Consider the following 57,671-nt stretch of genomic DNA (forward strand, 5'->3'; position numbering starts at 1 on the left):
GCGGAGGCGGAGCCCGAAGGAGATGTTGTCGTAGACGTCCATGTGGGGGAACAGCGCGATGTTCTGGAACACCATCGCGACGCCGCGGTCCTTCGGCGGGAGGTTCGTCACCTCGCGGTCACCGATGTGGATTTCACCCTCACTCGGCTTCGTGAGTCCAGCGATACTTTCCATCGTCGTCGACTTCCCACAGCCTGACGGGCCGACAAAGCAGATGAATTCGCCGTGGCCGATGTCGAGGTTCATGTCGTCGACCGCCGTTACGTCGTCGTAGTGCTTGCTTACGTGTTCGAGTCGTACTCGTGCCATTGTTATTCTTTAAGTGCTCCTGCGGTCAGTCCGCTGACGATGCGTTCCTGTGCGATGATGACGAGGACGACGACGGGGATGACCCCCACAACACTCGCTGCGGCCATGAGGTTGTACTGCGTCGTGTACTGAGTCTGGTAGCTGAGAATCCCGCCGACAATCGGCGACCACTTGGACGCTTCGGGTGACGTCGCCATAATCGAGCTGAAAAAGTACTCGTTGTAGACGCTGATGAACGTGAGGACGCCCGCGGTCGCCACGCCGGGTGCCGAAAGCGGCACGATGACGCGGAACAGCGCGCCCAGTCGGGTCGTTCCCTCTACCCGCGCCGCGTCCTCCAACCCGTCGGGAATCTGCCCGTAGAAGGTCGTGAGGATGAATATCGACAGCGGCAGGAACAGCGCGCTGAACGGCATGACCATCGACCCCGGGGTATTCAGTAGTCGCGGCGGCGTGAATAGCGGGACACCTATGAACGGAATCGTTATCGGGGCGTTACCGGCGAACGCCTGAAACAGCGGAATGACGAACGCTGCGGGCGGGAAGTAACTGATTGCGAGGATACCGAGCATCAACAGCGCGCGCCCGGGGAACTCGATTCGCCCGAACACGTAGCCTGCGAGGCTCGCGACGAGGAGGACGATAACCGTCGTCGTGGCAGCTAGCACGAAGCTATTCAGCACGTACAGGTGGAACGGGACCTGTTCGAAGACGGTAACGAACGCTGCCGGATTGAACCCCTTCGGAACGGGGAGCGGGAACGTGCCGCTGACGCCGAATAGGTCGACCGTCGGGAGGAAACTCCCGGAAAGCAGGTTCTCCTGCGGCGTCACCGCGAGGACGAGCAGCCAGTAGAACGGGAACACTGTCGTGACCATGAAAAACGCCATCGCGACGTAGAACAACGCTCGATACACCCGTCGTGGGTTGTGGATCGCATTCCGTGCCCACCGCGCGAGCGGACCGGCATCGTCTGCCGTGCCGTCGGCTTCGCTGGACATTATATCGCGTCCTCCCCCTGCCACAGGATGATTCCCATCACGACGACGCCGATGATGGCCGCTGTCACGAACGCGATAGCGGCGGATGTCCCCTCGTGCGTGTTGAACGTCGAGACGACCATGCAGGAGAGTGATGGGACCACGGTACAGCTCGAGACCGTATCGATGATACCGTACACGCGCATCGCCTGCACCGAGCGGAATAATACTGCAACTCCGATGGTCGGCAGGATGAGCGGGAGCGTGATGTATCTGAACTGCTGCCACTTGCTCGCACCGGCGACGCGGGCCACGTCGTACAGGCTGCGATTGATGCTCTGGAGCCCGGCAAGGATGAGGAGCGCCATGAACGCCGAGGTCTTCCAGATGTCGGCGACGATAATGATGAACGTCGCGCTGATTGTGTCGTTCAGCGTGTTGGTCGGTGCCACTACTCCGAGGTCGGCGAGAATCGGCGTCGCGAATCCGACGTTCGAGTCGAACATCAAGAAGAACATCATCCCCTGGATGACGATTGGAACGGCCCATGGAATGATAATCGCCGCACGGACCCACCGCCGGCCGTAGAAGTCTTGATCTAAGACGAGCGCTTGACCCAGTCCGATGAGGGTCTCGAACAAGACGCTGGCCACGGCGAAGATGAGGGTGATTACGAGGGCGCTATCGAGGAGACTCGCGGCGTCGAATCCGGTCGGGAGGAACGTCGTTCCGCCGGGGAGGAACCGGTTTTTCTCCCCGGTGAACAGCGCGACGTAGTTGTCGAGACCAACGAAACGGACACTAGAGAGGTCGGTCGAGACGGCGTACAGTGACAGCTCGAACGTCCGCAAGAGCGGGTAGATGGCCACGATACCAAGCAGGACGAATACCGGGGTGAGCAGTAGGTACGCGTACTGCGTGTCGCTCAGGTTCTCCAGCCACCGCAAGAAGACGACGACTGGCCCCGACTGCCGTGACTCACGTGCCGGCTCCGCAGCCGTATCGGCGCTCATACTATCCCTCCGAGAGGTGTGGGACTCATGGTTTGATCTGTTGAGTGTGGAGCTCTCAGCTCGTCAGTCGCTTCTCTCAGTCTCTTCGAGGCTGGATTGGAGCGTCGCCATCGCCTCGGCCGAAGACACCTCTTGTCCGACCGCGCGATTTGCTTGTTCTGCGATTTTGCTCGATTGGTTGTTCCAGACCGACGTAACCGGTCGGGCCATCGTGTTCTCACCGGCGACACGGAGCGTGTCCATGTAGTCACCGGTCGGTTCGAGCTCCGCAGCCGTCTCGGAGTTGAACAGGCTCGCCCGCGGCGGTAGCCACCCCTCGACCTCCAGGAGGAACAGTTGGAACTCCTCGCGCATCGACGCTTGGATGACTTGGGTCACAGCGTCGAGCTTCTGGCTGTTCGGGTTGACAGTAATGTGCCAGCCGCCGAGTGCAGAGGTGGACCCACCGGTTCCGGGGAACTGCGCCTCGCTTTCGGGGACGCCGTAGGGAAGCGGCATCGTCCCGAGGTCGTCACCGAACTCCGACGCTGCTTGGTTAATCGCGTACGGCCAGTTGCGGTGGAACACGGCGTTCCCGTCGACGAACGGTGCGAGCGAACTGTCTTCGATCCACCCGAGGATGTTCGTCGGTGTGAAGCCACCGCCGTAGTCGCTGAACTGCCCGTCGAAGCTCTCGTCGTGGACGAACTTTCGCATCATATTCAACGAGTTGACGACCGGGTCCGACTCGACGGTGACGGGTCGTTCGCCGACGGGACCGAAGAGGTTCTCGCGACCACCGAAGTAGGCACCGCCCCACGAAGACAGCACCTCGTTGAAGGTACAACAGGCGGTGCCGACGTAGATATCCCACTGGGTGGTGAAGCCGTAATCGACGCCCGAGAGCTCCTGTGCCTCGGCAGCGATGTTCGACCACCGTTTCCACGTCATCGGCTCGGTGGCCCAGTTCTCCTCGGTCGGATTGTAGCCGGCCTCTTCGACGAGATCTTTCCGGTACAACATCGTCGGGTAGTCGGGGTACAGCGGAACACCGAACAGGTCCCCGCTGGCGGGGTCGATGGCCGTCTCAGTGAACCCGCCGAAGTACTCGTTTTCGATGGTCGAAAGCGCACTCTCGGGGAGAACCTCAGAGAGGTTAGCGAGCTGTCCCCGCTGGATGAAGATGTTCACCCAGCCGTTGTCCATCATGAACATGTCCGGCGTCGTCTCCTGAGAGCTCAAGAGCCGGTTGTACGTCGAGCGACGCTTCCCGCTGTCCGGCTGGCCCGGCTGGAACTCGACGCGGATGTCGTCCGAGAGCCCCCCTTTCTCGTGTAGCGCAGTACGGAGCTGGTCCGCGTGGTCCTGTGCGACAGTCGCGTCAAAGCCCCAGACGACGGTCGTTCCGCCGCTTTCGGACTCACCGACCTGTCCACCGGTCTCGGAGCCGTTGCCGAACATACTCGCACAGCCGGAGAGGCCCGCTGTGACTCCCGTCGCACCTGCAGCGGCGATAAACCGCCGTCGTGAGACGCTCTTCTTCGTCGTCTTGCTCGTCTCTGGGTTCGTTGTCATCGTCCGAATTGTTCATCAAAATAGGCCCACTTATACTTTAGGGATTGTCTTTGAGATATCACAAGAACTTTATCTGAACTCTGTGGCCAGTAGGTGTATGGGACTCCGACGGTCACTCGACGATTACAAGCAGAACGAAGACGCGACCGACGTATTTCCGGGCGAACGGCGCACGCGACAAGGCAGATTCAGCGGGTCGGACCAACGCCTCGTTCACGTTTCACCAGCCGGGTCACTCCGAGACTACTCGTACCCACTTTCGGGCTTCGGCGGCATCGTGTCCTCACGCTTCGGTATCCGTATCGGCGACGCCGTCGAGTGGTTCGATGCGCTCGACGCGGGGTGCCAGACGTACCGAGCGGGCCGGTCGCTCGTCGAGACGACGCACCGTCTCGATGGATTCGACGTGATACAACGCGACGTTACCGATGGACTCGTCCACACGACGACGTTTGAGCTTGGCGACGATGCACCGGAAGATATCGAACTGGTCGGGTTCGTCGAGATCAGCCCGGAGGGGCGAGACGGGCGGGTCGGGCAGCTAGTCCACGACGACGCTATCGAGGTGTACCACAACCGAGAACACGACTATCTCGGCACCTCGACCGAGTTCGTGGAGTGTACGCCCCAAGTGCTCGAGCGGTTCGACGAGATACTCGCCGCGGAATCGCGGTCGTTTCCGGAGTTCGGCGCGTCCGAAGAGTACGAGGAGAGCCGCCTCACCGGCGGCGTTGGTGTCCGCGTCGCTTTCGAGGACGGTGAGACCAGTCTCGTCACCCTGCTGTCGGACATCGAAACGCAGTCGCGCTCGGATGCGCTCTCTGCGGTCGCGACCCGGACGCGACGAACCAACAGCGATTCAGCCGCGCTCCTCGCGACGGCACGGCAGGCAGGACAGTACCCCACGGTCGCGGACCAACTCGTCGCGACTGACCTTTCGGTCCTTGAGTTACTCTCCGCACCGACTGGGGCCCGAATTGCGGGTCCGGACTTCGACCCGTACTACCAGTACTCCGGCGGCTACGGCTACACGTGGTTCCGAGACGACGGAGAAGTTTCGACGTTTCTCTTGGAAGCCGACGAGTCGCTCGGGTTCGATGCAGCCGAGATACACCGACAGAGCGCCGAGTTCTACCTGCGGACGCAGTTACCTGACGGCCGGTGGCCTCACCGAGTGTGGCCGATGAACGGCCGGCTTGCGCCGGGATGGGCGAACGGCCACATCGAGGGCACGGAAACGCAGTACCAAGCCGACCAGACTGCGAGCGTCCTCGTTTTCCTCGCCGAGTACCTCTCGGCGTACCGACAGTCGCTCCGAAACGTCACCGTCGAGGCCATCGAGAACGCGTTACAGTCGGGAGTCGACGGGCTCGACAGTTCGCTGGAAGACGATGGCTTCCCGACGGTGTGCGAAAACGCGTGGGAGAATACGAATGGTCGTTTCACGCACACTGCCGCGAAGTTCGTTCAGGCCTACAGTACGATTGCGGCCGTCACGTGCGATGCGGCCACCAGAGAGCGCGCAGCTACGCGGGCAACGCAGGTTTTCGACGCACTCGATATGGCGTGGTCCCCCGACGAGGGTATCTACGCGCTCCGATTAGACGCCGGTGACGGTGACTTGGACGACCGCGTCGACAGCACTACTTTCTCGCTCGTCGACGCCTATCTCGCCTACCGGGCCATCGAGGACATCGACGAAACGCGACTGCGGCGGCTCGAGCGCCATCTCCACACCGCGTTCTCCAGGCTCTGGAAAGAGACCGACGACATCTCCGGACTCACGCGATTCGAGGGCGATACGTGGCGGCGGCGGGGGCAGGGAAGCGAGAAGGTTTGGACCGTCTCGACGGGTTGGGGCGCGTACGCGGCCGAGAAGTCGATTCGGCTCTTCTCGTCGACCGACGAATACGACCCCGAAAAATGGGCGGACCGGTTGTTCGACGAAATTGACCTCGACGGCAGTCTGTGCCTTCCATCGGGGTACCTCCCAGAGCAGTTCTTCGACACCGGCGCGCCGGACAGCGCGACGCCGTTGGGTTGGTCCCACGCCATTCGACTGGCCACGCACGCGTCCCGTGTCACCCGAGGTACCCGCACCGAGTAGGGTTGTTACACTCGAACAACGGAGTTCGAGGCGGTCACGCGCCGGACAGCACCCTGTCTGTACTCCCATACTAAGGTTTATCCCCCGCCTTGGCCGAACACTTGGGTATGGTGGAAGACGAGGTGGTGGACAGCCTCATGCGGATCGGGCTCTCGGACAAGGAGTCGCGAGCATACGTGACGATACTCCGTAACGGGGCGACGACAATCCGGGTCGTCTCCGAAGAGGCTGACATCTCTAAGAGTTACGCGTACGATATCGTCGGAAAACTCGAGGAGCGCGACCTCATCGAAATCGACGACCACGTCCAACCGACGCAGTTACGAGCGATTCCGCCCGCAGAGGGTATCGACAATCTCGTTTCTCAACTACAGACCGTCGAGTCCCAGTTAGAGGACCTGTTTGACTCCGAGAGCTACGAACAGCAGAAGTTCAGTATCATCAAGTCTCGACGGACGATACTCGCTCAGCTCAACAAGCTGATCGACGCCGCTGAATCCGAACTCGTTCTCGCACTTCCCGCATCGGTTCTTCATCGGGTCGAAGACTCGCTCAGAGATGCCCAGAGCCGGGGAGTATTTTGTATGCTTCTCGTCACGGAGTACGACGGCACGAGTTCGATCGACGGTGCGACCGGGAGTATCATCCAGACGTGGAGCGCCCCGGCACCAGTGACGCTTACCGTTGACCGGGGTGACGGTATCATCGCCTCGGCAGATGCGATACTGAACTCGAACTCGGATGAGTACGCCATCTATCACGCCGAGGAGCATATCGTCTCCTCGTTGTTCGACTCGTTTATCGCCAACTACTGGCCGATGGGCGAGCAGGTGCACGTCGGGTCGAAAAGCCAACTGCCGGCGACGTTCACGAGCTTCCGCCACGCGGTGTTCGACGCGACGCTACATCTGATGGACGGCGCCGTCGTCACGGCCGAGATGGACATCCGTCCCACCCAGAGTAACGCGGCGTTCGAGACGACTACTGGGACGATCGTGGCGGTGAAACAGAGCCTCGTCCGGCCCTTCTCGAACGACTTTCCGACTCAGGAGTCGTTCGTCGTTGAGACGTCTGACGACACGTTTACCGTCGGCGGCTCGAAGGCGTTCTTGGAGGATTTCGAGGCCCGACGCGTCGTTTTCCGGTCGGTCAGCGATACAGAACAGGAATAGCGTTTCCTGCGCGTACTCACCGACCAGTCGCAGTGGACTGCTCCAAGTGGGACTCCTCGGTTATCCTTCCGGTCGGCTCGAGCCGACTTCCTTCGACGTCACTCGATTAGCGCGAACGTCCGGTTTGCTCATCCACGACGGAATCCCACCCTTCAGAACGGAGCTTTGACGCCGGCTACTCCGCCGTCGGACTCCGGGACTGGTACTTATTTCACTCGCCTCGAAACACCCCGGTATGAGTAACAGCTCGCTTGGTCAACGGCGCGATTTCCAGGACCTGTTCGACCAGCTTGATGGGGTCGCGCTTTGGACGGTATCCGCGCCCGGCGAGTTCGACTACATTAGCGCTGGCTTCGAAGACATCTGGGGGATACCACCCGAGGCGGTCATGGACGACATCGCGCTGTTGCTCGACGCCATCCATCCCGAGGACCGCGACCGGGTGCGACAGAATATCGAGGCCTCAGCCCAAGGGGCCCACGACGAGGCGTACGAGGGCCGCGTCGTTCGACCCGATGGGTCGATTCGCTGGGTGCTGACGCGGCAGGTGCTCCTCCGCGATGACGACGGTGACGTCTCGGAGGTCGTCGGCGTCTGTACGGACATCACGGAGCAGAAACGCCGGGAGCGAGAACTCGAACTGCTGAACCGAATCGTCCGCCACGATATCCGCAACGATATGGGGGTCGTACTCGGGTGGGCGGAGATGCTCGAAGACCACGTCGATGATGACAGGAGCGAGTACCTCCAGAAAATCCTCGACAGCGGTGAGCACGTCGTCGAACTGACCGAGGTCGCACGCGACTACGTGGAGACGATTGCATCGAACGAGAGTGTCACTATCGCGTCGGTACCGATTCGCTCGATTCTCGAAACCGAGCTATCGATTCGCAGGGGGTCTTTCCCGGAGGCCACGTTCGTGGTCGAGGGAACGCTCCCCGACGTCGAGGTCGCCGGAAATAGCATGCTCAGTTCGGTGTTTCGGAACCTCCTGAACAACGCCGTCCAACACAACGACAAGGACGCGCCTCGCGTCGAGATCTCGTGTACGGCCCGAGACGACGACGTCGAGGTTCGAATCGCCGACAACGGGCCGGGCATCCCGGACGACAGGAAAGAACTCGCGTTCGGAAAAGGTGAGCGAGGTCTCGGGAGCCCCGGCACGGGTATCGGACTCTACCTCGTCGACACCCTGGTCACGCAGTACGGCGGTTCGGTCCGGGTCGAAGACAACGAACCGACGGGTGCCGTCTTCGTCGTCGAACTCCCGCGAACCGACTGACTCGACCGCGGTTTCTGTGGTACAGTACGACATCGCCGTTGAGTGGGGGCGCCGCGCGACGTCGCCGGTGAGGCAGGAGAATTCGGTGACGTGTTAGAGATTCACTCGCCGCCGAGACGCGCCGGTGGGACGACGCCCGGCCGGCCGAGTCGGAAGCGGTCGCCGACTTCGACCTCCTCGATCACGTGCGGGTACTCGAACGTCGTCGCGGCCTTCGAGAGCGCGCCGGGGTCGGCGTGAATCGAGCGCCAGCGCCGCCAGTGCTCGGGAATCAGGCGGTCGATGCCGAGCGCGTTCGTGGCCTCGACGATCTCGTCCGCGTCGTTGTAGAGCTTGCGCGTGATGACCTCGCCGTCCTGGACGACGCGGGCGTCGGTTCCGTAGGAGAGCATCCCGAGGTCGATGTCGAACTCCGCACCGATCTCGTGGAACGCCTCGCAGGGTCGGTTGTCGCCGCCGTGGAAGATGGTTCCCGTCTCGTGCTCGATAACGTACGTCACCGTGCCGGTCGCGTCCGGGTCGTACCCGCCTCTGACGTGGACGGTGAGGTCGCCGACCTCGTAGCTGTCGCCGGGTTCGACGGCCGTTCGCTTGTCCTCGTCGATCGCGCTCACGTCGAAGTTCTCGTAGCACTCGACGGGCGCGTGGACGTCGCCGCCGTGGTCGAGGAGCGGGCCGAACGAGGGCGGCCAGAAGTGGTCGCGGTGGTCGTGGGTGCAGAAGACCGCGTCGCAGGCGTTCGCCCACTGCGGCTCCATCGGCACCGGCGACATCCGCGCGACGTACTCGCGGTCCCGCTCGGTACTAAAGTAGGGGTCGATATAGATGGCGGTCTCCGGGGTCCGTATCGCCCAGCCGGCGACGCCGAGATACCACAGCGAGACTCCCTCCTCGACGTCGACGCCGTTGAGTTCCTCCCGGGCCCACCACTCGCCCCAGTCGCTCGTAATCGTCATCGTACGCTCCGCGCCGCGCCGCCGGATTCGCCGTGATAGTTCATGTGACAGCGGTCCGCACGGGGCCTGTAAAAGCTTCCGGCGTGAGGAATACGCGCTCGATGCTGACCCCGACAAGTCATCGTACGACGGTCTTCAGACTCATTCCGGTACGCGGGAGCTCAGTTGTCGACGTCGGCGAACGTGACTCCCGTAATCTCGAATCGTGCCCCGCCTGCGTCAGATTCGGCGACGCTAACGTTCCAGCCGTGGGCCTCGGCGACCTGCTTGACGATTGCGAGCCCGAATCCGGTACCCGTACGCGAGGTTGTGCGGCCGGCTTCGAAGATGGTGTCGCGGCGCTCGGCTGGGATGCCGACACCGTCGTCCTCGACGTAGAAGCCGTCCGGAAGTTCACCGACAGTCACCGCCACGCCGTCTCCACCGTGTTCGATGCTGTTCCTGACGAGGTTCTCGACGAGCTGTTGGAGCCGACTTCGGTCAGCGATGACCGTCGCCGTCAAATCCGTCTGGAGTTCAGCGTCGGCCGTTTCGATGGTTCCCCAGCAGTCGGAGACGAGCGGACCCAAGGACACCGGTTCCAGTTCGCCGACGTTGTCGCCCTTTCGGGCGAGCGTGAGCAGGTCTTCGATGAGGTCGTCGATGCGGTTCAACGCCCGCGCGGCGGTCGCAAGACGGTCGCTTTCGTGGTCTTGGCGGGCCAGTTCCACGTTCCCAGCAGCCACGTTCAGCGGGTTCCGGAGGTCGTGGCTGACGACGCTCGCAAACTCGCTCAGCCGCTCGTTTTGGCGCTGGAGCTGTTGCTCTCGCTTTCGCTGTTCGGTCGTGTCGCGATACATCCAGAGGTGGCCGGTCCCCTCGGGGAGTTCGATCGGTTCGTAGCTTCGGTTGAGCGTCCGGCCGTTCGTCAGAGCGACTGTCTCGTTGTGGACCGACTCTGTCCCGGCGATCAGTTCGTCGACGCGCTCGACGAAGCCCTCCGAGTCAACCACGAGTTCGCTTGCCATCTGCGCCAGTTCCCGACAGTCTGCGCCGATGAGTTCCGTCGACGGTTCCGAGACATCGAACAGTTCGACCAGTCGCTCGTTAATCGCGAGGACGGTTCGGTCGCTGTTTTCGGCGAGGACGCCGACCGGGAGCGACCGAATGAGCGTCGAGAGCAGGGCGTTGGTCCGTTCGAGTTCGTCCTCACGGCGGGTTCGCTCGGTCACGTCCTGGAACAACGAGATGATGCCGACGACCGCGCCGTCGTCGTTCGTGATGGTTCGGTTGTGCCACTCACAGCGGATGTGTTCGCCGTCCTTTCGGACGTTCTCGTCGATGCTGTGGTAGCCCCCCTCCGCGACTGCGAGCTGGTCTGTAACGGCGTCGACGTTGTCGTAACTGTCGTCCGCGACGATGAGTTCCCAGCTGTGGCCGCGGAGTTCCGCTTCGGTATAGCCCAGAATCTCCTCGCCGCGCTCGTTGAGCCCGACGATTTGGAAGTCGCTGTCGTACTCGAGGACGCCGAGCGGCGACTGTTCGATGAACAGGGAGAGGCGTTGTTCGCTCGTCTCGAGCGCGCGCCGTGAGCGGTACTGCTCGACCGCGTTTTCGATACGGTTGGCGAGTACGGTGTACTGGCTGGTCCCGTGTTCCTTCTGGAGGTAGTCGGTGACGCCCGCGGAGATTGCGTCGCTCGCGACCTCCTCGCTTCCCTTGCCGGTAAAGAGGATGAAAGGGAGGTCCGGCGCGTCCTCGCGGAGGGCTTCGAGGAAGTCCAATCCGTCGCGCTCGGGCATGTCGTAGTCCGAGACGACGCAGTCGAACTCCGCGTCTGCCACGCGGTCGAGCCCCTCGGCGACCGAGGTGGCCGTCTCGACCCGGAACTGGTCGTGTTCCCGTTCGAGGAACGTCGCCGTCAGTTCGGTGAAGTCCTCGTCGTCGTCGACGTACAAGACGACCACCTCGTCCACTAGCTCGCTCATATCTATCCCGCCTGAATGTTCGCTAAGTGGATACTTAAGGGTGGGCGCGGTCGGAGGGACACGACTCTCCCGTGTCGGAGTAGTTGACCTCCACGCTCAGCGTGACCCGACGAGTCCCAAGAGGGTGATGAGCGCCCGGCCATCGAGAAGTGGAACGCAAGTAAACTACAGTAGCGTTTGCAACTGGTTACACATCCAATCGCACGACAGCGTGCGATTGAGTGTGCATTGACTTGCAAACGCTACTATAGTATCTCTCCTCGCGTTTCACGACCGCCAGTAGGACGGCGTCAGTAACACCAGCACCGGGATGATTTCGATCCGGCCGACCCACATGAGGAAGGTCATCGCGACCTTCGTCGACTGCGGGAACGGCTCGTAGCTCTCGAGCGGTCCCGCGATTCCGAACGCCGGTCCGACATTGAAGAACGTGGCTGCCGCAGCGCTCATGGCCTCGAATTCGGTGACTGACAGCTGTACTCGGGATGCGTCGACGACGACGAAGATTGTCGCGACGATGAAGAACACGAGACTAACCAGCGTGTAGGCGTAGATGTCCCGGACCGTCTCTTCGTCGACGACGTTCCCACTGTGGCGGACTGGTCGGACCGCGCTCGGGTTCGAGGCCGTAAACAGGTCTCGGCTGAATGCTTTCACGACGACGAGCCACCGGAGGGTCTTGATCGAACAGGTCGTGCTACCGGCCATCCCACCGATGAACATACAGACGAACAGGAGGTGTTTGGCCGCTGCCGACCAGAGGTTGAAATCCGTGCTCGCGTACCCTGTCGTCGTCATTATCGAGACGACCTGAAAGAGTGCGTGCCGAGCTATCTGTTCGAGGCTCGTATAGGGAGCACCGTCGACCAACAACACTCCCCCGACACCGACCGTGAAGAACCCGAGCAGTCCGACGTAGAAGCGGAATTCGTCACTATTCCGGAGTCGTTCGAAGTTCCCCTGAAAGGCGAAGTACAGTAGAATGAAACTCGTGGCACCGATTGCCATGAACGGGATAATCGCCCACTGAACGGCGGGCGAGAAGGCGGCGATGCTGTCTCCACGGGGTGAAAAGCCACTCGTCGAGATGGTCGTAAACGCATGCGCTACGGCGTCGTACAGCGTCATCTCCGGCGCGTATCCGATCAAATGGAGTCCGTAGAGAACTGCCACCTGGAGCCCGGTCAGGCCGATATAGATCTTCCAGAGAAGGGCGGCTGTTTCCGAAATTCGGGGTGTGAGCTTGTTGACGTCCTGTATCTGGGTTTCGGTCTCCATGAGCTGTGCACCGCCGACGGACAGTTGGGAGAGGACAGCCGTCGCCAGAACGAGAATACCGAGTCCACCGAGCCATTGCAGGACCGCTCGCCACATGAGGATGGCCCGCGAGTGGCGTTCGAAATCCACGATGACCGTCGCGCCGGTCGTCGTGATTCCGCTCATACTCTCGAATAGGGCGTTCACCGGCGTTGCAAGCATTCCATCGCCGGCAAGAACGAATGGGGCCGCACCGACGAGCGCGATGCTCAACCACGTCAGCGAGACCATCAGAAACGCCTCCCGCGCTCGGAGGTCACGCTCGTCGGTGAGCTGTTCGAGCCCGACCCCGAGGAGCGTTGTACCAAGTATCGGGAGGATGAACGGGAGCAGCGCCGTTCCGTCGTAGAGAGCGATTCCGAGAGGAAGGAGGAGTGGCACCCACAGCCATTTGAGAATCGTCCCGACCAGTCGACAGCTAACCCGCCAATCGACGCGAATTCTCATACGAGCTCCATAACGCGAGAGAGGACGTCTGCGGCTACGAAGAGAACGACGTGGTCACCTGCGTTGATGACGGTCCCGCCACGGGGAACGATGAACTCCTGATCGCGAGTGATCGCACCGATAACCACATCGGATGGAAGCTCAGCAACGCTCTCGTGGATGGGGCGTCCCGCGAGCACGCTTGCCTCGTCGACCTCGATCTCTAGCACTTCTGCCTGGCGACCTTCGATGAGCGAGAGGTTTTCGACCTGTCCCTCCTGTGTGAAGCGGACGATTTCCTCCGCGGTCGCTTCACGGGGGTTGATCGCGACGTCGGTTCCGACCGCTTCGAATAAGCTTGCGTACTGGCCTTGCTCGACGACGGCGACCGTACGAGCGACACCGATGTTCTTTGCGAGCAACGAGACCAAGAGGTTCTTCTCGTCGCTGTCGGTCGCCGCGATGACTGCGTCCGCCCGGTCGATGTGTTCACCGACAAGGAAGTCCACGTCCGTCGCGTCGTGTACCATCACGATTGTTCCGGGAAGGTCTTCGGCGAGTTGGCGGCCGCGATCCGCGTCTTGTTCGATCAGACGGGGTTCGAGGCCGCGCTCTTCGAGCAGCCTAGCCGTGTGATACCCGATGTCACTCCCACCAACGACGACGATATCGCGAGCCTCATCCGCGGTTTCGGCTGAGGCAACAGTTTTCGAAAACGCTTGGACGCTCTCCGGACTGCCGATGACGATCACTTTGTTTCCGGCTTCGATTCGGGTCTGTCCACGGGCGATTACGACATCGCCCTCCTGAACTAGTGCAGCGAACGTGAGCGCATCGAACTTGTCCGCCTCTTCGACGGTCTGTCCGACGATTTCACTATCTGCCGCCACCTCGAACTCGGCCATCTGGACGAGTCCACCGGCGAACGGGTCGACGTCGACGGCGGCCGGGAGCCCGACGACGCGGACGATATCGTTGGCCGTCAGCAGGTTCGTCGAGACCATGAAATCAACCCCGAACGCCCTCTCTGATCGCGTCCACGTATCGAGGAAGTTTGCGTTCCGGACCCGAGCAATAGTGAAGACATCGCCCGTCGTCTTCGCCGTCCCGCAGGTGACTAAGTTCGTCTCGTCGTCGTCCGTGCTGGCGATGAGCATATCTGCCTCGGCGATACCTGCCTCTTCGAGTATTCCGAGCGAGGTCCCATCCCCTTCAATCGCCAATATATCGCTCGAATACGTGAGCTCCTCGACTTTCTCCGGATTAACATCGATGACGGTGACGTCGTGACTCTCAGCGAGACTGATCGCGATGTTCGCTCCGACTTCACCAGCCCCGACGACAATCACGCGCATGGCTGTCCTCTGGACGTAACCATTAGGATACCTAACGCATGGGACCTACTAAAAAGCCGTTCACGACATTTCGGGTCTGGTCTTCTGAGATGGAACATTCTTGGGTACTGTCCAGATAAGGAATGGGCGAGTAGTCTTGGTTGTGAGACACAATAGGCCTCTCACAAAAGTGAGTGTCGACGTCGCGCTGTTCAAGCGCCACGGGGCTGTTCCGGCGACTGTGTTTCTCCACGGAATGGCTCTGGTGAATCACTAGACGGCGGCGGATTCGGTCGTTAATTCAAAGGAGTTGAAATGGAAGACTGTCGATGCCTATGTCGAAAATCTCCCGCTTCACGACAAAAGCGGTCACGTTGGCTAAAAATGTTGTCGCCGACTACGCTCTCGTGTCGCTGCACTGTCTGCGGATTTACCTCGATGAGTCGTACCGCAACGCACTGGATCTGCTGAGCGAAATGCTGCATATTCTCGCCGAGATCGGCCTCGAAGAGGGCGATCTCCCTGATCACTCGACGCTCGTTAAGGCGTTTGATAAGTTTCAGATGAAGGTCTGGCGAGTGCTGCTGCGCCTGTCGGCGTTCACAAATCAAAGATTTGTGCGCACACGAAATCGCTATGGGATTTCGGGACGCAGCTGCACGACCTCTCGGGTCACGCCGCCATTGATGCCACGTTTTTCGACCGCGAAAACGCTAGCAAGCACTACTGCCGCCGCACGAATCACCGCGTTCAGACACTCAAAGCGACGGCTCTCGTCGATACGCAAACCCAAACTGTTCTCGACGTTCATTGCACGACCGAGAAAACCCACGACACACAGCTGGCAGGTCGCCTGCGCAACGCAGGCGACCTGCACAGCCTCGCCGCCGACAAAGGCTACGACTGGATGCAGTTAGCGAAAAACTACGCGAAGAAGGCGTGAGACCGCTGATTAAACATCGCATCTTCCGGCCCATCGACCACGCGCATAACGCGCGGGTCGATGGGCCTCGATACCGCCAGAGATCGATGTGTGATACCGTCTTCTCGTCGATTAAGCCACGCACGGCGATGCCGTGCGAGCGCGAACGTGGTACCGTGAATTTCGTGAACTCGTCTTGAAATGTGTCGTTCATAACACCAAGCGTGCCGCAACATAGCCAAATCAACCGCTGTATGGCGATTCACCAGAGCCGTGCCTTTCCGAAATTCACCCCCCCCCGACCCAGACGGTACCCGATAGTCACCACGAGATTCGCCTTCCCGGTCAGGAAATGGTGGTTTGAAGGAGTGACGTACTGACCCTTTCCGTTGGTTGTGTTAAATGGCCATTTTGCGATTTTCACGGCCTCACCGAACATCGATGCCACAAACGCGATGAGCCCCTGGAACATCTTGTATGTGATATAGTAACTATTGTCCATTAAATTTCGCTCTCGTAATAGTTTCTCAGTGGCCATCGGCGGTTCCACAGTTCTAAACAAAAGGTGGGCTGCCAACGAATGCCCAGCAAATGCCCCCGGTGACGTCCTATCAAAATATCTAATCGACATCTCAAGGATAGACGTAACCGCTAACTTGAAGACGGTCGTAGATCACTACAATCGTGCTGAGTGCCTCTAAACCACCAGCATTGGCGTGTTCCAGGATGCCCGGCCTGATACACGTCAGAGGGACCCCTCCCTCTTTCACTCCGAAGTAGAACCGTCATTGATTCTTGACTGAAGTCATAGCTCTGTCCGTAGATTCCTAAACTACCCCGAATTGGCGTTGGCGGCGTAATCGGGGTTCTCGTATCGGTGTTTCGATGGGAGTATCTTGCGTTTGGGCTACTGGTAGTCAGCGCGATCCTTGCTGCTTGAGACGATGGACTGGTTCGAGTGTGGTGTCCGCATTCTCCTTTGCCGCTGGGTTCGGGATTCACCTCGCTGGGATTGGGATTACTGGGGCTTCGCCAGGGCTATAGTAGTCGTTAGAAGTTGTTACTCACCTTTGGAACCGAAGGTTGCTCAAGAGCGATATCAATCACTGTTGTTAGCTCGTCAAGTGAGTCGAAGAACTGGTTACTCAGAGATGCTTGAAGCTGTCTCCAGCACTCCTCAACCGGGTTTAGATCCGGCGAGTACGATGGAAGCGTCACGAATTCGAGGTCGTCACGGGCCGCTAGGTCCGTGACGGCCGACGCCTGGAAATACGGCGCTCCGTCCAGCACCACGAGCAAGCCATCTTCAAATTCTTTACATAGTTCCAAAATGAAATGTTTCGCGTGTTCAGCGGTGACGTACTCTTCGAATCGTGAGAAGAAGCGATCACCGTCCTCGGTGATCGCGCCCAGCAGACACGTCCAGTCGCGTTGACCAGAGAGTTCGACCGAGGGCGGCGTGCCGCGCGGAAATCACGCGGCACACGGCTCAACTTGTACCGATTTCTTGGTTTGGTTGATACAGACTACCGTGGCGTCCATCTTCCGCCGCTTTTTTAGTTCTTCGTAGAACGCTTTTGTTCGTCTTCGTCGGCTTCGGCGGCTGTACAGCGTGGTTTCTGATAGCTCAACCTTGCTTCTTTCAGTAACCGCCAACAGCTCGGAATTGAATACTCGACGTCGTAGGTTTCTTCGAGGAAATCTTGGGCAAGCGCCGGCGTCCACGCCGGCGCATCGATCCCAACTTCTTGAGGAGGTTCGTGGACGTTTTCTTGAAATCTGTTTTGCTATGTTTCTGAAAGCTTTCGCTTTCTCCTAGTTCATTTATCATCAGAAACGGCTTTCTCAAGCGGCTCGTCGGTGTCGAGTCGCTTGAGCCAACTGTAGATCGTCCGCCGCTGAACATCGTACCACTGGGCTAGCTCGGTCTGTGTGACACCGCTCTTGTACGTGATAGCTGCTAAGAGCCGTTGTGTCGGCTTCTTTCCGTCCACGTTGTCGAGAACGTCTTGCAATTCCTCGACGGAAATATCGTCGAGATGATTCATTATATCTTATAAGAGTCTTTGAGTAAAAATCTCTAACGGTTACTATAGGTTGGCTCCGTGATTTTCATGATACACGTCACTTGACTATTGTATTCAAATCTAGAAAAATTCTAGATAATAGTATTTTGTTTACAAATTTCTTAATCAACAGAATTTAATACTGGTCTAGATTTGATATTGTTGAGAATTGGGCCTTGGGACAGGCCCGTAATATTCGACGTACATGTTCAAATCAAACGACAACGCTCCCAATACAGTCTCCAGTTCAAATCAAGAATCGACTCGGTTTGGTTCTGTTCGCCGCGTTATCGCGACGACTGCCATCTTGAGCTTAGTTTTGCTCGCACAACCTGCCGCAGCACAACAGGGTGTCATCTGCAGTGCAGACAAACTCCCCGGAATGATCGAGGGCTTCTTCCAGATAACCACTGCTCTCGGCATCATCGGACTCGTCGTTGTCTGGCAGGCTGACTCCCTTGCCGAGGTATTCACGATGAGTCACGACCAAAAGAAGAGCCTCAAGCGCCACAAGCGTTCAGCGATGAAGTCCGGGCTCATCCTTTCGATACTCGGGCCGCTGTACACTGTTGCAGGGGGAATAATGGGACTCCCACTCGCCCAGTGTGTCGACCTCGCGCCCTGGTAACTCGGAGATACACTTCTCCCAATTGCCCTGATGCGTACTGATGCGTGGTCCGTTGTGGTTGCTTGCCTTCTCGTAGTGAGTAGCATCGCCGGGCTTGTGACTGCAACCCCACCACGCCTAGGAACAGAAGACAACGGTTTGACCGAGAACGAATCAGCGACGCTGTGGTCTGGTGACTCAGACGAGTACATGAACGAGACCGAGTACCGCCAGCACTACGGCGAGAACCGGACCGCGGTTCACCAGCTCGCGAATGGCACGGACATCACGTTCACACGCCCGCCGGCGACCGCAGCGACGTGGACACGCAATGATTTCGGTGACTTGGAAGCCGGCGATTCACAGACGTCGCTGCACCCAGAGCACGCTTCTCTCGATGGTGGCGTCTTCATCGAGGACGCACACGCGACACTATTCGCTGTCCACCCGTCCACACGAGGACATCTCGAAGCAGGTGACACGCCACTCTACGTCGCTCCCGACGGCACTGTTCGTGGATTCGTCGATTATCGTGTTCGCATCCCGAACGGGAGCCAATCGAACAACTCGGATGTCTCGTGGACTCTCGTCGACGACGAAATCACAGACGTTCGGCTGAAAGCAGGTGACGAAGTCGTCGCCCAGTCTTCGGGAACTCATACGCCCGAACTCGACTACCAACTCGACGAGGCGTGGAGTACGGCGCTCACACTCGAAGCCGACATCGAAGTCCAACTTGAGAAGACGACCGAGACAGCAATCGGCAACCGAACCCAGACAGAGGTCACGTACCCGAGTGAGACGATTACTGTCTCTGATTCGGTCGACGTAGAAGTTTACAATCTGCGGGCGTACTCCTACTACGCCGAGTATCCCAATGGTGACACTGGCGTTGCCATCTTCCAGTCACGGCCATGGCAGGGGTACACGCTCACCGAGGATGGTGAGTCGAGTGTTCGGGGAGTCTGGCGCTTTTACACTGCCCGTGATCCCCGATGGGACACACTCGTTCGAGCAACTGAGTCGAACGAGGCGGAAGTCACATCAGACGCACTTCCGGTGTATGTCCACGCATACCCGTCACGAATTGGCCCACGAACTGACCCGATTCGTAATGGACCGACGATAATCGATTCGTGGGGCCAAGAGCGCACGAGTCCACAGTCCACTATTGCAGACACCGTCTCAGTCGAAGTTGTCGGCCAGTCGTACACGCCCACCTACGGCCTAGCTGTTCGGACAGACGAAGTCGACCGTGACGCACTTCGTGTTGCAGGCATCGTCCGTGGTATCAACGCCACTCCTTCCGTCTCGAATGTCGGTAGTGGCTCTGAGCGAGAACTCCGTGAAAGTCGGCTTACTGCTGAGGTAATCGACCGGACGAACGACCAAGCAACAATCCGAGTTGAGCTTCAGGACAACGAGACGGGTACACCGATTGACCTCACAGCTGACGAACGCCAGGGAACACTCAATGGCGAACCCGGTGGTGGGGACATCACGATTGCCGACCAGCAAGTTCGGACGAACGAGTCTGGCGTTGCAATCGTGACGGTTGACCAACCGGGATTCTACACAGCACGCTACCACCCCAGTACGTGGCTTGTGGCTAATCCCGCGTACGTTTCTGACACGGCGACTGCGCGATGGCACCCTCTTGGAACACTCGATGGGTGGTTTGCATTATTCGTCGAGGTCGGTTGGCAATTCATACCGTTCGCAGTGATGTTCTACGCTGGAAAGCGCGTCCTCCGATTCTTCGGACCACGAGATGATTCTGAACGATATCCATGAAACGAGACCAATTACATTTCAATAGACGAACCGTCCTCCAAACCGCAGCAGGTCTTTCACTTGCTGGACTTGCTGGCTGTCTCACCGGCGGTGATGAGACCGGTGATGGGACTACCACCGCGAATGACGATTCTGGCGGCCAGGGTGTCCTGAACCGAGTCGCTGTCGAAGGGACCTCACTTGTTGTCGAGCTTGGCTCTGTGTCTGAGGTCGACCAGGTCAATCTCATTCAACCGAATGGCGAGTTGTTCGGACGACGCGAGGTTGCTGCCGGTGTTCGACAGGTTTCATTCGAGATTGGGACTGCATACGACCCCGGCGAATACCGTGTGTTAGCGGTTCAGGGTGAGGATACCGTCGACGAGACGAGTTTAGATATTCGCCCCGAACTCGAAATCGTCGACGTCGGCCTCTTCAGAAACAACCCCGACAAGCCGTGGGACGAGGTGTACGGTGAGAGTGAGACTGACCGAACCAAAAACAGCGAAGCGTATGTCGAAGTTCGAAACACGGGGAATGGACCCGATGCTGTTGTGGAGCTTCGATTTAGCGGTGACATCCCCCATTTAGCAGAGCATTACGAAGGAAGCGGCTTACATGGGACCGACCAGGTTGTTGTCCCCCCAGAGGACCGCACCGATCTGTTCAGTAGCACATTTTCCTTTGGTCCAAAACTCGGTGACGAGGGGATGGGCTGTTCAACCGATGAGAACCAGGGTGAATTCACCGTGAGCATTGAGTCTATGGTTACTGGCCGTGATATCACGAAAACGTTCGGTGTCACGTACTCTGGCTCAGAAGAGATGCTTGACTGCGATATCGAAATTTCTGCCCCGTAACCATGGTTGAACTCATAGATGTCGTTCTTGAGGGCTTCAAAGACGTCGTTGATTGGGTTATCAGTCTCTTCGAGAGCGGGCTCAAGGAAGGATACAACACCCTATCTGAGTCAATGTTTGGAACTCCGACGCCGAATACTGATGGTGCATTCATGTTTGGAACTCCATCAAATGCCCCGTGGCCTACTATTCAGGACGCGCTTGTTGGGGGCGAAATCATGCTGATCTCGTTTCTACTCCTTCTGATTAGTGTGCAAGGTCGTCACGTCATTCGGATCTTCAATATGAGTAGTGGGTACCAAGCCCAGAAGACTAAGAAGACCGCTTGGACTGGGGCGTTTCTGATCATCACTTGGTACTGGGTTAGTGTTCTATCCCTGTACTTAGTCGACGGCCTTACTATCGCCTTACTCCCGAGTCTTGGATCTCTGTCAGCAGCGATGCTTGAACTTCTACGTGTGACTATCACAAATCCTGCTCTCGGTTTACTATTCGCAGCACTCGGCGGCATATCGATGTGGGCAATCGAGGCCCTCTTCTTCATTCGAGAAATCTTGCTGTACGTCTACGTCTATGGGATGCCGATTGCCATCGCGCTCGGATATGGAAACATCCCAGTTCTCTCTGACATCGCGACCGGCTTTGCAAAACGATTCGTTCCATTAGTCGTCCTTCCACTCCCGGCAGCAGTCGTGTTCAAGGGCTACGACCTGCTGTTCGCCAGTGGGTCGTTCTCGCCAGCGACTGCATTTCTCCAATATCTCGTCGCCGTCTCACTCCCCGTCGTCGCACTCTACCTGACGTGGAAGACGTTTTCCTACGCAACCCCGCTGACTGCGAAGGCCATTGGGTCGGCCAGCAGGGGCGCGGTGGTCGTCGGAAGCGTCGCGACTGGAGCATACCTTGGTGGCGCTGGAGTCGCCACAACCGCCGCTCGATGGGGCCCCAAGGCTGCCGCCGGTCAAGTAATCGCACAGAAAGCCGCTGGGAGGAGCAACGAGAGCTCAGACACCCAGAACACAACCTCGTATCGTCGAACCGAGAACGACCCGCACAACTACAATTCCTAATTCATCATGTCGACAGATTCAGACGCAGCAGCACGCCGTATCATGGACCAATTCGGTGAGGAGAGCCGCATTCCATTCCTCAATGTCGAGGAGGGAGACGTCGGCGTCCTCATCGCCTTCCCACTCGTGGGGCTGTTCATCGCCGGCCTCCTCGGAATCGACTCACTCTCACTCCCACTCATCGCTGGAGGACTTGGCCTGGGGGCGGCCATCGTGTACGTCACCCCCGACCACCTCAATGCGTGGACGTGGGCAAAGGACGTGTTCCGTTATGCGAAGCGGCCGCGTCGAACGTTCAGCGCAGCCGAATCGGAGGATAATTCCGGTCGAAACGAGGGTGGCCTCGCGAACTACACTCCGTTCACTCTCGACGAACGAACACAGGACCTCACCAACGTTGAACGGGCGTGGCCCGGTGCAGGTGCCATACAGCGGTCGGACGGCGCGATGGAGGCGTTCATCGAAATCAATCCCGGAAACATGGACTTCGCCATGTCGGATGATTGGGCTGGACTGCAGGAAGCGGGTACCGAGTTCGCGAACAAAGAACTTGACTCGAAGCTCAAGTTCCACGCGACGACGCGGTCGTTCCCAGTCGAGCAACTCACCGAGAACATCGAACAGCGCCTTTCCGACGAAGACGTCTCTCGAAATCCCGTCTTCCGTGAACTCCTCGAAGAGTACCGCGATCGACGCCCACACGCGATGCGAGAGCGTGGAACCCAACAGATACGCTTCTTTATTGGTGTCGAAGCGTCGCCACTCGAAGTCTATGACCGTTCCCACGACGAGCGAACCCCGGCAGAGAAACTGACCGGTATCCCTGTCATTGGATTCCTATTCAACCCGTTCGTTACCCGCCGCGAAGACCTCTCAGAAGCCGAACAACGCGCTCGAATGTTCGAAAAACTCGATAGCAAGATTGCTAGTATCGAGTCGGGATTCATCCAGCAGGCTTCGGGATGGTCTGCTCGTCGACTCAGTACTGTCGAGTTGTTCGTGCTGACGATGGATTTCTGGAATGGCCACGAGCACGACTACGACAACCCAGGGCGAGTCATCAGAGGTCAACCGATTATCGGGAGTTCCCGCAGGGAGGATGGTTTCGATGCGTAATATCGCTCTCCAGACCGAGAGTGAACTCATCACCCAGACCCTCGGGTGGCTTCAACAACCGACGTCGCCGGAGGGTGCGATGCTCTATGCCACTGGGTTACTCACAGTCGGTCTTATCGGCATCCTCGCGTGGAAACGCCGCACTACTCAGGAAGAACCCGAAGTTGACTTCTCGGATGTGCTTGACGAGGAGACACTGGAAACGGGCCACGGCGAGGGGCAACTCCTCGATGACATCGCAGAATCACACAAGACGACGATTGCACCCGCCGCTGTCGAATGGGAAACCCGTGCAGCCCATGTCGGTGAGCAGTGGACGACGACACTCTCGATTACTGACTATCCGGACTACCCGAACGACGGCTACCTCAGCGACCTCTTCCAACTGACAGACGTCGAGTTTGATCTCACTGCCCACATCCGGCCAAAGAACCAGCAGCGTGCTCTGAACGAACTCCAAGACATCGCTGACGACCTCCAAGTTGACGCTGACCTCGAAAAGAGCGTTCGAAGTGGCTACCTCCAACAGCGTGCGAACCAAGCCGCTGCGACGTACAACGCTGTCGAGAGTGGAACCAGTGTCTTCGACCAGGCGCTCTTCGTCACCGTTCGTGCCGACACACGGGATGAACTCCGTGATGCTGTTCAGAGTGTGAAGAGTGCACTCCGCGATGAGCCTGCCAGTCTCACGCCAAAGACGGCCATCTGTAAACAGGACTCGGCGATACAATCTGCAGCACCGATCGGCGACAACGTCTTTGGCCGAGAGTCAATTGCCCTTGGTGGGGCTGTTGGTGCCCTCCTTGCATCGCCACACAACGCGACGATTCTCGAAGAGGGTGGCGTGGAGTTCGGAATCCACAAAGACACGCACAGCCCGGTCGTTATCGACCCATTCGCACGTGACAACGGCTATGCGATGTTCACGGTCGGGGACACCGGCTCTGGGAAATCATTCGGCTCGAAGCAGAACTTCATTCGCTCTATCGAGCAGAGTAAGGACCGAATCGGAATCATCCTCGAACCGCTCAACAACTGGGCAGGTGTCGCTGAAGCGCTCAACGCCAAACGAATCACAGTTGGTGGGACACTTGGACTGAACCCACTAGAGATTCGCCAGACACCAGAGCATATCCAGCGGGCGATGGGTGAGGACGCGAGTCCATTCAACGAGAAACTTGATGACGCGATGAGTTTCCTGACGAACTACTTCGCACTCCGTGGCATCTCGCTCGAAGACCGCCGGACAACGCTCGAACTCGGTCTCAAGCGTTCATACGAGCGACAAGGAATCACCGACGATATCGCCACACACGGCAATCCCAGTCCGACTGTCCGTGATATGATGGACGTCTTCGAGGAGATGGTCGAGTCTCCTGAGGAGTTCGTTGTCCGGACTGACGCCGAAGCGAGCAAGCTCCGTGACGACGCAACGTGGCTTCTCGACCAGCTTCGACCCTTCGAAGACGAGGGGAGATATTCGAATCTCGGCAGGGCCTCGGATTTCAACATCCGTGACGAGAAGGTCATCTACCTCGATTTGGCCCAACAAGAAGGCAGCGTCAACAGCAGTACGGCACTGACGATGCAACTTCTCATCTCGCTCGTCTACGAGCGCGCGAAAGAGACTGACAAAGAGGTCGTCTTCGTCATCGACGAAGCGCGGTACATCATGCAGGACGCTGCGAGTCTGGCGTTCTTGGAGACGGTGTTCCGTCACCACCGACACCACAACTTGTCGATTCGGTTGGTCACACAGACGGTTGACGAGTTCTTCGAACACACAGAGTCCGAAGCAATTCTCGACCAGTGTGCAGTCAAGCAGTTCCACCATCTCGATGGCATGGACGAAACGTGGGCCAAAGAGTTCGGATTGAACTACGCCCAGATGCGCTTCGTCCAGGATGCAATTCCCGGGAATGAGGATGCTGGCTATTCTGAGGCACTCGTCGGCGTCGACGGCGAGTGGCGTGGAATCCGTGTTGAGGCGATGCCCAAAGAGAAACAAGTCATCGACTTCGATCCAACCGAGTCGTCTGCCGAGTCGCTTCCGGGTGCTGGGGGCGACACGGCTGACCCAGAGGTGCAGGCACTCCGTGAAAAACTACGAGACAGCTCTCTTTCGAGTGAACACACCACTGTTTCCGCTAAAACTGACGGTGGTTCTCAGGGGGTGACCCATGACGAAGCGTGAGTATCTTCGCGTCACACCGACGTCCGAAGAACTCGGGACCAACGGTATTGTCGAGGTTCTCAGCAGTCTTCACAAGCTATCGACGACCTCGGAGACCGGACTGCTTGGCAAGTTGAATCCACTCAACTCCTCTGAGCCACCACGCTTCGAATTCCTCGTGATAAGTGAAGGAATCGATAGGCCAGTCGAGTTCTACTACGGGGCAACTGAGCACCTCGACACGCTTGAGTCGCGGCTTCTGTCGATTTACCCTTCGACGTTCGACATCGAGCGTACGGAACTGGACCCTGCGCAGAAACTCATCCCTGAGCGGAAGTACACTCGCGAAGAATTCGAGGAAGCACTCGAAGCCGGGAAGCTATGGGATGAGTTTGACGAGCATGATGAAGATGATGACTTGGCAGAGTCCGATGAACAGGAGCACGAGGCGGACTCAGACCCAGTTTATGCTCGCCCGTCGATAGACCAACTCCGGCCAGTCGGCGTCCAGTGGCGGGGGACTGCCGAGAGAAAGCGGGATTGGATGACGACGCTCGTTCCGTTCACGAAGGCGACTGCAGGAGAGGACGCAGGTGCCGAAATCACGATTACACCGTTAGCGACACTTATCGACCACTTGAGCGACTTCGAACATCCAATCGGATTTCAGGTTGTCTTCGAGCGTCGTCCTGAATGGAAAGCAGATGCCGAACTGCGCGTCGAAGATCTCAAAGATGGACGAGACACATTCGGGCAGCGATACATCGGCCCGATTTTCGAATTCGACGATTACGAACACGAAGACAGACGCCATCGTCGAGAACGCAACCTGCCAGACAGTGTCCAAGGCCGTATTGATCGAATTACTGCGAAGCGTCCAAAGCAGACCTATTCAGTCAACCTTCGCACGGTCGCTGTTCTACCGACCGATGTTGACTCGGATGATGTGACCTCTAAAATCGAGTCCATTCTCCCAGTGTTCGACCCACTGGACGGGCCGTTCTACGGCCTCGATGGACAGCGAATCAACGAACAGGGGTGGCGTCAGAAAACGAAGCAAAAGAACGCCCGCAAACACCTCTGGAATCTTCTGGACCGAGAGTTAGAGACAGGTCGTGGGAAGACACGCCCAGACCTCATTTTAAACGCTGACGAGTTAGCGAACTTCCTCCTTGTTCCGTCCAGTGACCAACTCAGCGTGGAGGGTGCCCGAGGGACTCGTGCTGAACAACAGAGTCGAAATCCACTCCCACGCCCTCATCAGGACCTCATGCAAGAGTTCCGTGATGGGATGGCGATTGGATATGCGCTAGATGAGAACGGCGACCCCGAAGACGTCCCGATGTGCATCCCACCAAATCTGTTGCCAACTCACTACGGTCGATTTGGGACTACTGGTGCAGGGAAATCGAAGGCTTTCATCAACGAAATTCTCTCGCTCCACGAGAATACCGAAGGACCAGTTATCGTCGTCGAACCGAAAGGCGACGGAATGGCCGAGAACTACATGCGAGCACACGCTCGGCGCTTCGGAACAACTGACCTCGAAGAGAACGTGATTCACTTCCCGATGCCAGACGTGCTTCCTGGATTCTCATTTTTCGACCTTGGCCCTGCTCTCGAAAATGGAAGACGTCGTGAAGATGCTGTCCAGCGGAAAGCAGAGCACTACGAAGAAATCCTAAAACTCGTCATGGGCAGAGAACGCTACGAGAGGGCGGTCGTCTCTCCCACGTTGATTCGGACGCTCATCAAGGCACTATTCGATGAAGAACACGGGCGAGAAAATGGGCTCTATCGAGAATCAGCTGACTACTTTGCACATCGGCAGTTGGAGCACGCCGTTGATCAAGTCCTACAGGCAGGCCCGCCGAACCCGAATTACGACGATCTCCCCCAATCGAGTGAGGAGAATGTGGCCCGAACGCTCCGACGGCAACTCCAGAAAGACCCGAGTTCGTTTTCAGCCGTCATGGATGGTGTTGGCCACAGACTCAACTACATCTCTGACCGCCCGTATCTCGCTCAAGTATTCAACAACATAGAGAATCGATTCGACTTCCGAGATGTCCTCGACGAGAACAAGATTATTTTGTTCGACCTTGGTGACCTTCGCGATGATGCGTCGCGTCTCATGACCGGTCTGATTCTCTCGAATCTCGATGATGCACTCAAAGAGCGGAAACGCGAGGTCAGCGAGTATCCCGATGACTATGTGGTGAACCTCCTCGTCGACGAGGCATCGTCGGTCGTCGTTTCGGACATCATGAATGGACTCTTGGAGAAGGGCCGAAGCTTCCGACTCTCTGTGGGGTTATCGATGCAATTCCCTGAGCAGATGGAAGCAGAGGGCGGGCGGAAAGTTTACTTGAACGCTCTGAACAACATCGGAAGCTCACTTGTTGGCCAAATTAACGTCGACCGAGAACTTGCCCGAGCGATGGCCCACGAAGGGTTGGACCCTGACGAGTTTTCTAACCGGATTCGGTCGCTACCACGTGGAGAATGGATTGCGAACCTTCCGAGCCCCAAATTCGGGGAGACGGGACCATATCCGTTCAGTATCAAACCACTGCCAATCCCTGCAGGCCATCCAGAAAGTGACTACCCACTCACGCAGCGAGAAGAAGAGCAATTCAAAGAGACGCTTTCAGCGATGCATGAACACGCTGAGAACGAATTTGGCGTCTCCAACGAATCAGTCCCGAGTACACAGACGCCCGAAGAACTCCGAGAGGTTCTCACTGTCACCGATGCTGAGTTAGACGTCGTTCTCGCGAAGGTTGTTCGGAGTATCCAACTCCAACGAGATGTTCGTGAAGATAACGGGTGGGTTGCAGTCGAAGCAGTTGACGACGAACTTCGACGCCTGTTCGACGAGGTCGAGGCCGACGTCCCATCGTACGACGAGTTAGCGAGTATCCGACAGCGCTCGCGACTACTCGAAACGACTGTCGATATCGACGCTGACGAAGTAATCATCCGGTTGAGTGAGGAGGGTGAAGATGTTTCGACGCCAGACACGGGTGACGTTCGGTCCGCTGGTGGAGACGACCACGATGCAGCACTCTTGGAGGTCGAAGAAGAACTCTCCAAACTCGGCTTCACCGTCTCGATATTGTCGCAGGACGGAAGCGAGAAGCCTGATGCACGAGCGACTCATCCCGAGTTAGAGGAGACGTTTGCCATTGAGGTTGAGACGTCGACACCTGGAAAGCCCGCAAAGGTGCTCACGAACCTTCGGAAAGCGCAAGAAGAGGGCTCATTCCCTGTATTTGTTGTTCGACCTGGAGACACAGAGACGTACTGGGCAGAACGAGTCGAGAATATCCTTTCACCACCGGTTCGAGAACTCGCAAACGGTGAAACGTGGTTCTACACCTACGATTCGCCGCTCATGTTCAACGGTGGGGCGACCGAACAAGGCGGTGTTACCGCAGTCCGGCCTATGAACGGTGGTGACGACTCGAAACGTACTGTATGGGCTTTGGAGGATGATTCGATTGTTCTCCGCGATGGGTCCGGCACAGAGTATCTCCGAGTCTCCGAGCGGTCCTCGATTACGAAAGAACGCGTGCCAGCAACATACAGCTACGACCCTGCAGTCGACAAATACCTCGTGTATGGCCGTGGGGAAACACACGTCTACGAGTCTAAGGGTGCATTCGAGGGAGAATGGGTGAAAATCAAAGAGCCGTTCATCCCTGAAAATGAGTTGTTGAATCCAACGTTCGATACAGACGACTATGCTACTGTCATCCTCTCTGAAGACGATGAAGCAGTCGTCTACGATGGTGGTTCACGGAAGCCACTCGATTCGCTCCTTGAGAATGCCCACGGGGAAGACCTAGCCGAAACCAAAGAAAACAGGGAGCAATCCAAACCCCATTCGGACACCTCTTCAGAACCTACTCTGGAGCCCGGTTGGAAAGACGACCCAGACGCAGTTGTTGAACAATTCGTAACTGAATGGATAGTCGAAGACGAGCATAGTTCAGTCCCTGCCGCAGAGGTGTATTCGACGTATGAAATGTGGGCTGAGCAGCACCAAATCAGCCCTGATTCAAAGAGTTGGTTTAGCAGACGTCTCAATAATCAGATAGTGTTTGAGCGCTCCACTGAGCGCCGCAATGGCGAGGTTGTTCGCAGCTACAACGGCATTGCACTGGAGAATCTGAGTAAAAGGTGATGCACAGTCAAAACATGGTTTCTGGGGCCTCTGGTGTCGTTCTACCGCGTTTCTCTCCCCCGTTACGCCAACGGCGTCTACTCGTTCGTCAATATCTGCAAAAACGCAAGACTGCGGCATGTTACGGCATCTCCGAGAATGGCGTTACATCTACTGGGCCTTCAGAAAATGCCGTAAATTGCGTACACACACGGTACGAGTCTTCTACTCGCAGATTTGGAAATCTGTTACGGCAAAAAACGACTAGTATAGGGTGGGGGGTGGCCGTCGTAGACGGGCGAGCAATCGCTCGGGAGATTTTATCGTGGCGCGAGAGGCGCGCAGCCACAACCGTGAATCAACAATGACGAAAGAAACTACCACATTCGTGACACAGGGAAAACTCCCACCAAAACTCGTCGAACGAGACCAATGGGTCTGCTGGCGAAGCGAGAAACGAGACGGGAAGAAAACGAAGATTCCAGTGGTCCCTGGAGAAGGTTCGTTTGCATCATCGACGGATCCAGAGACGTGGTCAGATTTCGAAACGGCACTCGACTTCGTGACCAATGAGAGAGCAGATGGAATCGGCTTTGTGTTCACCAAAGAAGACCCAATCGTCGGCATCGACTTGGACGATTGCCGAGACCCAGAGACAGGCGACGTAGACGAGGACGCACAGGACATCATCGACCGACTCGATTCCTACACGGAAATCTCACCCTCGGGAATGGGCTATCACGTGCTCATCAAAGGAGACCTCCCCGAAGGCCGAAACCGACGTGGACATATCGAACTGTACGACACTGCACGATTCTTCACCGTCACCGGCGACCGCGTCGACAACACACCCGGACACGTCAAACGCCGACAGGACGCGCTCGAAGCAATCCATCGTGAATACGTCCAACTCCACTCAGAGAACAAAGAACCTGAACGTGACGAGCATACGAGCGTCAGGGACGACGCCAAAACCACACCCGCAGTGGCCCTCGAAGACGACGAGTTACTCAAGAAAGCAAAGAACGCCTCGAACGGCCCAAAATTCGAACGCCTGTGGAACGGGAACACCGCTGGCTACGATAGCAACTCGGAAGCAGACATGGCCCTGTGTTGTCTGCTGGCCTTCTGGACCGGGGGAGACACGACACAGATAGACACCTTGTTTCGACAATCGGGACTCCTTCGAGCGAAATGGGACGAAGTCCACTACGCCGATGGGTCGACGTACGGCGAGAAAACCATTGAGCGAGCGGTCGAGGCGACGTCGGAGTACTACGACCCCAGTCCAAGAGACGAATCGACGCAGTCGAAGCTTGAAACAGCGACTGAGACCACCGACGTGGATACCGACGAACCTGACCGTCGAAACGCCTATCTCGTCGAGAAGAACCAGTTGTTGTCTACCCGTGTAAGCGAACTTGAGGCGACGATTGAACAGAAAGACGAGCGTATCGCAGAACTCGAAAGGCAAGTCGAGGACCTCGTTGCCGAGCCTTCGGGCCAGAGCGACGAGGATGACCGTGAACAAGGACAACGAACCAGTAGCACCAAAGACAACTCAGACAATACATCGCTACTCGGCCGAACGAGACGCTTGTTCAGCGGGAACTCTGAGTAGCATCAGATAGCTGTCTCTGTTTTGTAGCCCCGTCAGGGGTGACGGGGCAACTTGTGTGCCCTGGAGACAACGCATGCATTCTGAGCAACAGCAACACGCACGTAGCAACGAGAGACCACTGAATAACCCGAAACAATCCCGCTCCCCGTGGTCAAACCTCCAACTGACTGTCCCAAATAACCGCCACCACACCTCGATTGTCGCGTTCGTCGAGTGTGTCCTCGTCGAACTCACTCACGAGGATGTCGGTGCGGAGTACGTCTCATCGAACGTGTGGGGAACAAAACGAACGCAGTTCATCGCAGCTGATGACGTTGCAGAGACGTTCTGCAAGCGACACTACGACGAGCGTCTGGGGTGGCATGAGACGACAATTAGCCGGGAATCCGTACGCAACGAGTTAATCGACCGACTTTCGCGGACGGATTCGCTCGCGACCGATCGTAGTCACAGCGCTCCTGTTGAGGCGTGCGATGTGTTCAGTGTGAAACCGGTGCAGCAACTCTACAATCGGCAACCTTAACCAATAGATGGGGATGCTATCATGGATCATTTTGGTCTCGCAGGAAAAGGTGGCACCGGGGGTAGTTTGAACCCGGGGGATCGTATTGAATATACCGTGATTCCGATCCCTTGGCGTCTCTTCTTGGCCATGCAAGCGTTTATACACTGGAAGAGCCAAAATTAGGCTGATTAATGAGTCTTGATGAGGCGGTTGACGAAGCACTCGCGACGTACAACATGTCGCGCAGCGAAGAGGCCGAGGAAGCGGGCCGAACAGTCGCCACGCTTCAAGACTAACAGATCCACTTAGTCGGGGCTCCGAATCTTTTCAGCGAACTCTGTTTTCGATAGTCCCGGTGTTTCCTTCAGCTCCGGATAGCCTGCGCGTTCGACGGCCTCCTCAACGAACTCGATCCATAGCTCTTCGTGCTGCTCCGCATAGACGACCTTCGCCTCACTGGGAAACATATCCAGTTCGTATGCGGTCAGGTCGATTTCGACTGCGTGTTTCCGCTCAAGCGTTCTCGCGCCGAAGCGGTGCAGGTGCTTGAAGAGGACGTTCTTCCGCCGAACGGTCAGTAGCCGCTTCGACTCGTTGATGTACTCGTTCACCCACTCTCGCCAGTCGTACGATTCTGGATCGACTTCTATGGACGTTTCCGGCATGGAGAAGTTCAGATTCAGACGTCGGAGGTAGAACTGGATCAGTGCGACGGCCGTCCGGTGATTGGCGTTGGGAAGTGGGTGTTTCAGAATCAGGTTCGAGGCGAGTCGACCTGCGACGGTTGTTGCTGAGCCCTCCCAGGCTGTCCGATCAAGCACGCCCGGTAGCGCGTCGACGTCGATCTTCTTGTATGCCTCGACAGGAACGCCTTCTTCGTCCTCGTTCTGAGCGATGAGAGCGCGGTAGATCTCGAGCAGGCGAACGACGATGGTGCTGTTGTCCTCGCTCATCTTCGCGAGTGACGCTTTGAGATCGAAATCGATCTCACGAACGGGCCCACCACCGACGTGGGACGTGTAGACGACGTAGAAGGCTTCATCGATATCGTAGGACTGGACCTTCACGGCAACGTCGTCATCGTAGCCGACGATCTGCGAGACAACTTCGGCAGGGTCCGGATGCACGAAGTCAAGAGAGAACTGCTTGTCACCGGGATGGTGGTAGTAGACGTGGCCCATCTGGTGTATTGTACTCTTTCATCAGTACTTATTAACCCGGTTTGTTGAACAGGAGGTTTCTATGTAGAGCATTGTGCTGGTGGTTGCGCTTTTCGTAGTACGACGAATCATACGCACCAATCGGACACCAGCAGGCGCCAGTATTACAATCAGTAGACGATTTTGTCATCATAGACAGGAGGCACGTTCCATGAGCAATAAAACAGCAGGCCTGTGGAAGCAAGCGATGGAATCAGAGAGGGATGTCTCCGAAATTCAAGCCCAGTTGGCAGAACTCAATCAAGAGTTGAACTGGGATCGCGAGAATCTTCGTGAAGATATCTCGACTGGCCGAACGCAAGTTCGCACAGACGGCTAACGACTGGTGTGTTCCTTGTTCTAAATAGAACGTATGGATATACGCAGCTATAGCGGACGAATTTCAATTCGAGATTTACGGAAGTTCGAGGAGAAAGCCCCGTGCTTTAGCATGGGGATGAATCCGACACTACCTTTCACGAACCACCGACGATAGCACAGCCTGATATTCCAATAGTTTCTTAACGCAACGTACCCGATTACAGTTGTAATGGTCACGGTGACTGTCACCGCGAAGTTCCACAATCCATCCCTCTCACGGCGCAAAGAGTGGCAACAGGGCACTCGCCTCTACCGTAACACCAAACAGTTCTGTATCGACGGATGGGAGAACGGCGACTTCGGCAAATCCGTGACCACAGCCAGCATCGACAACGGCCTCTACTCGGCCATTCAGAACCAAGCCATCCGAGAGGCGAAATCCGACCACAATAAGGACGGGAAGGTTCGCTACCGAGAGAGTCAACCGTTCGCCGTCAACAACCAGAACTGGGAAATCGACGCAACCGAGAACGGCACAGTCGTCGTCGGCTTCCCATGCGTCTCCCAATGGTGGTACACGCCTATCGAAGTGTACGACGACATTGCCGACCCTGTAGACCGACTGGTTGAGGGTGACGCCAAGAAGACACGGCTTCAGGTCTACCGTCGTGGTGACGACTGGCACTGTACGTTCAACGCCGAGTACGATGCCGACACGTCGGGTGAGACGCCCATCGGTGTCGATATTGGTGAACGGCACATCCTCGCGGTGACGGCCTACGGTGAGGGCGAGTCAATGCTGGTGTCGGGTGGTGAGGCGAAGTACGTTCGACGCAAATATCGTTCCCTACGCGATTCGCTTTCGGAAGCGGGTGCGCTTCGCGCACGTAACCGTGTGGGTGACAAAGAACAGCGTCGAATTAAGGACTTGAATCACAAACTCTCCCGTCGTCTCATCACGTTCGCGGAACAGTTCGAGAACCCCGTCATTCGGTTGGAAGACCTCGAAGGAATCCGTGAGAATAGTTCGTGGTCGGGTGTCCACTCGTGGCACTTCCACCAACTCCAACAGTTCATCACGTACAAAGCCGAACGTGCGGGTATTCGCGTCGAGAAGGTCGATGCGTACCACACCAGTCAGCGGTGTTCGGCGTGTGGTTCGATGGGAACCCGTGATGGCGACCACTTTTTGTGTTCGGAGTGCGGTCGTGGACGCCACGCTGACCTGAACGCCTCGGAGAATATCGCACAACGAGAGGGAGAAACATGCACGGCCTAACACTTCGGGTGAGGCGAACCGTGCTACCTCGCTGGTTGAATAGCCAGCCGTCGTTGACGCCCGCTGTATGCGGGGAGGAAGGCCCCATTGACAGGGCTACACGCGCTGTAAAGCACACCGTTGGTCACAACTCGGTGGCAACCTTCGACGGGTCACGCGAAAGCGTACTTGAACCCCGAGGAAACGCGCAACCTGAATATCCACTTCGTGGAATCCTCGCCCTTTAGGGCGGGGAGGATGTCAAATCAATGAGAACCGTTGCGTCGACTACCATCGACGATTCCATCCCGATGGAGACGATTCAAACCATTCTTCGGGAGCACTCGGTACAGTGTGCAGTTCTCTTCGGTTCCCACGCGAAATCAACAACCAATCCAACGAGCGATATCGACATCGCAGTCGAGTTAGAAACAACTGATCGTGAGAATCCGACGTACAATGACGCGTTCTTGAGTCTGGGTGCTGACCTCAGTGAGGCACTCGAAACGAATGACGTGGACCTCGTCGATGTCCACGCTCTCTCACCACACGTTGCCGCATCGGTCTTCGAAGCGGGGGTTCTCCTTGTCGGTGATCCCGATCACGCCGAGGAGCTTCGGGAGCGTGTAACCGACAAAGTGTCTGAACCCCGGCCACCAAGCGAACGCTTCGACGACGCACTCACGAAGATTGATGAGCATCTCAGCGACTCTGGTGGCACAGCCTCCGACGGGCACGAGCGACAGCGATGACTGGGGACGTGTGTCTACCTGATCGCCTTGATCGAATTCTCGGTATTGTCGAAAGATTGGTCTGTCGTATCCACATCATGATAGCGTAATCATCTAACCATGGACACGGATCTCAACCAACAGGTAAAAGAAATCGCCGAAGCTCGGGGCCTCCCCGAGTCGGAGATCCTCGAACAAGCGTTGGAACGCGGTGTCGAAGATCTCTGGGCAGAGCTTATGGTCTCACAACACGTAAACGACGAACTCGATCGAGAGACAGCCATCGATCTCGTCGGTCGAGACCGCGTCAAGCGTGCGGAGCGCGAATTACAGGCCGTTGAAGATGACGTCCGCTGGGAACTGAGTGCGTGATTCTCCGCTACTACGCCGATGCAGAAATCTCGGAGTGGCATGACCACGCGCTCCGACTCCTGCGAACGCTTCACGACGAGCACGGCATCACAGTAGAGATCGACCGGATCGACGAACAGCATGGGCTAATCACAGACTTTCCAGGCGAAGTACGACACCTGACGCCTGAAGACGTCTACGAGCGCGATCTTAAGCGCAACCGTGAGCTGAATCAAGTCATTGAGCAGACGCCGTCAGAGGCGTTCAAACGCTACGGAAAACTCGACATCGCCGGGAACATTTCGGTCGTTGATGATGGGGGTACCGTTCGGTGGGCCTCGACACTCCCGGGCTACGCTGACGGCTATCGACCAGGTGCTGAATCACGGACTGCAATGGATTTCTTGGAAGATATCGCCGCCTCTCCGAGCAACCGTCTCTGTGTCGAGTGCCTCTCTTTGCTGGACGGCGACGAAAGCTTCTGTCCGAACTGTGGCTACGAAGTTCCGTAACACAGTACACTCAATCAGATCTCTTAGAGCTGTTTGGCATCCAATGAGGCGATAGAACCCAAGCCAGCTACTGATCGGTCGCTGCATCTGTGTCCAAGTCGCGACTAGAAAGACGGACTCGAAGTTCCTGGCCATGCTCAAGGTCTACAGATGGGTCGTCCAGCCGGAGTGAATTGCCTCGGGGTCAAGCCCCGAGGCTTCCCGTGGTTTAATCGGACACTCCCAATCGACCATCGGCCTGATAGCCTCGAACGGTCGAGTGGGTCACAGTCGGCTGATTCACACAGCCCGATGCCTGCCGTCGCAGTTTCCGAATATTCGGCAACGTCTTGAGAGCAGGCACATTTCGATTCAACGACTCCAACCCTTTCTTCGCAATATTCACTGCCGCGTTCCGGTCTGCGTGGTCTTGCCGCCCACATGCGTTGCACTTGAACCGCTTTTTCTGCCGATTCGACCGAGCCGTATGCTCACACCCAGTAAAAGAACACGTCTGACTGGTGTAAGCCGGGTCAATTTCCTCGCTCGGAATCCCCTCAAACGCCGCTTTGTACACGACGAACGAACGGAGTTTGTGGAACGGCAAGGAGTGCAACCGCCGGTTCATCCGAGTGCCATAGTCAATCGACTCTCGAATATGCTTGAGGTCTTCAAACACAACAAGCGGCGACTCGAATTGCTGAATCCACTCCACGATTCGTCGGGAGACTTGGTGGAGTTGGTCGTGAACGTATCGTTCTTCTTTGTTCTCGAACACGCGGTTGAACGCTGTCTGCCCAACGTTCTGCATCCGCTTTCGCATCGTGAAGTACCGATGGCGCTCTTGCTTGAGTTCAGGGTATTCGATGACCACCGAATCAACAAGGTCGTCTTCACGAAGAGCGGCAAGAGCTACACAATCCTCGTTAATATCCACACCAACGACGGTTTGAGCGTTGTGTTTGTCGTGGACGGCGGCTTCGAGGTGTGTAACGTTGACGTGCAGTTCGTGGTTGCCGTTGCGAACCATTGCTTCTGCCGTCCCGACACGCCATTCATCGCTTTCGAGTGCTTGTTCGAGAAGTTCGAGGTTGTCGGGCGAACCACGAAGTGTACCTTTGACCGGGTTGTATGGTTTGGCACTGATACGGTAGTGTATCCCGTCATCTCCGAGTGTGAGGTTGTACCCTTCGGTGAAGTTCATTCGCAACGGGTACGGCCCAGTTTTCTGGTGACTGGGCGTGTTGTAGTTGTCGCGGTCGTAGGATTGTTGAAGTGCTTCAAGCGACTTGGCGACGACTCGTTGCGTGGTGTTCTTCACGAAGTTTGCTTCGTTTTCGAGACGGGTCGAGATGTCGCCCCAGTCCATTCCGTTGGTGGCTAATTGGATGGTCTGGTTGTACACCCATCGGGCTTCGTGGTAGGCTTCAGAAAGAAGTCGCTCGACCTCGGGTTGGAGTTGGAAGACTAATGTCTTCGTGAGCGACTTTTCCATGCCGTATTTAACGGACTGCGGTGTTGTAAATGTATAGATTATATTTGATGGCTTAGGAGTTGTCGGCTTCACCCTCGGGGTCAAGCCCCGAGGCACTCGCCTTGCTTATCTGTAGAATTGTCCCGTCACCTGCGTCAACAACGTGTGCGGTGAGTTTTCGACTAGTGACTGCCGACTCGATTCTCCCAAGGCGCTCGTCAATCGCTGCGAGTGACTGCTCAACAGTCTGTGTCTTTGCTGTCTCAGCGTGCGTAGAGGCTAGAACGTTCGAGTACTTACGGTAGGCCGTCTTGCGTGTTCAGGACGCTCTCTCTCCAGCCTTCACCGTTGCCCACCACGTTGCAATCACAGCAAGTGTGACACGCTCAGGAGGATGCCCACCTCCAATACAACTTGGGAGATGCTTCGTCACGTCATCTGGCGGGTGAAAATGCCTGACTGGCATCTCGGTGTTCTGGTTCGATTCCTCGCGACCGAACCTGAACTCCAGACCTTGCTCCCTGTAATGGTATTTGTAATCGCCATTCTCCCACCATTGGATGTCAAAATATCCCCCTGCCTGGTGAATTCCTGGCGTGACGGTGATTCGAGCTTCCCTTGGACGTCCGTTCCGCTGCTCGAACTGTCCACCCTGTGTGTGCTTGTACTGAACCTTGTGGACACCCTTGTCGAGTTGTTTCTGCATCATCCTGACGCTAGCGTCGATTGACTCAGCATCAATTGCTGACCCGTTGCCCATCGCCATCGTCAGGGAGACACCCGCTGGTCGGAATCCCGATTAAACGAGCCTCGTTCACTATACGGATCTTCGAGTTTTGCCTGTTGCAGACGATATGCGGCACGGAGATAGTTGAATTCACGCTTGGCAGTGCGCCAGTGAGAAATATCTGAGAGCTCCTCTTCGTCCAGCTCCTGGTCGGAAATCAGTAATTCCTCCGGACTACTAGTTTCGTACTGGCTTTGGTAGTTGGCTAGCTCTTGCTTTATTCGCTGGATTTGACTTACGAGATCTCCAGAGGTGGCCAGTTGATGGACTTGCTGGAGCAAGTACCAGTCTGGATCTCGCTCGTATGTCTTTCCAGAGGATGTCTGATGTGACCTAACGATACCCTCTTCTACAAGTCTGTTCAGCGTGTCTCGAGCTTTGTTTTCTGAAACCACAGCTGTATCTGCGATTTCATTCGCAGATTTCGGATCTACAGTCCGCTTAATCACCGTCCGAATTCGTTCGTCTGCAGTCGTGGATTCTTTCCACTCTGCAGATGCGAGTTCATTGATATCTGTGAACTCGTCAGTATCTACACTGAATGGCGCGAGGTCGTCTACCGTCATCGACTCTTCTGGCAATTCGTCTCCAGTCGGGAACTCCTCAGGGCCGTTGTCGTTGTGAGTGGAGGTGTTGTCAGGCATGTATTCAAGCATAGCACTGCAACGCAAATATATTTTTCTAGCCCACATATGTGTGTCTGCTCTTCAGAGATGGTGTCTGTATATATTCTCACACGCTCTCAATCCAGTGGCCGGAAATGGTGAAGATCGTCCTTTGCACCTGGATGGCTCGGCAGGTCAATCTGGGTGACGTGTTCGTAACGAGCCGTAAGGACGTCAAAAAACCGCATATCTGCGAACGCCTTGTATCCTTCTCCGGGTCGTTCGCCGATGTAGACGACATCACCGTCGTGGAGGAGAAGAGCCTCGTAGGCCATCGGCCCAACCGGTGGCCAACAAAGAACGAGTGTCTCTGCTTGGCCGTACTCCAGCAAGACATCTTGGTCACCAGACTCGACTGGGAACCACGGGTCGAGGATTGGATCGATGTCGTAGGCAGTAATGTCGACACCGCGGTTGTCGAGTTCGTACGCCCAGTAGCCCTTCCACGCACCGAGTTCGATGAGTGGCCCCTGCTCGCGAAGATACTCGAGTGCCTCGCGTGTCGGAATCGCGAACGCGTACTCCGCGATCAGCCGCTGTTGGACGTCGGTCTCCCACTGCGCTGAGATGGGCATGACGATGTCACGTTCGCGTTTGCGGCGCCGCAGTTTAGTGAGGGCCTCTTGGATTGCTGCGATGTACTCGATGTCGTCGTCCTCTTTACAGACGGTTTCGACGAAGTCAGACCACGAGACGGAGATCGACGCTGGTTTCTAGTCGCGGTAGCGGTCGCTAATCTCCTCAGGGTCGCCACCCCGCTTGCTAATCTCATCACGTGGAAACTCGGTCATCACTCGGTGAGGTACTGCCAGATTGTGGTGGGGTCGGCATCGTTGAGCGTGGCGTTCGTCTGTATTTTCCTGAGCTCAGCTACACAGCGCTCGGCGACGAGCGGATAGATGTTTCCAGGAACGATCGCCCTGTCGAGTTGCATGATCTCTGGGTAGTTCTCGGCCCAAATATCCTCGACAACTCGCGGGTAGAGGTCATCAATGAGGTGACGGCCGAACTCGCGGCCCTCCTCGACGACCATCGTTCGGACCTCTTTCCGGATACGCGCCGGCGTACAGTAGGTTGCAACGAGGTACTCCGCCCCTGTCTCGGCCTCGTCAGGATTCCGGCCAAACTGTTCGCGATTCAGCTCGTGGAACGTCTCGCGGACGATCTTCACGCGGCGCTCATACGTGTCGCTGCGCACGACGACACCCTCTGCGTGGACGTCCGCTGCAAGTGACGACGGCGGCGCGTCGAATGACTCGGGATCGATAGTACTCTGTTCTTCGAGGATTGTCGCCGGGAGGAACGAGTGCTCGCTCGGGGTATCTTCGTGGCGGATGCGTTCGAGGACACGCCAGACTGTGGGTGTGTCGAGGAATCCTGCGAAAGTCTCCGTGTAGGGGTTCCCTGCGGGGGTGTAGGTCTCGATGCGATCAAACGGGAGGACGTCGAAACCAATGAGTGCTGGGAGTTCGCGGTCGGTGTAGCCGTAGTCGAGCGTCGAGTAGACGAGGTTTTCCGCATAGACGACAAGCGGGCTCGCGTATTCATCGTGCAAGCGTCGAAGCGCGTCCGTATCGACGCCGTCACGGAGGCAGCGAACCGCACGGTGAAGTGCCCCGTCGACCTCTCCAAGTGAGTCACGATGGCTGCCCATGATGGACCTACGTGTTCCGAAGACGAGACTCCCGTCCCCGTCCGCAGCCTCACCGACAACGCTCGGATAGGCGTCCGCGTAGCGCTCGTCGTAGAGCGCGAAGCGGAAGGCGCTCCCATCGAACTTCTCGACGACGACAAGGTCGTCTGCATCGAAGAAGTCGTCTGGGACGATGGGGTGGTCGTAGCGTGGGATTTTTGGATAGACCTTCATTGTGGATTTGGTGTGAGTCGATTCGAGTGATTGACCGGGGGAGAGGTAGCGTCGGGTGTGGGGGCGATCGTGAGCGGAACGCCTGCATATCGACTGGGTGACTGCTACGCCGAAGTTGTTTGTGTTTCTCTTGGAGGGGAAATCGAGGGATATCGCTTCATCAGCGGCAGTGTGGGTTAGTCGCCGGGGTGGTCGATACCGTTCTTGAGGTCGTCGAGGTCTCGTTCGAGACGGTCGATGTGTGTTTCGGGCCATTCACGCTCATGAATACGAGCCGGAGGAACTCGTTATCACGCTCAGGCATGAGTGGTAGCTGGCTTGCGGCCGCAATTGTTCCTTTGAATTGGTTCGCAGCGCGTGGTGAGAACTTCCACGTCCAGTCTTCCTCACTCGCCATCCGTGTCTCGATCCATCATTTCGAGGACTTCGTCTCGCGAGACTAAATCGGATTCACCGGACCGGAGGTCGTGTTCGCTCGCTGCGATTTGCTTCCATCCTTCTCGCGAAAATTCGGGATGTTTGATGGCGTCACGAGCAGCGTAGCGAAGGAATTCGCTCCGTGAGTTGAACCCCTGTTCTTCCCACGTCGTATCGATGTCTTCGAGGAAGGCTTGGCTTAACCAGATGTTTATTTGCACCATTTCCGGGCCGTTATTACTGGACCCTGTATCAGCATCAGACATATACGTGTGCTATGCATCCGTGTTGTGATAAGAATTCTCCGAAGAACTACCTGCGAGGCGATGTTGACTGGGCCGCCCTAATAATCGAGGAAAAACGCCTCTGTGCCCCTTTTTCTTGCGGACATGTGATGTGGCACAGTCCACATATTGAAACCGGTAGAGGTTATCTGGGGTCTATGGAGTGCCCTGCGTGCGGTGGCAGCCGAATCACGATGGAGGTTGGGCCAGACCTACCTCCCACGACCTCAATAGAGAACGCGTTACGAAAAATTCGAGGCGAAAGCCTCGCCCTTCAGGGCGGAGATGAGCCGACCAACAGTATTCAACCGCCAACGATGGCATATACGGGGTTCCAACACAATCGTTAAGCCGGCCAACTGCGATAGTATGCATAGATGGTGAACAGTACCCGTCACGCGAAATACGAACTCTACTACCACATAGTGTTCGTGCCGAAAGACAGGCGCTCGCACCTGACGGGGAAGACGAAGGAACGTCTCGAAACCATCTTCGCGGAAATCTGTGAGGACAAAGGCCTCGAACTGGCCGAGTCCGAGGTCATGCCCGACCACGTACACCTGTTCATCGGGAGTCCACCCAAGAACGCTCCGTCACTCATCGTCAACTGGGTGAAGGGCATCTCGGCGCGGAAGTATAACCAGCGGTACGACGACCGCGTGAAGTGGACTCGTTCGTACTACGTTGGAACGGCGGGGAGTGCCTCCAAGGGCGCTGTCGAACGATACATCGCTGAACAGGAGGGTGAGGACGCATGAAGCGCGTCAACACCTTCGAGGTCGTGCCACAGACCGAGAACGACAAAGAGTGCCTCCTACGGCTACTCGACGCCTCCGCCTCCCTGTGGAACGAACTGACCTACGAACGTCGTCAGAACTACTTCGGAGACGGCGATGTGTGGGACACTTCCGAATACCGTGGACGCTACAACGGCGTCATCGGAAGCGCGACTGTTCAACAGGTCACGCGCAAGAACAGCGAAGCGTGGCGGTCGTTCTTCGCCCTCAAGGAGAACGGCGAGTACGCCAACCCACCGTCGTACTGGGGCAACGAGGAGGACGGACGCGAACTTCGCACCTACATTCGGTGCAACCAGTACACGATTGAGTGGGGCAAGCGTAGCCGTCTCGAAATCCCTGTCGGGCAAGAACTGAAAGACGAATACGGACTCGGCTACCATGAACGGCTCCGCCTCGAAGTCCGAGGCAATCCGAAGTGGGACGGCAAACAGGGTCGTCTGGAACTTGAGTACGACGAAGTGAGCGACACGTTCAGGGCTTTCCAACCAGTCACCGTACCTGATTCTCGACTGGATTCACGGAAAATCGAAGATTTTCCTGAAGTCGAAAACGCTTCGCGTTTTCGGAATTCACCACTGGCTTCTCACGAAGCCGCCCTCGACGTTGGCGCAAACAATCTCGTCGCCTGTTCCACGACCACTGGGAACCAGTACCTCTACGACGGTCGGGAGTTGTTCGGACGGTTCCGCGAGACGACAGACGAAATCGCCCGCCTACAGTCGAAACTCCGTGAAGGACGATACAGTTCCAAGCGAATTCGACGGCTGTACCGACAGCGGACGAAGCGTCGTGACCACGCACAGAACGCGCTGGTACGCGACCTCGTTGAACGGTTGTACGACGAGGGCGTGGCGACGGTGTACGTGGGCGACTTGACCGACGTGCTGAAAACGCATTGGTCGGTCAGGGTGAACGAGAAGACACACAACTTCTGGGCGTTCAAGAAGTTCATCCACCGTCTCGCGTGTGTCTGTGAGGAGTACGGCATCAGTCTCGAAGCCGAGTCGGAAGCGTGGACGAGTCAGACGTGTCCCGAGTGTGGCGACCACGAGGAGACGGTTCGCCACGAAGATACGCTGACGTGTCCATGCGGATTCGAGGGACACGCCGACCTCACGGCGTCAGAGACGTTCCTTCGAGAAAACAGCGATACGCAAGTCAGGCCGATGGCACGGCCCGTGCGATTCGAGTGGGACGACCACGACTGGTCGGGGAAACCACACCCTCACGACAGTCCCAAAGAAGTGCGCACGAACCCGCAAGTTGCCTCCGTGGGTCGGTAGCCGAACCCCCAACGGAGGAATCCTCGCGCTTTAGCGCGGGGAGGATGTCAACTCTGACAGTCGAATCGGCTGTGTTTTTCACTATCGGCTTGTCTCGACGAGGCCAGCCGTTTCGAGCCGTTCGACGAGTTCCGAGGGGTAGCTAAGACCCCGATCGGGATCCGTTGCGAGTTCGGAGACCGTCTGCTCACCGTCCAGGGCAGTGGGGGCACGAACCTCGGTTTCTGTGAGGATACTGTTGCACACCAGCGAATCGATATAAAAATCACTTCGGCATTTTGCAACACTCGACTGACTCAGGCGAGACAGGAGCGTATACGATCATTCCGGGCATACAACTATCAAGTTCGCTATTCGGGCTGAGATCACGATATTCGAATTTCACTACAATCCTTATGCACGTGATAATATAATCTGCTGCATAATAATTGAAACTCAAGCACACCCCCGTGTCTAAAGACGTGGATATGTGCTCACAATCTGTATCAACCGACCACAAAATATCTAACAGCCAATACGAAATCGATTGTAGATGCCCTCCCATCGCCGTCGCCAATTCCTTCGTGCTTGTGTCGCCACCGTTGGTCTCGGGACTGCTGGCTGTCTCGGTTCTAACGAACCTGCTGGGACGACGACAAAGACTGAGACGCAGACAGAAACGCCGACGAAGACGACCACAAGTACCCAAACTAAGCAGCCGGAACCACCTGTCGTCTGGCAACGGGCACTTGGCTCGGAGATCACCACTACCCCAACGAGTACAGGCGACAGTCTCTACGTGGGAGCGAAATCCGGGACCATCGAATCACTGAGCGCTGATGACGGAAGCCAGCAGTGGTCGTTTGACGCAGACACCGAACTCCGTAGTTCACCAGTCCACGTTGGCGAGACAGTGTTCGTCGTCGTTGGGAAGAGCGACTTGTTCGAGAACCACGGTGTAGTCGCCCTTGACGCCGAAACTGGAACCGTGCAATGGACGTTCAACCCTGAAGCATGGTGGCTCGAAATTCTTGGCGCCACTGAGAACGTACTGTATGTCGGGACCGAAGACGACGCGATCGAAGATGGTGGACAAACACTCTACGCTCTCTCCGTCGCTGATGGAGCAGAGCAGTGGTCCGGTGAAATCGGTGACCCCTCTGGTGGGCTCCTGACTACTGAGACGATGTACGTTCCTACATACGGCCGGCTCTATGCATACGATGCAGGGACCGGTAAGCAGCGGTGGACTGCAGAGGTTGAGGACTATTCGTACCGGACGATTGCTGCCACTGACGAGACAGTCTGTTTCGTTGCTGACGAGGGTGATGTCCGCGGAAAACTCGTTGCACTGGATAACGAGACGGGCGAGGAAAAATGGAGCCATGACGAATGGATCACGACATCGACGACGCTCCACGATGGCACGCTCTACGTCGGTGGCGAACATATCGCCGCATTCGATCCAGAAAGTGGTGAACAACAGTGGCAGGCAGACGAGTCAGGGTTCGTCCCACGGGTGCCAGTCCAGGACGGTGTTCTCTTTGCCGGTGGAAGCACAGTGCGGGCTTTCGATACTGAGGGAGGCGGTCTCAATTGGACGTGGACTCCCAAAGAGAGTGTTGAGGGCGTGATACCGTCTGCAACTGTAGCTGATTCTTTGTACATTGATTCGTGGGGAAGAGACGACCCACGAAACCGATTCAAGTTCTCACTCGATGTGACGACAGGTGAGCAGCAATGGGCGTTCGAGGATGGAACCCAACTAACTGACCTGTCGATTGACGAAAACCAAGCCTACGTTGGGTCTGCGAAGGGAACAGTGTATTCGCTACAATAGTCTTAGCCAACAAAATCAAACTAGTCTTGTCTTCGTTGGTTAACTCTCCTCCGAGCGTCTGCTCGTCGCAACTGTTTTAGAGGTTTGAATGCCAATTCTCGGCATAGAGATAGCGTCCAGCGCCGATTCATCAACTATGGTTGACGAAGAAGTCCGTCGGCTGTACGAACGGTACCAGTCGGCTGAGAGTGATGAGGAACGCCATGAGATTGCCCTAGAAATGGGGAAACTCGATCGACGTCGTCACGCTGAAATCTACGCGGCACTTGAAGACGAGTGAGCCGTTTCGGCGCGTTTTTTCTCGGTCTTTGTCTCTCAGAACCCCGTACCCGCTCGCCCCCGCCCGGTGGCTGTTGTGTCTCCCGCTCTTCGGAGGAGTCCTCCTCGTTCAGCCTGCCGTCGTCTGAAATGCGTCGCGCTGGACGACGAGCGTTGTCCAGTACACGTCGCCTTGGTACCGAACCAGATACGTACCGCTCAGGTCGCCTTCGCCATCTTCGTCGAGTCCATGAGCCTGTTCGTGCCCTCGGAACCGGTCGGCAAGCGCTACAAGCGCATCAGACGGCGTCTCGTCGGGCCCGACAATGTACTGTCCGTCTGCAATTGCCGTCTCAACGATCTCTCGCTGGGCCTCCGAAAGCCCTGAGAGGTCGAATGCAAACCGCTCGCGCATCTGTTGTCCGTAGCCGGCGGCCGTCGCTACGTGTTCAGCAGTGTATCGATAGGTGTTCAGCGTCGTATCGTAGGCGTCGTCGACGACCCATTCGGCCTCAGTCTCATCGCCCCAAGTGATATACGAGTACTCCGACTCGGGGACGAGGACAGACTGCTCGCGCTCGGTGTCCGTATAGAGGAATGTCGTTCCAATACCGACCGGGTCACCATCAGCGAGTCCATGTTCAGCAAATTCTTGTTGATCAACCTCGGGAAGATCGGCGAACTGAATGGACTCTGCCTCGACCACTGAGTCTGTGACGATATCCACTTTCACGGAATATCTGGTGGCCGGCGTTTCCTCGACCACTTCGTATGACAGCTCGTGAACCGCCTCTTGATAGGCAATATGTTGTTGTTTGGGGAGTGGCGGCCGGGTTGCCTTCGCTTTCGTGCCGCCGTCGAGGATGCGGTCGAACAGTTGGGCCGTTGCGTCGTTGCCCTCCGCAGGACGGACTGCATAGAGTACTTTTGTCGGGAGCTTCGCGTCTGCGATCGTTGTCAGTTCGAGCCGTGCTGTTGGGGCTTCCGCGACGGCGTTGCTACCACTGAACCCACCGAGGCTGGTGCAGCCAGCGACTATTGCGGGGAGAGACGAAGCGGCGGCCGCGAGGAGGGCGCGTCGGCGCATACTCATGACCTGTCAGAGATGCTCGAAAAGCTTTGTGTCGCACAGAAGAGGGCAACCAAAGCTCCGGGAGTGGTGGAATGTGTTTGATAGATCCGTTTTGAAAGCCCCCGGCCGCTCGACGACCGTGACTCGCTGCGCGACTCGTTCCTGCGGTGCTTGCGTCGTCGGGGCACGCCGAGCGTCCAGCCCCTTTCGATCCCCCCCGTGATCTGTTGTGGAGTCGACGATGCACGTCGGTAGTCCGGTGTGATACGAACGGCACGCCAGGATCGCCGCCCTGTACCCTCCGTGCTCACGAATCAGGAGAGTAGTATCCGCGACAGAACTAGTATCGTTGCTGAAACCACTGCGCAATCTCCTGTTGGAATTGGTCGAACCAGTGCAGGTCGTTATGCAACACAGAATAGACGACGTCGTGATTCACATCACCATATCGGTGGGCGAGAATATTCCGAAACCCAACTGCTTCTTCCATTTGCTCTTGCACATCGCGTGAGATTATCTCTGCATTCCCGAGCGACTCAATCTCGTTCTTTGATGTCCCACTTGGAGAGAGACCCTCTGAAGCACGGATATGTTGGGCGAGGTCGATACAGGATTGGATGAGGTTCATGAACGTCCGCTCAACAGCACGCTGGATAACGACGTCTTCGACGTATTCCGATTTGGACATTCCACGCATCTGCTTCAGATCGTTCGTGTACTCGTTGATGAAGCGGAGTTTGTCGACAACAATGTCCTCGTCGACCATTTAGACGTCTCCACGAGCAAGCCGGTCAATGAACTCTCGGCGTTCCTGTTCTCGCTCACTCGCACTTGCGTCGTATTCCGTGTCGACACGTTGCTTATAGGCATTTATCTCTCTCTCGTCGCCAGCTATACGAACACCATCTCGGAGTGCTGCATGGGAAACATGAGTTGGCAATGATTCAATGTCGCTTACGTCGACGAACCCGTCGGCGTACGATTGCAAGTCAGCATCGATACGGTTGCGTCGACGGAACCGCTCAGCCTCAGACATCTCGTCAGGGAAACGGAGCGCAATGTCGACATCAGATGACTCGTCTGCCGTCCCTCTCGCATGTGACCCGAACAGAACTGCGAAGATGACCTCCGTTTGAGCGAGGTATTCTTTGATTCCCTCCATGTCGATTGTTTCGACAGCGGAGTCATCTGATTGGGGCATAGTGATAGTTCACGTTCCTGCGTAATATATCTCGGTGGGTTTTCCGGTCGTCGTCACGGCACGCCCCGCTCGCCGCCCTGTGCCCTCCATGCTCACGACTCGTTTCACTCCTCGTTCGCGACGAGCCGCTCCTGATAGTCGCGTCTCGCTTCACTCGCACCTTCCCGGTGCGCCAGCACCAAGCGCGCTGTCGGTCACGACGTCCTCGTAGACTCGGCCGTCGGACGCGAAACCGGCTTGTGTGCTGGCCGCTCGCTCCGGGCAGGTCAAGGCGCGCGGTGCTGGATGTTGTCCCATCGTCGAGCGCACGCCTCCCGCGCCCCGGAGGTGCGCGTGAAGGCGCGAAAGGCGTGCGCAGAACCAGTAGGTCAGTGAGAGAGCAGCGGCTGGAGAGTCGTGGTGTCGGAAGAAGACGCTGAGTAGGCGCCTTGGAGCTAACCAATGAGTACTAAGAAGCAAATCGGTAATGAAGTTTCGCACTCCGAACACCCCCGAGCAGTCGTCGACGACGTGGTTGATGAGACGCCTGCACTCCACCCAACGGTTGAACTCGAGATTCAAGCCAAAGTTGACCTGAACAATTCTCAAACTCAAGGACGGGGACTGACCCTTGCAGAAGAAGAGCGGATGGAAGCACGCGAGTGGGAGATTGAACAGACGAAAACTCGGTGGGACCGGAGGCAGACGTCGAACCGGGAAGAGCGGACGGCGACTGTGGCAGAACAGATGAGCCTCGAAGCAACGAGAGAGTTCAAGAAGCGCGCCGGGTGTGTCAATCGGTGGGCCGACCCGGATGAGCCGGACCCGCGTGAGCAACTCTCAGTTGAAGAATTGGGTGAAGTGAACCGCGAGGCAGCGCGATTACAGACGAAACTCGATGGATGGTCTCGGTCGGCGATTAGTCGGCGGTTGGCTGAGCAAGTCGCAGATGGAAAGTCGATGATGAGCGCGGTCGTGGGTGTGTTCGAAGAGTTGCAGCAGGCGCCTGGACGGGTGATTCCGATTGCGGCGGTCAGCGAGGTCAATCGTCGAGAGGTGTCTATCTCTGGAACGATAACCCAGCTCTGGGAGTCGTCGAATTCGGCGATTCAGCAGGTGGGACTCATCGAGGACGAGACGGGGAGAACAAAATTCACTGTCTGGACCAAGTCGGACCAATCGGTTGTGAGAGAAGGCGAGCGTGTGACGATGCGGAACGTCGCGAAGAGTTGGTACGGTGGGCGTGTTTCGGTGGCTGCGACGGGATGGTCGAAACTCGCGTTCCCAGAGCGCGAAGCGTGGTGGGCTGAGTAGGCGTCGCAAGCGGCTGTTTTCTTTTTGAGAGTCCACTCTCCCGGCCCCTCCTCCCCACCCACCGCTCCGTGCTCGCTTCTGCGAAGCTGTGCGCGCAGCCACGACCTTTTGCAGCAGGTCTGGTCAAACTAGAAATTCGGGGCCAGCGCGTAGATTTTGCATCGTGTTCCCACAGAAGACATTTACCGAGGAAGAAACCCACCAACAGTAATGAGACGTGGCGCCCTCCTGATTGCTCTCCTCTTCATCGGTAGCGCTCTCCTCGCAGGTGTCGGACCGACGGTTGCAAGTCCACAGCCAGACCCCGTCTGTGGCGCATGTGGGTCTTCCTTCGAGGATGTCGCCGAGGAGTACGGACTTGAAGCGAATGTCACGCACAGTACTGCAGCGATTCAGGTTCACCCGAATGGGTCTGCGACGTGGGTTGTGACCAACCGTGTTAACGAGTCTGCTGCAACCCAACTCACACAGGACCCGGCGTTGCTGAATCGAGTAGCCCGTTCAGCAGCAACCGACGGATGGGGTGTCCCACACGTCTACGAGGAAGGAGACGTGACCTTTCAGTCAGCATCAATCGATAATCAGACTGTCCGTATTCAGTTCCAAGACCCTGACGCAGGCACGCGTCACGCCGGTATCCTTGTCGTGGATTATCTCCATTCGGAGGGTGTCCGCGGTGGCTGGATATTCAATGTCGACCGGTTTTCGATTGCTGGCCCACCTGGCAGTGTCGTCGTAAATGACCCAAGTGCGACTATCGAAGACGAGTACACCTCCTCAGATGTTCTTCCTGAAGTGTCGAACAGGGAGGTGACTTGGGAGGGAGTCTCGACGAATGAATACGGGTCTGCATTCTACGATGATGTGTACCTCGCCTTTGGTGAACCAGGAACCGATTCAGTTCGTGTAGATGCAGCTCTCTCGATCGCGACTGCCCCCATCTGGCTCGATAACGTGAAAACATTCGTCTTGCCTGCACTTGTTGTGTATGGGCTGATGCTTGGTGGTGTCACTGCAGGCGCACGGTGGGGTGCATATTCATCGTCGAGCGCCCGTCGCATTGCCAAAACCATCGCCGGAGTTGGTCTCGTTGGGGTTCTCGCGGCTACCGCTTCAGCGATTGCGAATGAGCCGTCTTCGTTCGCCGGCCTTGCAGTGATCTTTCTTGTGATTGGTGGGACTGCCGTGGTTTCTCCACGGTCATTTCGGTCTCTTCGAGGTGCACTCGCTGTGGCTGTGGTCAGTGTCCTTGCAGTCGGTGTAACTCTGTTAGGACTCGGTCTTATTTCCCGGCCGCTGGGGGATGTTGCACCCGCTGTCTTTCGTGGAATGGTGTTCCATCTGCCATTGTCGGTTGCGCCAGTGTTTGGCCTCGCAGTCGCCCGAGCCGAGACGAACGACAACCCTCGATTGACGGTGCTTGCGTTTGTCGGTGCACTCGTTTCACTTGCGCTCGCTGGAATGGTGTTCGTCCCATTCGACTCCCGACCGTGGGGACTTGCTCTCATTTTCACCGTCGGTGGGGCGATACTGGCTGGCCTCCTCGGACTCCCACTCGCTATTCTCGGGGCGCGTCAGTGGGCGAGTAATACCTAGTGGTTTGGAATCGTTCGTGTAGTAAATACAGTATCGGGGCAATCACAAAGCGCATATGTCGGTACTATAGAGTATTCGGGAATGAATCGCCGGGCCCTCCTCAGCACGATTGCCACTGGTGGTACCGTGGCTATCGCTGGTTGTAGTAAGTCGGGACGATCCTGTGGACCTCCCACGAACACGTTCAACAGGCCACGTGACCGCTGGCCAATGGCTGGTTACGACCCGGCGAACACGTCTTACGCTTCTGCTGGACCTTCGAATGGAGAGGTACAGTGGCAGACCGACCGTGAGGATAGCGAAGGGCCACGGCTCAACGGCTGGTTCAGTACGCCTATCATCGCCGACGATACGGTGTACGTCGCAACTCGAGAGACCGACGGACACGACCTAGAATACCCTGGCTACCTCGTCGCACTTGATGATGAGACTGGTGAGTTACAGTGGCGAGTCGAACTCCCGTCTTTGGCAAGCGGTGATCCAGCACTCACAGGAGACACCATCTTCGTTGGTGACCAAGGAGGAACACTCCACGCCATCTCGACCGATGGTGAGCGACGCTGGACGCAGGACCTCGCAGACGCGGTCCGAACCCCGACCGTCATCGGTGAGCACCTCTACGTCCTTGACGCGTCGGCAACTGTGTACGGCTTTACTCTTGACGGAGAACAGTGCTGGGAACACGGCCAGTCTGACTTCTGGAATGGTATTCTCGGCGGGGGTAGTTCGTTCGCTGCCAACAGTGCCCCTGCCGTTGACGAATCAGGTGTGTACGTGACGGTCCAAGAAGACTCAAATAACAAACGAACCGGCCACTTCAGGACCGCCCACGTACAGGCGATCGACCACGAGGGAAACGAGGAGTGGCGCTACAGTTTCCCCACCGGATATGAGCCGCCAAATACTCCCGCTGTTGTCGACGATACAGTACTCGTGACTGGGGGCGACCAAATCTTCGCCCTTGACGCGACGACAGGCGATCGGCAGTGGCGGTTTGTCGTCGGCCACCGAAACACCGGCGCACCCGCGACTGACGGAGAGCGTGTCTACGTCGGCGCGAAGAACTTCTACGCACTCGACCTCATAGATGGCAGTGAGCAGTGGCGCGTCGTCAACTACGGCGTCGACGACGGCCTTGGATGGACAAAGAGCGTCCCGTTCATGGGGCCCGCTGCGGTGACCGATGACGCTGTCTACCTTCGGGCGGGTGCGTTTGACCCCTCCAACGGGAGCCGACTGTGGGGGAACCTCACCGAGGAGACCGTCCTTGAGTCGAACTATTCGACACGGCATTATTCCCGACATTCGATGACGCCACTTTCGGTGACCGCAGATGCGCTGTATCTCTCTCACCAGGTCCTGGGGGTGACCAAGATCGCATGAATCGCCGTCGCTTCCTACGAAACGTTGGTGCTGCTGGTGCGATGGCAGGGCTCGCTGGCTGTAGCCAACTGTCTGGTGACGGTTCGGATGGAGTAAACACAGGCCGGGCAGAAGCGTGCGAACCGTATAAACCAACAGTCACTGGAACACTTGGCTGGCGGTCAGTCAGAGGAGATCCCGCTGGGACAAGTGTCGTCCCTTCGGCTGACGCACCTGAGCCGCCGCTGTCGCTTGACTGGACATTCACGCTCGGTGGAAACGCTGGAGCGATAGAGCCTGTTGCCACCGCTGACCGAGTCTACGCACACGAGTATGACTCCATGCTGTACGCAGTTGATGCTGAATCTGGTGAGAAGGTGTGGGGGAGAAGCGTCGATAGCCCGCGTGGGTCGCTGGCAATCGCCGACGACGTCGTTGTTGGTCTTGCCGACTCCACGGTCCTCGGACTCGACCCAGAGACGGGCGAAACGCGGTGGACCGGCCCAGAGAGTCACACCAGCCTGTTCCACGGCAGTCCAGTTATCGTCGATAAGACGGTCTACGTCCCGACTGAACTGTCGCTGCTCGCGCTCGACCTCACAGACGGGTCAGTCAGGTGGCAGCACACAACGGGCGAAGAGACGATTGCGACACCGGCTATCGTCGGTGACGCAGTGTACTACGGCGATTACGACACATACATCTACGCGATTGATGCGGCGACCGGTGAGAAGCGCTGGCGCGTCAAGACGAACGCGCACATCGACTGCAACGTCTCGGTCGCAGACGACATCGTCTTTGCTGGCAGCAAGGGGGGAGTTATTCGTGCACTCGATGCAAGGTCCGGCGAGCACGTCTGGACGCACGATCTCGGAGCCGAACCGAACGCCATGGCGACTGACGGATCTCACGTATACGTTCACACCCGTGGCCAACTTTACGCGCTTGAGGCCTCAAGCGGTGCAGTGTGTTGGTCGACGGAGTATGGTAATACCACTGGGATCGGTGTGGCCGTCGGTGGCGGTCGAGTGTATGTCCCATTCACCGAAGCGGAGTTTACCGAACCAGGGTCAGAGTACGGCACCCGCCCGGGCGTGCTCGATGCAGCAACCGGTGAGACGCTCGCACAGACAGAGGGGACGTTTGAGTCCGACTACGCAAGATTCTACAAAGGGGCAACTGTCGCCAACGGTGCAGTGTACTCCTCTGGAGTGGATGAGGGTGGTGTCACTTTGGCCCGATTCAGCTGAGGAGTGTTAGGGCTATTCCGTCCGATAGCCCGTGATCCTTCTATTCGTGAAAGCAATTGGGTAGGTTTCAGTGGACGTGCTGAATAGAGGGCGCGAGCGGTCATATCATTCTCCTGTACCTCAGCTCAGATTTACAGAAAGCATTTGACAAATGAATTGAAAGTCAGGATTGTGCCTTTCCGTTCACGTCGCAACATCCTTCGTTCAGGTGCAGTAGTAATCACTTCACTTGCCGGCTGTACTTCTCCATCTCAATCGTCGCAGCGTGCTACTGAGAGTAACACGACGACAGTTGGTTCTTCCCCGTCAGAAACCTCAACAGAAGCTCCGACAGAAACACCGACCACGACTCCAGAGTTTGACACAGCAACGCTTTCGGCCAGCGCGTCTGTTGTTGCCCACGCAACGGGCGAACACCCGCCAAGAATTGAACTTGCCCTCACTAATGGGGCTGAACGGGCAGTCCCAATCACGCCAACAAAGGGAGGTGGACTTCCGCTTGAGTATCTCTCCCCTTTCGAGAGTGAGACGGCACGACTGTTCGCGTTTCCTGTGAACCCCGAACACGTGTTCATCTCCGCTGCCGATGTCCCATCAGAACCTGTGAACGACTGCTGGCGATTCCCTGACGGTGAGAATATCGGCATTGCCGTGGAAAACCTCGGTTTCTCGGTTACGCTCAACCCTGATGACACATACACAATAGACCATCACCTGTACTACGATGGTCCTGAGGGAACCTGTGTCTCCAAAGGAGTCTACCAGACAACAGCGCAGGTAAAATTGGCCGAAACGATGGAGTCCGGGCCTGTTCTTTCCCTTGCATATGAGTTGACGGTTGGGGACGATGGGATTGGTTCTGTTACCGTAGAAGCGACGCCAGTAAAGTGATACACTCGCAATCGCTAACGGCTGTTTAGTATCGGACGGACTGAAATGCGCGATGGCCGTTTGCTGAACTCACCCTCTGTATGGTGCACGCCGCTCCTGTCTGGCATTGAGGATTTCAGCAGAGGTACCTGTAACAAACTCATCCTTGCACTCGTCGAGCACGAGTTGAGCGACAGGATCGCTTCTGAAATTTTTGTCACCCCCTGCCGGGTACGGGAGTGCTGAACTCCCGACCAACCCATGACAACGTCACCAAACACCCATGAGCAACAGCACTCAAACGAACTCGCTCAGTATGGCCACGAACTTGTTCGAAGGACTGTGTGGCTCCCTGGAAGCAGGCCTACCGACTACGATATTGAACTTTCAGACCTCAACGGCTACCGGTCTACCTACTGGCACTGCATGAACTGTGGTGAAGAACGAGATCGTCGTAAGGAATTTCGAGAGCCATGTACCGAGTCCCGAAGTAGGAGCTAATCCAAGTTCTGAGACTGATAGCTGAACTCGAAGAGAACCATATTTACGAATGACATGTGTGTTCGAGATTGATGCCCTCCATACTCTCTGTCCGGTTCCAACAGCTCTCGTGTACAATCAATCCACGACAGCCTCGGGTACTGAACTAATGCCGGGATTCTACGAGCGGTTCTCAGACGGGTGGGAACGGGCGCTCAACTGCGTCCCTCTCATTCTGGTTCCGATCTTGTTTGCGAGTGGGGAGATTACAAAAATTCAGTCGGTACTCGCCCATGACGGCGTGTATTTTGGATTCACGTTCGGGATACCAATCTCGGTTGGAACCGTCTGGCAATTTGTAAGTCCTCCCAATTCAGGGAGTGAACGTCTATCTTGGAATCCCAGTAGGCAGACGTCCAGTGTTATTGGTTCCAGTCTTTGCCCTACTGGTTGTGAAGTCAGCACTCGCAGCAGGTTACTTTGGAAGTCTCAAAGCTCACCTTGAGACAGGGGAGTACGACTTTTTCGAGAGTGTTCGGTCCTACTTTGGGCCATTTATCGCCCTCACATTCGTCCCGTTCTTGCTCCTACTCCCCTTCGCAATGAGCATCGGCCTCAACGCAACCGACCTTCCATCGAATCTCGTCAATCTCGTCGCATTCGCGATCATACTGTTCTTCATTGCAGTGTATCTGCTCTATGCAACTCCCTACCTAGTTGTCCTCCGAGAGACCGGCTTGATTGATGCAATTCGGGGGTCTGTTTCGTTGGCCATCCAAGGAGGACCATATTTGTGGTACTTCCTTGGCTACGGCTTCTTCGTGCTCATCGTTTCACTGTTCGCGTCGGCATTTGTGGTCAATGTCCCAGTGATCGGACTCATAGCTGGCATCATCGGTGGCGGCCTGCTTGGGCTTGCGTTGAACATCACTACGATGCGATTTGTCGCTGACATAGACCCAGAGTCCCCAAATATAGGCTCTTGGGATGAATCAACACCTGGAACGACACAGGTGAATTTCGAGGACTAGTGAGTCACAATTCGGTTTCTTAGCGCCTCGATGAGCGAGGCGCTCTCTTCTGGGCGTTTCGAAAAACCATGTCTGAATCCCTACTTGCAAGACTCAGCCCAACGAAGCGCGTCCTGAAACGAGCCCAATACGAGGCATTCGAATTCTCGTTATTAGACGGCGATGTGCTTGTCCACAATGCGAGCCACGCCGATCCCGAGAATCATGAATACAACGTACGAATCGTCAACGGCGTACCGGATGCGTGCGAGTGCCCAGCAGACGAGAAATACACCGGCCCGTGCAAACACCGGGTCGCCGTCGCGATCCGTCGTCCCATTCTCGATGCCGTCGAGCAAATGCAGATAGTCGCAGACGGAGGTGTAGTGAGCAACGAACAGTCGAAAGCCGAGGTTGACGACGATGCAACACCTGATGATTGCGACTGTGAGTTGTTGGATAACGACTTCCCCTGTTGGGTGTGTGTTGACAGTGGTCGACGTGAACTCCCGAGCTAATTGGGCGTAAAATCAATTTGTACCGGTTGATGAGAATCCTTTTATTAATTGGATGCTACTGACACTTGCAGTTGTCAGAGGCACACCACTGGCTCGGTCAACATCTCGTGTTGACTTGCTATTCTTGTTTCGAGCCCAGCCAGTCCGTATCAATTAAGGAATAGAGGAGTGGCTTCCTTGCCCCGCTTTGGAGAGTCCTCCAGGCGAACCTATGGAAAGGGGATAGTTGTGGGTTTGCCGACCACGTCGACAGCCCCGGGGGCAGGGAATTGGGGCTGTCGATGGCACGTGATTGACTGGTTTCTGTCCGTTGGGAGTTGGTTCACCGTAGGACCAGACAGACAATCCTACGGACGTTGAGCTTAGATGCTGGCAGTCGTATCCATTCGGTTGGTGTCAATATACGCGCCGTTCGCGTTGCTGTGGTGCCTGTCGAAATTTCCTGTCTGGGTCTGGACCTGCTTGAGTCGCTCAGTTGTAACTCACAAAATCTGACAGAAGTGGCGTGCAACAGACAGATGGTGTATCGGTCACCGCAGATGACCCTGAACCAAGTAGGCTGAAGTAGGCCGCATGAGGTGGCGACGTTCTCGAGACTGGCCTTGGTCTGGGGGCGACGCCGAGCTCAACTACGACTGCTGTGAGAGTCCGTCCACCGCCCCGGTGTAGGTCGGACGAGGCGACTGCTGCCGCGCCGTCGACGATAGGTGGTCGACGACATACTCCGCATCCCTGCCGACACCCGTAAACAGCCCTGACGTCACCGCGTACAGGAAGAACAGGCCGACGAAGTACAGACCTGGCTCGTCCAGGACGACGCCACGTACATGAACGGGTTCCTTTGGCTGTTCCTCCCCGCCGAATATCGGGAGGTCAATCCACGAGAAGTCAGGGCGGAATCCAGTACACCAGATGACGTTCTCGACCTCCATGACGTCGTCGTCCCCGACGATAGGGTACCCGTCGCGTACGCCAACCGTTCGAGGTACACGTTCGACGCCAGCCGAGGGAAAGTCACTTGGTTTGACCCGGACTAGCTGGATGCCCTGGGACAGCATCTTCGGGCGCTTCCGGCGCCCGATGGGCGTTCCCGTCGTGAGGATCCTGTGAAAGAGCACCCGCATCACGAACGGGACCCCAAGGTGACGGCCGACCCAAGAGTCGATGTGGAACGGCACGTGGCCGACGTCCCGACCCGACAGCCACGTTTTGTGTCCGTCAGCGACATCGAGAGCGATTTCGGCACCGGAGTTACCCGCCCCCACGACGAGAACGCCCCCTTCCTGAAGCTGATCGGGGTTGCGGTACTCACTTGCGTGCAACTGGACGATGTCGTCGGAGAGCTCCGATGCGAACTCCGGAACCTTCGGGACCTGGTAGCTTGCCATCGCCACGATGACGTTGTCCGCCTCGATGCGTCGGTCGCCAGCGCTCACGAGGAAGCCATCGTCGCTCCGTTCCAGCCCGTCCACCCGAACGCCGAGTTCGACGGGTAGGTCGAAATGCCGGGCGTAGGTCTCCAGGTAGTCGGCCACCTCGTCCTTCGTGGGGAAGTCGTACTGCGAACCCGGATAGCCCATCCCTGGCAGGCTCGAGTAACGGGCCGGGGTAAATACCCGGAGCGAGTCCCAGCGGGCCCGCCAAGCGTCGCCGACGCGGTCGTTCGCATCGAGGATGACGAAGTCCTGGTTGTGCTGTTGCAAGTAGTACCCTGTC

47 protein-coding genes and 3 pseudogenes (1 of these 50 running past the window's edge) are annotated in these 57,671 nt (G+C 57.0%); 28 read left to right on the forward strand and 22 right to left on the reverse strand.

Translation table 11 applies throughout. The features are described from left to right. From DEQ92_RS19570 to DEQ92_RS19585, 4 genes are all read right to left on the reverse strand, one after another. A partial coding sequence (locus DEQ92_RS19570; RefSeq protein ID WP_147299510.1) for an ABC transporter ATP-binding protein occupies positions 1–309 on the reverse strand: 309 nt, incomplete at its 3' end. 2 nt (positions 310–311) lie between these two features. Further along, positions 312–1,310, reverse strand: a complete 999-nt coding sequence (locus DEQ92_RS19575; protein WP_049904904.1) for a carbohydrate ABC transporter permease — start codon at positions 1,308–1,310, stop codon at positions 312–314. Next, on the reverse strand, positions 1,310–2,302 hold the full coding sequence (locus DEQ92_RS19580; protein ID WP_004971956.1) for a carbohydrate ABC transporter permease: 993 nt from the start codon (positions 2,300–2,302) through the stop codon (positions 1,310–1,312). The genes DEQ92_RS19575 and DEQ92_RS19580 overlap by 1 nt, the downstream gene beginning before the upstream one ends. 63 nt (positions 2,303–2,365) lie before the next feature. Then, a complete protein-coding gene (locus tag DEQ92_RS19585; protein ID WP_049904903.1) occupies positions 2,366–3,856 on the reverse strand; it encodes an extracellular solute-binding protein in 1,491 nt (496 codons plus the stop codon). Positions 3,857–3,953: 97 nt separating this feature from the next. On the opposite strand from DEQ92_RS19585, the gene DEQ92_RS19590 reads away from it, so the two are divergent. The 3 genes from DEQ92_RS19590 (at position 3,954) to DEQ92_RS19600 (ending at position 8,417) form a co-directional block, all read left to right on the forward strand. After that, positions 3,954–5,963: a glycoside hydrolase family 15 protein gene (locus DEQ92_RS19590; RefSeq protein WP_199522938.1), complete on the forward strand. Its 2,010-nt coding sequence runs from the start codon at positions 3,954–3,956 to the stop codon at positions 5,961–5,963. 107 nt (positions 5,964–6,070) lie between these two features. After that, complete coding sequence (locus DEQ92_RS19595) at positions 6,071–7,135, forward strand: TrmB family transcriptional regulator (protein ID WP_004971946.1); 1,065 nt, start codon at positions 6,071–6,073, stop codon at positions 7,133–7,135. A 235-nt stretch (positions 7,136–7,370) separates the two neighbouring features. Then, positions 7,371–8,417 carry a PAS domain-containing sensor histidine kinase gene (locus DEQ92_RS19600; protein ID WP_115821492.1) on the forward strand — a complete coding sequence of 349 codons (1,047 nt, stop codon included), beginning with the start codon at positions 7,371–7,373 and terminating at the stop codon, positions 8,415–8,417. A 101-nt stretch (positions 8,418–8,518) separates the two neighbouring features. Here the strand turns inward: DEQ92_RS19600 and DEQ92_RS19605 are convergent, their stop codons facing one another. The 4 genes from DEQ92_RS19605 to trkA all read right to left on the reverse strand — a co-directional run bounded on the left by DEQ92_RS19605 (position 8,519) and on the right by trkA (position 14,438). After that, positions 8,519–9,373 (reverse strand): MBL fold metallo-hydrolase, encoded by an 855-nt coding sequence (locus DEQ92_RS19605; RefSeq protein WP_115821494.1) that lies wholly within the window; start codon positions 9,371–9,373, stop codon positions 8,519–8,521. 161 nt (positions 9,374–9,534) lie between these two features. Further along, a complete protein-coding gene (locus DEQ92_RS19610; protein WP_115821496.1) occupies positions 9,535–11,340 on the reverse strand; it encodes a PAS domain S-box protein in 1,806 nt (601 codons plus the stop codon). Between the two features lie 267 nt (positions 11,341–11,607). Continuing rightward, positions 11,608–13,104: a TrkH family potassium uptake protein gene (locus tag DEQ92_RS19615; RefSeq protein WP_115805518.1), complete on the reverse strand. Its 1,497-nt coding sequence runs from the start codon at positions 13,102–13,104 to the stop codon at positions 11,608–11,610. Further along, entirely contained in the window at positions 13,101–14,438 is a 1,338-nt protein-coding gene (gene trkA / locus DEQ92_RS19620) for a Trk system potassium transporter TrkA (protein WP_115805519.1), read from the reverse strand. Before trkA ends, DEQ92_RS19615 begins: the two co-directional genes overlap by 4 nt. Before the next feature lie 314 nt (positions 14,439–14,752). Here trkA and DEQ92_RS19625 point away from each other — a divergent pair. Then, positions 14,753–15,577 (forward strand): annotated as a pseudogene (locus DEQ92_RS19625) (IS5 family transposase). Positions 15,578–15,601: 24 nt separating this feature from the next. On the opposite strand, the gene DEQ92_RS19630 reads toward DEQ92_RS19625, so the two are convergent. Together DEQ92_RS19630 and DEQ92_RS19635 are read right to left on the reverse strand one after the other, a co-directional pair. Further along, entirely contained in the window at positions 15,602–15,841 is a 240-nt protein-coding gene (locus DEQ92_RS19630; RefSeq protein ID WP_058567789.1) for a hypothetical protein, read from the reverse strand. A 548-nt stretch (positions 15,842–16,389) separates the two neighbouring features. Continuing rightward, positions 16,390–17,387: pseudogene (locus tag DEQ92_RS19635) on the reverse strand (IS630 family transposase). A gap of 223 nt (positions 17,388–17,610) precedes the next feature. Between DEQ92_RS19635 and DEQ92_RS19640 the strand changes: the two are divergent. From DEQ92_RS19640 to DEQ92_RS19675, 8 genes are all read left to right on the forward strand, one after another. Next, entirely contained in the window at positions 17,611–18,033 is a 423-nt protein-coding gene (locus DEQ92_RS19640) for a hypothetical protein (RefSeq protein WP_115821498.1), read from the forward strand. Positions 18,034–18,222: 189 nt separating this feature from the next. Further along, complete coding sequence (locus DEQ92_RS19645) at positions 18,223–19,806, forward strand: hypothetical protein (RefSeq protein WP_115821500.1); 1,584 nt, start codon at positions 18,223–18,225, stop codon at positions 19,804–19,806. Further along, on the forward strand, positions 19,803–20,645 hold the full coding sequence (locus DEQ92_RS19650) for a hypothetical protein (protein ID WP_115821502.1): 843 nt from the start codon (positions 19,803–19,805) through the stop codon (positions 20,643–20,645). Before DEQ92_RS19645 ends, DEQ92_RS19650 begins: the two co-directional genes overlap by 4 nt. 2 nt (positions 20,646–20,647) lie before the next feature. Then, a complete protein-coding gene (locus DEQ92_RS19655) occupies positions 20,648–21,715 on the forward strand; it encodes a hypothetical protein (RefSeq protein WP_115821504.1) in 1,068 nt (355 codons plus the stop codon). 6 nt (positions 21,716–21,721) lie between these two features. Continuing rightward, positions 21,722–22,831, forward strand: coding sequence for a hypothetical protein (locus DEQ92_RS19660; protein WP_115821506.1), 1,110 nt, complete (start codon positions 21,722–21,724; stop codon positions 22,829–22,831). Next, positions 22,824–25,025, forward strand: coding sequence for a VirB4 family type IV secretion system protein (locus DEQ92_RS19665; RefSeq protein ID WP_115821508.1), 2,202 nt, complete (start codon positions 22,824–22,826; stop codon positions 25,023–25,025). Before DEQ92_RS19660 ends, DEQ92_RS19665 begins: the two co-directional genes overlap by 8 nt. Beyond that, on the forward strand, positions 25,012–29,193 hold the full coding sequence (locus tag DEQ92_RS19670; RefSeq protein ID WP_115821510.1) for an ATP-binding protein: 4,182 nt from the start codon (positions 25,012–25,014) through the stop codon (positions 29,191–29,193). Before DEQ92_RS19665 ends, DEQ92_RS19670 begins: the two co-directional genes overlap by 14 nt. Positions 29,194–29,536: 343 nt before the next feature. Beyond that, positions 29,537–30,793: a hypothetical protein gene (locus DEQ92_RS19675; RefSeq protein ID WP_193493846.1), complete on the forward strand. Its 1,257-nt coding sequence runs from the start codon at positions 29,537–29,539 to the stop codon at positions 30,791–30,793. A gap of 810 nt (positions 30,794–31,603) precedes the next feature. Here the strand turns inward: DEQ92_RS19675 and DEQ92_RS19685 are convergent. After that, positions 31,604–32,479 (reverse strand): hypothetical protein, encoded by an 876-nt coding sequence (locus DEQ92_RS19685; protein ID WP_115821514.1) that lies wholly within the window; start codon positions 32,477–32,479, stop codon positions 31,604–31,606. 190 nt (positions 32,480–32,669) lie between these two features. On the opposite strand from DEQ92_RS19685, the gene DEQ92_RS23490 reads away from it, so the two are divergent. The 5 genes from DEQ92_RS23490 (at position 32,670) to DEQ92_RS19710 (ending at position 35,670) form a co-directional block, all read left to right on the forward strand. After that, positions 32,670–32,837: a hypothetical protein gene (locus tag DEQ92_RS23490; RefSeq protein WP_158547635.1), complete on the forward strand. Its 168-nt coding sequence runs from the start codon at positions 32,670–32,672 to the stop codon at positions 32,835–32,837. 210 nt (positions 32,838–33,047) lie between these two features. Next, on the forward strand, positions 33,048–34,097 hold the full coding sequence (locus DEQ92_RS19690; protein ID WP_115821516.1) for an RNA-guided endonuclease TnpB family protein: 1,050 nt from the start codon (positions 33,048–33,050) through the stop codon (positions 34,095–34,097). A 248-nt stretch (positions 34,098–34,345) separates the two neighbouring features. Continuing rightward, positions 34,346–34,828, forward strand: a complete 483-nt coding sequence (locus tag DEQ92_RS19700) for a nucleotidyltransferase family protein (RefSeq protein WP_115821518.1) — start codon at positions 34,346–34,348, stop codon at positions 34,826–34,828. Between the two features lie 99 nt (positions 34,829–34,927). After that, positions 34,928–35,179, forward strand: a complete 252-nt coding sequence (locus DEQ92_RS19705; RefSeq protein ID WP_115821520.1) for a hypothetical protein — start codon at positions 34,928–34,930, stop codon at positions 35,177–35,179. Beyond that, positions 35,176–35,670: a zinc ribbon domain-containing protein gene (locus tag DEQ92_RS19710; RefSeq protein ID WP_115821522.1), complete on the forward strand. Its 495-nt coding sequence runs from the start codon at positions 35,176–35,178 to the stop codon at positions 35,668–35,670. Before DEQ92_RS19705 ends, DEQ92_RS19710 begins: the two co-directional genes overlap by 4 nt. A 208-nt stretch (positions 35,671–35,878) precedes the next feature. Here DEQ92_RS19710 and DEQ92_RS19715 read toward each other — a convergent pair whose 3' ends face one another. From DEQ92_RS19715 to DEQ92_RS19740, 6 genes are all read right to left on the reverse strand, one after another. Next, complete coding sequence (locus DEQ92_RS19715; RefSeq protein ID WP_115821523.1) at positions 35,879–37,144, reverse strand: RNA-guided endonuclease TnpB family protein; 1,266 nt, start codon at positions 37,142–37,144, stop codon at positions 35,879–35,881. Between the two features lie 298 nt (positions 37,145–37,442). Next, complete coding sequence (locus tag DEQ92_RS19725) at positions 37,443–37,889, reverse strand: hypothetical protein (protein ID WP_233516903.1); 447 nt, start codon at positions 37,887–37,889, stop codon at positions 37,443–37,445. A gap of 2 nt (positions 37,890–37,891) precedes the next feature. Next, the gene (locus tag DEQ92_RS23270) at positions 37,892–38,554 is read right to left on the reverse strand and encodes an ArsR family transcriptional regulator (protein ID WP_147299511.1); all 663 of its coding nucleotides are present in this window, start codon (positions 38,552–38,554) and stop codon (positions 37,892–37,894) included. Between the two features lie 98 nt (positions 38,555–38,652). Beyond that, positions 38,653–39,150, reverse strand: coding sequence for a hypothetical protein (locus DEQ92_RS23980; protein ID WP_199522941.1), 498 nt, complete (start codon positions 39,148–39,150; stop codon positions 38,653–38,655). A gap of 215 nt (positions 39,151–39,365) precedes the next feature. Beyond that, complete coding sequence (locus tag DEQ92_RS19735) at positions 39,366–40,442, reverse strand: RNA ligase family protein (protein WP_115821524.1); 1,077 nt, start codon at positions 40,440–40,442, stop codon at positions 39,366–39,368. Positions 40,443–40,828: 386 nt separating this feature from the next. After that, positions 40,829–41,125: a ribbon-helix-helix domain-containing protein gene (locus DEQ92_RS19740; RefSeq protein WP_115821525.1), complete on the reverse strand. Its 297-nt coding sequence runs from the start codon at positions 41,123–41,125 to the stop codon at positions 40,829–40,831. Between the two features lie 395 nt (positions 41,126–41,520). Between DEQ92_RS19740 and tnpA the strand changes: the two genes are divergently transcribed. Both tnpA and DEQ92_RS19750 read left to right on the forward strand, forming a co-directional pair. After that, positions 41,521–41,901 carry an IS200/IS605 family transposase gene (gene tnpA, locus DEQ92_RS19745; RefSeq protein ID WP_115821526.1) on the forward strand — a complete coding sequence of 127 codons (381 nt, stop codon included), beginning with the start codon at positions 41,521–41,523 and terminating at the stop codon, positions 41,899–41,901. Then, positions 41,898–43,226 (forward strand): RNA-guided endonuclease TnpB family protein, encoded by a 1,329-nt coding sequence (locus tag DEQ92_RS19750; protein WP_115821527.1) that lies wholly within the window; start codon positions 41,898–41,900, stop codon positions 43,224–43,226. Before tnpA ends, DEQ92_RS19750 begins: the two co-directional genes overlap by 4 nt. 84 nt (positions 43,227–43,310) lie before the next feature. Here the strand turns inward: DEQ92_RS19750 and DEQ92_RS24475 are convergent. Further along, a pseudogene (locus tag DEQ92_RS24475) lies at positions 43,311–43,460 on the reverse strand (transcriptional regulator TrmB); the annotation flags it as partial. A gap of 298 nt (positions 43,461–43,758) precedes the next feature. Between DEQ92_RS24475 and DEQ92_RS19760 the strand changes: the two are divergent. Together DEQ92_RS19760 and DEQ92_RS19765 are read left to right on the forward strand one after the other, a co-directional pair. Continuing rightward, positions 43,759–45,045, forward strand: a complete 1,287-nt coding sequence (locus DEQ92_RS19760; protein ID WP_115821528.1) for a PQQ-binding-like beta-propeller repeat protein — start codon at positions 43,759–43,761, stop codon at positions 45,043–45,045. 88 nt (positions 45,046–45,133) lie between these two features. Continuing rightward, a complete protein-coding gene (locus tag DEQ92_RS19765; protein ID WP_115821529.1) occupies positions 45,134–45,325 on the forward strand; it encodes a hypothetical protein in 192 nt (63 codons plus the stop codon). Between the two features lie 108 nt (positions 45,326–45,433). On the opposite strand, the gene DEQ92_RS19770 is transcribed toward DEQ92_RS19765, so the two are convergent. The 3 genes from DEQ92_RS19770 to DEQ92_RS19780 form a co-directional block, all read right to left on the reverse strand. Further along, complete coding sequence (locus DEQ92_RS19770; RefSeq protein ID WP_115821530.1) at positions 45,434–46,390, reverse strand: hypothetical protein; 957 nt, start codon at positions 46,388–46,390, stop codon at positions 45,434–45,436. A 325-nt stretch (positions 46,391–46,715) separates the two neighbouring features. Further along, positions 46,716–47,141 carry a DUF86 domain-containing protein gene (locus tag DEQ92_RS19775; RefSeq protein ID WP_115821531.1) on the reverse strand — a complete coding sequence of 142 codons (426 nt, stop codon included), beginning with the start codon at positions 47,139–47,141 and terminating at the stop codon, positions 46,716–46,718. Beyond that, positions 47,142–47,576: a nucleotidyltransferase family protein gene (locus DEQ92_RS19780; RefSeq protein ID WP_115821532.1), complete on the reverse strand. Its 435-nt coding sequence runs from the start codon at positions 47,574–47,576 to the stop codon at positions 47,142–47,144. A 441-nt stretch (positions 47,577–48,017) separates the two neighbouring features. On the opposite strand from DEQ92_RS19780, the gene DEQ92_RS19785 reads away from it, so the two are divergent. The 7 genes from DEQ92_RS19785 to DEQ92_RS19810 all read left to right on the forward strand — a co-directional run bounded on the left by DEQ92_RS19785 (position 48,018) and on the right by DEQ92_RS19810 (position 55,955). Further along, a complete protein-coding gene (locus DEQ92_RS19785) occupies positions 48,018–48,869 on the forward strand; it encodes a DNA-binding protein (RefSeq protein ID WP_115821533.1) in 852 nt (283 codons plus the stop codon). Positions 48,870–49,079: 210 nt separating this feature from the next. Beyond that, positions 49,080–50,465, forward strand: coding sequence for a hypothetical protein (locus tag DEQ92_RS23275; protein ID WP_147299512.1), 1,386 nt, complete (start codon positions 49,080–49,082; stop codon positions 50,463–50,465). Between the two features lie 210 nt (positions 50,466–50,675). Further along, positions 50,676–51,848, forward strand: a complete 1,173-nt coding sequence (locus DEQ92_RS19795) for a PQQ-binding-like beta-propeller repeat protein (protein WP_158547636.1) — start codon at positions 50,676–50,678, stop codon at positions 51,846–51,848. Continuing rightward, positions 51,845–53,077, forward strand: a complete 1,233-nt coding sequence (locus tag DEQ92_RS19800; RefSeq protein WP_115821593.1) for a PQQ-binding-like beta-propeller repeat protein — start codon at positions 51,845–51,847, stop codon at positions 53,075–53,077. The genes DEQ92_RS19795 and DEQ92_RS19800 overlap by 4 nt, the downstream gene beginning before the upstream one ends. 552 nt (positions 53,078–53,629) lie before the next feature. After that, positions 53,630–53,968, forward strand: a complete 339-nt coding sequence (locus DEQ92_RS23280; protein ID WP_147299513.1) for a hypothetical protein — start codon at positions 53,630–53,632, stop codon at positions 53,966–53,968. A 911-nt stretch (positions 53,969–54,879) separates the two neighbouring features. Further along, on the forward strand, positions 54,880–55,458 hold the full coding sequence (locus DEQ92_RS23985) for a hypothetical protein (protein WP_199522943.1): 579 nt from the start codon (positions 54,880–54,882) through the stop codon (positions 55,456–55,458). Positions 55,459–55,526: 68 nt separating this feature from the next. Further along, a complete protein-coding gene (locus DEQ92_RS19810; protein ID WP_115821536.1) occupies positions 55,527–55,955 on the forward strand; it encodes an SWIM zinc finger family protein in 429 nt (142 codons plus the stop codon). A gap of 629 nt (positions 55,956–56,584) precedes the next feature. Here DEQ92_RS19810 and DEQ92_RS19815 read toward each other — a convergent pair. After that, positions 56,585–57,671: the 3' portion of an NAD(P)/FAD-dependent oxidoreductase gene (locus DEQ92_RS19815; RefSeq protein ID WP_115821537.1), read on the reverse strand. It continues 53 nt past the right edge of the window; 1,087 of the gene's 1,140 nt are visible here — the last part of the coding sequence; its start codon lies beyond the right edge, outside the window; it ends in the stop codon at positions 56,585–56,587.

Source organism: Haloferax sp. Atlit-6N, from assembly GCF_003383195.1.
In the GTDB taxonomy this organism is placed as follows: Archaea; Halobacteriota; Halobacteria; order Halobacteriales; family Haloferacaceae; genus Haloferax; species Haloferax gibbonsii.

Excerpts from the sequence above, each read along its gene's own strand:
- DEQ92_RS19600 (WP_115821492.1), top strand. The coding sequence starts at position 7,371 with ATGAGTAACAGCTCGCTTGGTCAACGGCGCGATTTCCAGGACCTGTTC.
- DEQ92_RS19580 (WP_004971956.1), bottom strand. The coding sequence starts at position 2,302 with ATGAGCGCCGATACGGCTGCGGAGCCGGCACGTGAGTCACGGCAGTCG.
- DEQ92_RS19645 (WP_115821500.1), top strand. The coding sequence starts at position 18,223 with ATGAACGAGACCGAGTACCGCCAGCACTACGGCGAGAACCGGACCGCG.
- DEQ92_RS19775 (WP_115821531.1), bottom strand. The coding sequence starts at position 47,141 with ATGGTCGACGAGGACATTGTTGTCGACAAACTCCGCTTCATCAACGAG.
- DEQ92_RS23275 (WP_147299512.1), top strand. The coding sequence starts at position 49,080 with ATGAGACGTGGCGCCCTCCTGATTGCTCTCCTCTTCATCGGTAGCGCT.
- DEQ92_RS23270 (WP_147299511.1), bottom strand. The coding sequence starts at position 38,554 with ATGCCTGACAACACCTCCACTCACAACGACAACGGCCCTGAGGAGTTC.
- DEQ92_RS19795 (WP_158547636.1), top strand. The coding sequence starts at position 50,676 with ATGGCTGGTTACGACCCGGCGAACACGTCTTACGCTTCTGCTGGACCT.
- trkA (WP_115805519.1), bottom strand. The coding sequence starts at position 14,438 with ATGCGCGTGATTGTCGTCGGGGCTGGTGAAGTCGGAGCGAACATCGCG.
- DEQ92_RS19615 (WP_115805518.1), bottom strand. The coding sequence starts at position 13,104 with ATGAGAATTCGCGTCGATTGGCGGGTTAGCTGTCGACTGGTCGGGACG.
- DEQ92_RS19675 (WP_193493846.1), top strand. The coding sequence starts at position 29,537 with ATGACGAAAGAAACTACCACATTCGTGACACAGGGAAAACTCCCACCA.
- DEQ92_RS19725 (WP_233516903.1), bottom strand. The coding sequence starts at position 37,889 with ATGGCGATGGGCAACGGGTCAGCAATTGATGCTGAGTCAATCGACGCT.
- DEQ92_RS19640 (WP_115821498.1), top strand. The coding sequence starts at position 17,611 with ATGTTCAAATCAAACGACAACGCTCCCAATACAGTCTCCAGTTCAAAT.
- tnpA (WP_115821526.1), top strand. The coding sequence starts at position 41,521 with ATGGTGAACAGTACCCGTCACGCGAAATACGAACTCTACTACCACATA.
- DEQ92_RS19700 (WP_115821518.1), top strand. The coding sequence starts at position 34,346 with ATGAGAACCGTTGCGTCGACTACCATCGACGATTCCATCCCGATGGAG.
- DEQ92_RS19705 (WP_115821520.1), top strand. The coding sequence starts at position 34,928 with ATGGACACGGATCTCAACCAACAGGTAAAAGAAATCGCCGAAGCTCGG.
- DEQ92_RS19800 (WP_115821593.1), top strand. The coding sequence starts at position 51,845 with ATGAATCGCCGTCGCTTCCTACGAAACGTTGGTGCTGCTGGTGCGATG.
- DEQ92_RS19750 (WP_115821527.1), top strand. The coding sequence starts at position 41,898 with ATGAAGCGCGTCAACACCTTCGAGGTCGTGCCACAGACCGAGAACGAC.
- DEQ92_RS19670 (WP_115821510.1), top strand. The coding sequence starts at position 25,012 with ATGACGAAGCGTGAGTATCTTCGCGTCACACCGACGTCCGAAGAACTC.
- DEQ92_RS19740 (WP_115821525.1), bottom strand. The coding sequence starts at position 41,125 with ATGTCTGATGCTGATACAGGGTCCAGTAATAACGGCCCGGAAATGGTG.
- DEQ92_RS19810 (WP_115821536.1), top strand. The coding sequence starts at position 55,527 with ATGTCTGAATCCCTACTTGCAAGACTCAGCCCAACGAAGCGCGTCCTG.
- DEQ92_RS23980 (WP_199522941.1), bottom strand. The coding sequence starts at position 39,150 with ATGCCCATCTCAGCGCAGTGGGAGACCGACGTCCAACAGCGGCTGATC.
- DEQ92_RS19735 (WP_115821524.1), bottom strand. The coding sequence starts at position 40,442 with ATGAAGGTCTATCCAAAAATCCCACGCTACGACCACCCCATCGTCCCA.
- DEQ92_RS19760 (WP_115821528.1), top strand. The coding sequence starts at position 43,759 with ATGCCCTCCCATCGCCGTCGCCAATTCCTTCGTGCTTGTGTCGCCACC.
- DEQ92_RS19665 (WP_115821508.1), top strand. The coding sequence starts at position 22,824 with ATGCGTAATATCGCTCTCCAGACCGAGAGTGAACTCATCACCCAGACC.
- DEQ92_RS19590 (WP_199522938.1), top strand. The coding sequence starts at position 3,954 with ATGGGACTCCGACGGTCACTCGACGATTACAAGCAGAACGAAGACGCG.
- DEQ92_RS19685 (WP_115821514.1), bottom strand. The coding sequence starts at position 32,479 with ATGGGCCACGTCTACTACCACCATCCCGGTGACAAGCAGTTCTCTCTT.
- DEQ92_RS19650 (WP_115821502.1), top strand. The coding sequence starts at position 19,803 with ATGAAACGAGACCAATTACATTTCAATAGACGAACCGTCCTCCAAACC.
- DEQ92_RS19585 (WP_049904903.1), bottom strand. The coding sequence starts at position 3,856 with ATGACAACGAACCCAGAGACGAGCAAGACGACGAAGAAGAGCGTCTCA.
- DEQ92_RS19780 (WP_115821532.1), bottom strand. The coding sequence starts at position 47,576 with ATGCCCCAATCAGATGACTCCGCTGTCGAAACAATCGACATGGAGGGA.
- DEQ92_RS19785 (WP_115821533.1), top strand. The coding sequence starts at position 48,018 with ATGAGTACTAAGAAGCAAATCGGTAATGAAGTTTCGCACTCCGAACAC.
- DEQ92_RS19630 (WP_058567789.1), bottom strand. The coding sequence starts at position 15,841 with ATGGACAATAGTTACTATATCACATACAAGATGTTCCAGGGGCTCATC.
- DEQ92_RS19770 (WP_115821530.1), bottom strand. The coding sequence starts at position 46,390 with ATGCGCCGACGCGCCCTCCTCGCGGCCGCCGCTTCGTCTCTCCCCGCA.
- DEQ92_RS19660 (WP_115821506.1), top strand. The coding sequence starts at position 21,722 with ATGTCGACAGATTCAGACGCAGCAGCACGCCGTATCATGGACCAATTC.
- DEQ92_RS19595 (WP_004971946.1), top strand. The coding sequence starts at position 6,071 with ATGGTGGAAGACGAGGTGGTGGACAGCCTCATGCGGATCGGGCTCTCG.
- DEQ92_RS19690 (WP_115821516.1), top strand. The coding sequence starts at position 33,048 with ATGGTCACGGTGACTGTCACCGCGAAGTTCCACAATCCATCCCTCTCA.
- DEQ92_RS19765 (WP_115821529.1), top strand. The coding sequence starts at position 45,134 with ATGCCAATTCTCGGCATAGAGATAGCGTCCAGCGCCGATTCATCAACT.
- DEQ92_RS19655 (WP_115821504.1), top strand. The coding sequence starts at position 20,648 with ATGGTTGAACTCATAGATGTCGTTCTTGAGGGCTTCAAAGACGTCGTT.
- DEQ92_RS19605 (WP_115821494.1), bottom strand. The coding sequence starts at position 9,373 with ATGACGATTACGAGCGACTGGGGCGAGTGGTGGGCCCGGGAGGAACTC.
- DEQ92_RS19575 (WP_049904904.1), bottom strand. The coding sequence starts at position 1,310 with ATGTCCAGCGAAGCCGACGGCACGGCAGACGATGCCGGTCCGCTCGCG.
- DEQ92_RS19610 (WP_115821496.1), bottom strand. The coding sequence starts at position 11,340 with ATGAGCGAGCTAGTGGACGAGGTGGTCGTCTTGTACGTCGACGACGAC.
- DEQ92_RS19715 (WP_115821523.1), bottom strand. The coding sequence starts at position 37,144 with ATGGAAAAGTCGCTCACGAAGACATTAGTCTTCCAACTCCAACCCGAG.
- DEQ92_RS23490 (WP_158547635.1), top strand. The coding sequence starts at position 32,670 with ATGAGCAATAAAACAGCAGGCCTGTGGAAGCAAGCGATGGAATCAGAG.